The 40,902-nt window shown below is 60.8% G+C and carries 43 protein-coding genes (1 of these 43 running past the window's edge); all 43 read right to left on the minus strand.

Going from position 1 to position 40,902, the window contains the following annotated elements:
• Window positions 1-219: the beginning of a flagellar biosynthesis protein FlhB gene (gene flhB / locus PspCFBP13508_RS24965; RefSeq protein WP_130912803.1), read on the minus strand. It extends 921 nt beyond the left edge of the window; only the first 219 of its 1,140 coding nucleotides appear in the window; it begins with the start codon at window positions 217-219; its stop codon lies off the left edge, out of view.
• Window positions 220-222: 3 nt separating this feature from the next.
• Window positions 223-1,008, minus strand: coding sequence for a flagellar biosynthetic protein FliR (gene fliR, locus PspCFBP13508_RS24970; RefSeq protein ID WP_039761194.1), 786 nt, complete (start codon window positions 1,006-1,008; stop codon window positions 223-225).
• Window positions 1,009-1,011: 3 nt separating this feature from the next.
• The gene (gene fliQ, locus PspCFBP13508_RS24975) at window positions 1,012-1,281 is read right to left on the minus strand and encodes a flagellar biosynthesis protein FliQ (RefSeq protein WP_016771067.1); all 270 of its coding nucleotides are present in this window, start codon (window positions 1,279-1,281) and stop codon (window positions 1,012-1,014) included.
• Window positions 1,278-2,036 (minus strand): flagellar type III secretion system pore protein FliP, encoded by a 759-nt coding sequence (fliP, locus tag PspCFBP13508_RS24980; RefSeq protein ID WP_137216022.1) that lies wholly within the window; start codon window positions 2,034-2,036, stop codon window positions 1,278-1,280. The genes fliQ and fliP overlap by 4 nt, the downstream gene beginning before the upstream one ends.
• A complete protein-coding gene (fliO, locus tag PspCFBP13508_RS24985) occupies window positions 2,036-2,488 on the minus strand; it encodes a flagellar biosynthetic protein FliO (RefSeq protein ID WP_137216024.1) in 453 nt (150 codons plus the stop codon). Before fliO ends, fliP begins: the two co-directional genes overlap by 1 nt.
• The gene (fliN, locus tag PspCFBP13508_RS24990; RefSeq protein ID WP_162999812.1) at window positions 2,489-2,950 is read right to left on the minus strand and encodes a flagellar motor switch protein FliN; all 462 of its coding nucleotides are present in this window, start codon (window positions 2,948-2,950) and stop codon (window positions 2,489-2,491) included. It abuts the gene before it with no gap.
• Between the two features lie 52 nt (window positions 2,951-3,002).
• Entirely contained in the window at window positions 3,003-3,971 is a 969-nt protein-coding gene (fliM, locus tag PspCFBP13508_RS24995) for a flagellar motor switch protein FliM (RefSeq protein WP_003222890.1), read from the minus strand.
• Window positions 3,972-3,980: 9 nt separating this feature from the next.
• On the minus strand, window positions 3,981-4,484 hold the full coding sequence (gene fliL, locus PspCFBP13508_RS25000; protein WP_016771071.1) for a flagellar basal body-associated protein FliL: 504 nt from the start codon (window positions 4,482-4,484) through the stop codon (window positions 3,981-3,983).
• Between the two features lie 313 nt (window positions 4,485-4,797).
• Window positions 4,798-6,165 (minus strand): flagellar hook-length control protein FliK, encoded by a 1,368-nt coding sequence (locus PspCFBP13508_RS25005; protein WP_137216026.1) that lies wholly within the window; start codon window positions 6,163-6,165, stop codon window positions 4,798-4,800.
• Window positions 6,166-6,270: 105 nt separating this feature from the next.
• On the minus strand, window positions 6,271-6,618 hold the full coding sequence (locus PspCFBP13508_RS25010; RefSeq protein WP_137216028.1) for an Hpt domain-containing protein: 348 nt from the start codon (window positions 6,616-6,618) through the stop codon (window positions 6,271-6,273).
• A gap of 30 nt (window positions 6,619-6,648) precedes the next feature.
• Window positions 6,649-8,352, minus strand: a complete 1,704-nt coding sequence (locus PspCFBP13508_RS25015; protein WP_137216029.1) for a fused response regulator/phosphatase — start codon at window positions 8,350-8,352, stop codon at window positions 6,649-6,651.
• Window positions 8,353-8,357: 5 nt separating this feature from the next.
• The gene (locus PspCFBP13508_RS25020; protein ID WP_137216031.1) at window positions 8,358-8,663 is read right to left on the minus strand and encodes an STAS domain-containing protein; all 306 of its coding nucleotides are present in this window, start codon (window positions 8,661-8,663) and stop codon (window positions 8,358-8,360) included.
• Between the two features lie 161 nt (window positions 8,664-8,824).
• Window positions 8,825-9,274: a flagellar export protein FliJ gene (fliJ, locus tag PspCFBP13508_RS25025; protein ID WP_137216033.1), complete on the minus strand. Its 450-nt coding sequence runs from the start codon at window positions 9,272-9,274 to the stop codon at window positions 8,825-8,827.
• A 6-nt stretch (window positions 9,275-9,280) separates the two neighbouring features.
• On the minus strand, window positions 9,281-10,639 hold the full coding sequence (gene fliI / locus PspCFBP13508_RS25030) for a flagellar protein export ATPase FliI (protein WP_016771077.1): 1,359 nt from the start codon (window positions 10,637-10,639) through the stop codon (window positions 9,281-9,283).
• Complete coding sequence (fliH, locus tag PspCFBP13508_RS25035; protein ID WP_041479018.1) at window positions 10,629-11,435, minus strand: flagellar assembly protein FliH; 807 nt, start codon at window positions 11,433-11,435, stop codon at window positions 10,629-10,631. The genes fliI and fliH overlap by 11 nt, the downstream gene beginning before the upstream one ends.
• A gap of 4 nt (window positions 11,436-11,439) precedes the next feature.
• The gene (fliG, locus tag PspCFBP13508_RS25040) at window positions 11,440-12,459 is read right to left on the minus strand and encodes a flagellar motor switch protein FliG (RefSeq protein WP_039761172.1); all 1,020 of its coding nucleotides are present in this window, start codon (window positions 12,457-12,459) and stop codon (window positions 11,440-11,442) included.
• Window positions 12,452-14,239, minus strand: coding sequence for a flagellar basal-body MS-ring/collar protein FliF (fliF, locus tag PspCFBP13508_RS25045; RefSeq protein ID WP_137216034.1), 1,788 nt, complete (start codon window positions 14,237-14,239; stop codon window positions 12,452-12,454). Before fliF ends, fliG begins: the two co-directional genes overlap by 8 nt.
• Window positions 14,240-14,253: 14 nt before the next feature.
• Complete coding sequence (gene fliE, locus PspCFBP13508_RS25050; RefSeq protein ID WP_016771081.1) at window positions 14,254-14,583, minus strand: flagellar hook-basal body complex protein FliE; 330 nt, start codon at window positions 14,581-14,583, stop codon at window positions 14,254-14,256.
• A 128-nt stretch (window positions 14,584-14,711) separates the two neighbouring features.
• A complete protein-coding gene (locus PspCFBP13508_RS25055) occupies window positions 14,712-16,094 on the minus strand; it encodes a sigma-54 dependent transcriptional regulator (RefSeq protein ID WP_137216036.1) in 1,383 nt (460 codons plus the stop codon).
• A gap of 5 nt (window positions 16,095-16,099) precedes the next feature.
• Window positions 16,100-17,311 carry an ATP-binding protein gene (locus tag PspCFBP13508_RS25060; protein ID WP_137216037.1) on the minus strand — a complete coding sequence of 404 codons (1,212 nt, stop codon included), beginning with the start codon at window positions 17,309-17,311 and terminating at the stop codon, window positions 16,100-16,102.
• Between the two features lie 110 nt (window positions 17,312-17,421).
• Window positions 17,422-18,897, minus strand: a complete 1,476-nt coding sequence (locus PspCFBP13508_RS25065) for a sigma-54 dependent transcriptional regulator (protein WP_016771084.1) — start codon at window positions 18,895-18,897, stop codon at window positions 17,422-17,424.
• A gap of 172 nt (window positions 18,898-19,069) precedes the next feature.
• Entirely contained in the window at window positions 19,070-19,366 is a 297-nt protein-coding gene (locus PspCFBP13508_RS25070) for a hypothetical protein (RefSeq protein WP_016771085.1), read from the minus strand.
• An 11-nt stretch (window positions 19,367-19,377) separates the two neighbouring features.
• Entirely contained in the window at window positions 19,378-19,776 is a 399-nt protein-coding gene (fliS, locus tag PspCFBP13508_RS25075; RefSeq protein WP_041479013.1) for a flagellar export chaperone FliS, read from the minus strand.
• Between the two features lie 129 nt (window positions 19,777-19,905).
• Window positions 19,906-21,348 carry a flagellar filament capping protein FliD gene (gene fliD, locus PspCFBP13508_RS25080; protein WP_130910457.1) on the minus strand — a complete coding sequence of 481 codons (1,443 nt, stop codon included), beginning with the start codon at window positions 21,346-21,348 and terminating at the stop codon, window positions 19,906-19,908.
• 82 nt (window positions 21,349-21,430) lie between these two features.
• Window positions 21,431-21,787, minus strand: a complete 357-nt coding sequence (locus PspCFBP13508_RS25085; RefSeq protein WP_137216039.1) for a flagellar protein FlaG — start codon at window positions 21,785-21,787, stop codon at window positions 21,431-21,433.
• Window positions 21,788-21,859: 72 nt separating this feature from the next.
• Complete coding sequence (locus PspCFBP13508_RS25090; protein ID WP_130910459.1) at window positions 21,860-22,711, minus strand: flagellin domain-containing protein; 852 nt, start codon at window positions 22,709-22,711, stop codon at window positions 21,860-21,862.
• A gap of 242 nt (window positions 22,712-22,953) precedes the next feature.
• Window positions 22,954-23,220 carry a hypothetical protein gene (locus PspCFBP13508_RS25095; protein ID WP_137216041.1) on the minus strand — a complete coding sequence of 89 codons (267 nt, stop codon included), beginning with the start codon at window positions 23,218-23,220 and terminating at the stop codon, window positions 22,954-22,956.
• The gene (locus tag PspCFBP13508_RS25100; protein WP_137216043.1) at window positions 23,217-24,506 is read right to left on the minus strand and encodes a 6-hydroxymethylpterin diphosphokinase MptE-like protein; all 1,290 of its coding nucleotides are present in this window, start codon (window positions 24,504-24,506) and stop codon (window positions 23,217-23,219) included. The genes PspCFBP13508_RS25095 and PspCFBP13508_RS25100 overlap by 4 nt, the downstream gene beginning before the upstream one ends.
• 87 nt (window positions 24,507-24,593) lie before the next feature.
• Entirely contained in the window at window positions 24,594-25,520 is a 927-nt protein-coding gene (locus tag PspCFBP13508_RS25105) for a ketoacyl-ACP synthase III (RefSeq protein WP_016771093.1), read from the minus strand.
• Window positions 25,521-25,747: 227 nt separating this feature from the next.
• Complete coding sequence (gene pseI / locus PspCFBP13508_RS25110; protein ID WP_137216045.1) at window positions 25,748-26,800, minus strand: pseudaminic acid synthase; 1,053 nt, start codon at window positions 26,798-26,800, stop codon at window positions 25,748-25,750.
• A complete protein-coding gene (pseG, locus tag PspCFBP13508_RS25115; RefSeq protein WP_137216046.1) occupies window positions 26,793-28,298 on the minus strand; it encodes a UDP-2,4-diacetamido-2,4,6-trideoxy-beta-L-altropyranose hydrolase in 1,506 nt (501 codons plus the stop codon). The genes pseI and pseG overlap by 8 nt, the downstream gene beginning before the upstream one ends.
• On the minus strand, window positions 28,295-28,990 hold the full coding sequence (pseF, locus tag PspCFBP13508_RS25120) for a pseudaminic acid cytidylyltransferase (protein WP_137216048.1): 696 nt from the start codon (window positions 28,988-28,990) through the stop codon (window positions 28,295-28,297). Before pseF ends, pseG begins: the two co-directional genes overlap by 4 nt.
• A 6-nt stretch (window positions 28,991-28,996) precedes the next feature.
• The gene (gene pseC / locus PspCFBP13508_RS25125) at window positions 28,997-30,160 is read right to left on the minus strand and encodes a UDP-4-amino-4,6-dideoxy-N-acetyl-beta-L-altrosamine transaminase (RefSeq protein WP_137216050.1); all 1,164 of its coding nucleotides are present in this window, start codon (window positions 30,158-30,160) and stop codon (window positions 28,997-28,999) included.
• Window positions 30,157-31,158, minus strand: coding sequence for a UDP-N-acetylglucosamine 4,6-dehydratase (inverting) (pseB, locus tag PspCFBP13508_RS25130; protein ID WP_137216052.1), 1,002 nt, complete (start codon window positions 31,156-31,158; stop codon window positions 30,157-30,159). The genes pseC and pseB overlap by 4 nt, the downstream gene beginning before the upstream one ends.
• 23 nt (window positions 31,159-31,181) lie before the next feature.
• Entirely contained in the window at window positions 31,182-34,091 is a 2,910-nt protein-coding gene (locus tag PspCFBP13508_RS25135; protein ID WP_137216054.1) for a TIGR00180 family glycosyltransferase, read from the minus strand.
• 55 nt (window positions 34,092-34,146) lie between these two features.
• A complete protein-coding gene (locus PspCFBP13508_RS25140) occupies window positions 34,147-34,884 on the minus strand; it encodes a cephalosporin hydroxylase family protein (protein ID WP_130910939.1) in 738 nt (245 codons plus the stop codon).
• 17 nt (window positions 34,885-34,901) lie between these two features.
• Window positions 34,902-35,972 (minus strand): class I SAM-dependent methyltransferase, encoded by a 1,071-nt coding sequence (locus PspCFBP13508_RS25145; RefSeq protein ID WP_137216056.1) that lies wholly within the window; start codon window positions 35,970-35,972, stop codon window positions 34,902-34,904.
• On the minus strand, window positions 35,969-36,820 hold the full coding sequence (locus tag PspCFBP13508_RS25150; protein ID WP_137216057.1) for an NAD(P)-dependent oxidoreductase: 852 nt from the start codon (window positions 36,818-36,820) through the stop codon (window positions 35,969-35,971). The genes PspCFBP13508_RS25145 and PspCFBP13508_RS25150 overlap by 4 nt, the downstream gene beginning before the upstream one ends.
• A complete protein-coding gene (locus tag PspCFBP13508_RS25155; RefSeq protein WP_130910936.1) occupies window positions 36,817-38,043 on the minus strand; it encodes a class I SAM-dependent methyltransferase in 1,227 nt (408 codons plus the stop codon). The genes PspCFBP13508_RS25150 and PspCFBP13508_RS25155 overlap by 4 nt, the downstream gene beginning before the upstream one ends.
• Window positions 38,040-38,600: a dTDP-4-dehydrorhamnose 3,5-epimerase gene (rfbC, locus tag PspCFBP13508_RS25160; protein ID WP_137216059.1), complete on the minus strand. Its 561-nt coding sequence runs from the start codon at window positions 38,598-38,600 to the stop codon at window positions 38,040-38,042. The genes PspCFBP13508_RS25155 and rfbC overlap by 4 nt, the downstream gene beginning before the upstream one ends.
• Window positions 38,597-39,679 (minus strand): CDP-glucose 4,6-dehydratase, encoded by a 1,083-nt coding sequence (gene rfbG / locus PspCFBP13508_RS25165; protein ID WP_137216060.1) that lies wholly within the window; start codon window positions 39,677-39,679, stop codon window positions 38,597-38,599. The genes rfbC and rfbG overlap by 4 nt, the downstream gene beginning before the upstream one ends.
• Window positions 39,661-40,434, minus strand: a complete 774-nt coding sequence (gene rfbF, locus PspCFBP13508_RS25170; protein WP_130910933.1) for a glucose-1-phosphate cytidylyltransferase — start codon at window positions 40,432-40,434, stop codon at window positions 39,661-39,663. Before rfbF ends, rfbG begins: the two co-directional genes overlap by 19 nt.
• 245 nt (window positions 40,435-40,679) lie before the next feature.
• A partial coding sequence (locus PspCFBP13508_RS27520; protein ID WP_206665451.1) for a hypothetical protein occupies window positions 40,680-40,902 on the minus strand: 223 nt, incomplete at its 5' end.

Consider the following 40,902-nt stretch of genomic DNA (forward strand, 5'->3'; position numbering starts at 1 on the left):
GACCACTTCGCGCGACAGGGTGAAGTTCAAGCGCATCACGTCCATCAGTTCTTGCGCGAGCATGCCGCCGAAAATCAGCAGCGCAGAGGCACCGGCCATCATCACGGCGAGGGTGTTGAGTTCTTTGGAGCGGGCAATCTCACCCTTTTCACGGGAATCCTTTTTGCGTTTCTCCGTGGGGTCTTCTGTTTTGTCCTGACCGCTCTCGCTCTCTGCCATGACTCAGCGCGCCCGTGCCAGTTCGCGTAGCAACTGCAGGGCCTCGCTGGCCAGCGGTTGATACTGGTTGAGAATGTCCGCCAGCCCCACCCAGACGATGAACAGGCCGAGCACCAGGGTCAGCGGAAAACCGATCGAGAAGATATTCAGTTGCGGCGCGGCGCGGGTCATCACGCCGAAAGCGATGTTGACCACCAGCAGTGCGGTGACGGCCGGCAATACCAGCAACAGCGCGGCGCCGAGCACCCAGCCGAGTTTGCCGGCCAGTTCCCAGTAATGCTCGACCATCAAACCGCCGCCGACCGGCAAAGTGGTGAAGCTTTCAGTGAGGACTTCGAACACTACCAGGTGGCCGTTCATCGACAGGAACAGCAACGTCACCAGCATGGTGAAGAACTGCCCGATCACCGCCACCGAAACGCCGTTGGTTGGGTCGATCATCGAGGCGAAGCCCATGCCCATCTGCACCGCGACAATCTGCCCGGCGACGGCAAACGCCTGGAAGAACAGTTGCAGGGAAAAGCCCAGTACGGCGCCGACCAGAATCTGCTCGCCGATCAGCAGCAGGCCGCTGAGATCCAGCGGGCTGACGGCGGGCATCGGCGGCAGCGCCGGGGTGATGACCACGGTGATCGCCACGGCGAAATACAGGCGCACGCGACGCGGGATCAGGGTGGTGCCGAATACCGGCATGACCATCAGCATCGACGCCACGCGAAACAGCGGCAACATGAACGACGCCACCCAGGTGCTGATCTGGGTGTCGGTCAGCTGAAGCAGCGATTGCATGGGTTAGCCGATGACCATCGGAATGTTTTTGTACAGCTGGATGATGTATTCCATGAACGTCTGCACGATCCACGGACCGCCGATGATCAGGGTCACCAACATCACCAGCAGACGCGGCAGGAAGCTCAGGGTCTGTTCGTTGATCTGCGTGGCGGCCTGGAACATCGACACCAGCAGGCCGACCAGCAGGCTCGGCACCACCAGGATGGCGACCATCATGGTGGTCAGCCACAGGGCTTCACGAAAGATATCGACCGCGACTTCCGGGGTCATGGCGAAACACCTCCAAAACTGCTGGCCAGAGTGCCGATGATCAGCGCCCAGCCATCGACCAGCACGAACAGCATGATCTTGAACGGCAGCGAGATGATCAGCGGCGAGAGCATCATCATACCCATGGCCATCAGCACGCTCGCGACAACGAGGTCGATGATCAGGAACGGGATGAAGATCATGAAGCCGATCTGGAACGCGGTTTTAAGCTCGGAGGTGACGAATGCCGGTACCAGAATGGTCAGCGGCGCCTGATCCGGGCTGGCGATGTCGGTGCGCTTGGACAGGCGCATGAACAGCTCCAGATCGCTGGTGCGGGTCTGCGCGAGCATGAAGTCCTTGATCGGCACCTGAGCCTTTTCCACCGTTTGCTGTGCGGTGAGGGTTTCCGCCAGATACGGTTGCAGCGCATCGTTGTTCACCCGGTCGAACACCGGCGCCATGATGAACAGCGTCAGGAACAGCGCCATGCCGGTGAGGATCTGGTTCGACGGCGTCTGTTGCAGGCCGAGGGCCTGACGCAGGATCGAGAAGACGATGATGATCCGCGTGAAACTGGTCATCAGAATGACCGCCGCTGGAATAAAGCTCAGCGCGGTCATGATCAGCAGGATCTGCAGACTGACCGAATATTCCTGCCCGCCATCGGCATTGGTGCCCAGCGTGATCGCCGGGATCGACAACGGATCGGCGGCGAACGCCAGCGGCGCGGCCAGCAACAGCAGCAGCGACAAGACGATGCGGAGCGCACCCATTACTTCGTATCCTTTTGGTCCTTGCCGAGAATTTTCAGCAGATGCTGAGCAAATTCCGGCGTCGCTTTTTCACTGGCGCTGGGGACTTCGACCGGTTCCTTGAGCACATGCAGCGCGGTGATGGTGCCGGGGCTGAGGCCGAGCAGAATCTGCTCGTTGCCCACCTGCACCAGCATCAAGCGGTCACGCGGGCCGAGCGCGCGTGAGCCGATCAACTCGATCACCTGGCCCTTGCCCGCCGGCCCCGCCTGTTGCACGCGGCGCAGCAGCCAGGCGAGGAAGAAGATCAAGCCCAGCACCAGCAGCAAACCGAACACCAGTTGCGTCAACTGACCGGCCACGCCGCTGTTGACCATTGGCGCGGTGGCGGCAGGCGTGGCAGTGGTTGCGCTCGGCTCGGAAGCCAGCACGCTCAACGGCCATGCCAGCAGAACCCAGAGAAACCTTTTCACTCAGCGCAGCTTCTTGATGCGTTCGCTTGGGCTGATCACGTCGGTCAGGCGGATGCCGAACTTCTCGTTGACCACTACTACTTCGCCGTGGGCGATCAAGGTGCCGTTGACCAGCACGTCGAGCGGCTCACCGGCCAGACGATCAAGCTCGATCACCGAACCCTGGTTGAGTTGCAGCAGGTTGCGGATGTTGATGTCGGTGCTGCCGACTTCCATGGAAATCGATACCGGAATGTCGAGGATCACGTCCAGGTTCGGCCCGTCGAGGGTCACCGGATCATTGTTCTTCGGCACGCTGCCGAACTCTTCCATCGGCAGACGGTTGGAGCTGGAAGTGCCGGCGTCGGCGGCCAGCAGTGCATCGATGTCAGCCTGGCCGGCATCACCGGTTTCTTCCAGGGCCGCAGCCCATTCATCGGCCAGTGCCTGGTCGTCCTGCGCGTTCATATCGTCGTTCATCATGTGTCCTCGGCGGGCAACAATTCGGTTAAATACGGGGGTGAAAAGCGCCGCCTCAGCGACGCTCGATCGGCTCGATTACCTGCAACGCGAGGTTGCCTTTGTGCGAGCCCATCTTGACCTTGAAGGCCGGCACGCCGTTGGCGCGCATGATCATGTCTTCCGGCATTTCGACCGGGATCACGTCACCCGGCTGCATGTGCAGGATGTCGCGCAGTTTCAACTGGCGGCGGGCCACGGTGGCACCGATCGGCACGTCGACATCGAGCACGTCCTGGCGCAGGGCGTTGACCCAGCGCTCGTCCTGATCGTCGAGGTCGGACTGGAAACCGGCGTCGAGCATTTCGCGCACCGGCTCGATCATCGAGTACGGCATGGTCACGTGCAGATCGCCGCCACCGCCATCGAGTTCGATGTGGAAGGTGGAAACCACAATCGCTTCGCTCGGGCCGACGATGTTGGCCATGGCCGGGTTCACTTCCGAGTTGATGTACTCGAAATTGACTTCCATGATCGCCTGCCAGGCTTCCTTCAGATCGACGAAAGCCTGCTCGAGCACCATGCGCACTACGCGCAGTTCGGTCGGGGTGAATTCACGCCCTTCGATCTTGGCGTGACGGCCGTCGCCGCCGAAGAAGTTGTCCACCAGTTTGAACACCAGTTTGGCGTCGAGGATGAACAGCGCGGTGCCGCGCAGCGGTTTGATCTTGACCAGGTTGAGGCTGGTCGGCACGTACAGCGAGTGCACGTATTCGCCGAACTTCATCACCTGCACGCCACCGACAGCCACGTCCGCCGAGCGGCGCAGCATGTTGAACATGCTGATGCGGGTGTAGCGGGCGAAACGCTCGTTGATCATTTCCAGCGTCGGCATGCGTCCACGAACGATGCGATCCTGGCTGGTCAGGTCGTAGCTTTTGACACTGCCGGGTTCGGCAGCATTATCGGTCTGTACCAGACCATCATCGACGCCATGCAAGAGCGCATCGATTTCATCCTGGGACAGCAGATCCTGCACGGCCATGTCGTGTTCCTACTGCAGTACGAAATTAGTGAAAAGCAACTGTTCGATGACCACTTTGCCCAGTTCTTTCTGCGCCACTTCCTGGACGCTGGCGGTGGCCTTCTGGCGCAACATCTCTTGCCCGACCGGGGTCGCCAGTGTGGCGAAATCCTGACCGGAGAAGAGCATCACCAGGTTGTTGCGGATAACCGGCATGTGCACTTTGAGCGCGTCCAGATCAGCCTGATTACGCGCCAGCATGGTGATGCTCACCTGCATGTAGCGCTGACGACCGTTCTGGTTGTAGTTGGCAACGAAGGCCGGCGCCATCGGCTCGAAAATCGCCGCCTGCTTACCGACCGGCGCTGCTTCAGCGGCCTCGGCAGGCTTGCTCTGCGCGCCGTGCATGAAGAACCAGGTCGCCCCGACGGATGCACCAATGGCCACCAGCAACGCCAGCACGATCACGATGATCAGCTTGAGTTTGCCTTTGGTTGCGGGGTCTTTTACTGCTGCAGCTTCGCTCTTCGCCATGCCAATAATCCGTCACTAATCGGGGGTTTCACAGTCGCACGGCAAGGCAAGAGCAAGTGTTATGCCAGAAGTGTCGGAGGTCGAGAACGACGCTAAAGTCAAAGGCACCCTCACCCCAGCCCTCTCCCGGAGGGAGAGGGGGCCGACCGAGATGTAATGGGGCTGGACATCGACCTGCACAACCGAGGTGATTGCAAGTTCAGGGCGGGACGGATTCAGCGATGCTCGTTCAGGTCGGCGTAGTTCTTCAAGATTCCCCAATCGGTCCCCTCTCCCTCTGGGAGAGGGCTAGGGTGAGGGGCTCTTGATTTGCTCAGGCGTAATAGTCGACCGCGCTGGTGCCGATGACGCTGGTGGTCTGCGCCGCCACTTCAGCGACAGTAGCCGGTGCCAATTCCTCATCCGCCGAATCCAGGCGGCCACCCGCAGCGCTGGTCCGGCCACTCTGGCCCTGCTGCGCCTGCTCCTGGCCTTGCTGACCCTGCCAGCCACGGTTCTGGTCGGCCACATTGACGTCGACCTGGCCCATGCCCTGCTGGTTGAACATGTCGCGCAGGCGGTGCATCTGGCTGTCGAGCGCTTCACGCACGCTCGGGTGCGCGCTCATGAAGGTAACCTGGGTCTGCTGATCGGGAACCATGTTCACGCGGATATCCAGGCGCCCCAGCTCCGCCGGCTGCAACTGAATGTCGGCGGCCTTCAGGTTGACGCTGGACAGGTACATGACGCGGTTGACCACTTCTTCGGTCCAGCCACTCTGATGCATGGCGATCGGCTGATTCACCGGCAGCGCATTGGCGGTTTTCGGCGTAGCGGCCTGGGTCAGTGCCGCCAGACGGTTGGCGAAGTCGTCGACACGGGTGTCGCTGGTGGCGGACTTCAGATCCTTCAGGCCATCGTCGATCAGCCCGCTGAAAGCTTTTTCGCCGCCCTGACTGGTGCTGTCCTTATCGGCCTGCACGTCGAGCATGCTGGCCATACCGGCGGCGAAGTTCTGCGCGGCGGTCAATTCGCCGTCAGCCTGAGCTTGAGCAGGCGTGGCTTTCGGCTGTGCTTGGCTGGACGCGGAAATATGCCCGCCCTGCTCCATCGCCATGCGCACGGCCGGCAGGGAATCGAGCGGGTCGGCTGTCGGATCAAATTCGCTGTCGGTGGCCGCCGGATCTTTGACCATCCCCGATACGACCGCCAATGCAGGCGTTTCGGTTTCCGGCTGGGCTGGCGTGGCGACTGCCGGGGCCTGCACCACAGGCGCTGGCACCAGTGGCTGGACGACTTGCGCCAAGGCCGGGTCAAGCGCCGGGTCTACAGGCGCGGCATCCGCCACAGGGGTTTGTACGGTTTCAGCGGTGTCATCGGCAGTCGCTGTCGCGTCGTCGCTCGCAGGCGCTTTGTCAGCAGGCAACGCTTTGCCGCTATCGGCAATTGCTGGCTCGGGCGCGGCAGACTGATCTTTGCCGATATCCTTTTTGCCGCTGCTGTCCGCGACCTTGTCGCGTGCCGGTTTGACTGAGTTATCGGCAGTCACGACAGGCTTGGCCGGCGCCTGATCGGCAAACACTTTAGCGAAGCTTGAGGCCTTGTCCCCGGCGTCTGCGGCCATTGCCGACGATTTGGCCGAGGCGGCTTGCGCCTTGGCCTGAGCGGCGGTCTGAAGAAGAATGTTGGGGGTCGCAGGCATGACACGGTCTCCGCTGCACTGGGATCGTAGGTACAGTTGAGCAAGATGACTGCAAGTGCCGGGCCAGTTTGGCCAGACACTTGCAAAAAGCGCCGGACGGCAGCTTCAGTGGGTGTGGAGGTAGCGCTTTTCGTTTTCGTACACCGGGCGTACGTCGGCGAATTCAGAACGGATATCGGCCACCAGTTGAGCAAGCGCTTCCGGACTTTTGTCCTTGGCATTCGACTCAAGATCCTGGCACAACTCGGCCAGTCGAACCGCGCCCATGTTGCTGGCGCTGCCCTTGAAGCTATGGGCTACATCGGAAAGCGCTTTGGCGCTGGTGCTGTCCTGCAACTCGTGCAGGCGACTTTCCGAGTCCTCCAGAAAAGTCTTGAGCAACTCCGGATAACCGTCTTCCATCACCTCGCGCAAGGTGTCGAGAACATCGCGATCTACATGTGTGTCTGTCACTTGCTCACTCCTTGATCAAGAATGGGCGGATTATGCCTCAATCTCCCAGAAAAACTCCACGCTGGCACTACGACCCTGATCCGACCAACTGGCATTGCGCCCCAGTTGCCGGACCAGACCGATGCCGCGTCCCGACAAGCGGACGTTATCCACGGGCCGTTCCATGACCCGCGCTACATCAAACCCATTGCCGCTGTCATCGATGCGGATGACCAGGCGCCCACCCTCGCCTTGCGGCTGGACCTGCAGATGCACTCGCACGAAACCGTCTTGCAGCGCCTCCAGCCGCGCCGCGCGCATTTCATAGTATCGGGCAAAACCAGTGGCATCACGCTTGAGACTGGAATCCAGACCGAGCACGCCATGCTCCAGCGCATTGGAATACAACTCGGCCAGTACGCTGTACAGCGCCCCGCTCTGCGCGCGCAGGCCATGCACCTCAAGCAGCAACTGCAACAGGAACGGCAACGGATTGAAGCGCCTGAGCGTAGCTCCGCGAAACTCGAAACTGGCCGACCAGTTCAGCGGGCACGACTGGCCGCTGTCGGAATACACCGGCGCCGCGCCGTGAGCCTGCACCGACTCAAGCAGACTGACCTCGACCATGCTCACATCGTCACGGGCCTGCCCACGAAAATCGCGCAGGGCCTGTTCGATATCCTCGAACAACCGATCCGGCTCGCGGTTCGCCGCAAACACCTGCTGCAAGCGCTCGACGCCGAACAACTGGTCATTGGCGTCGCAGGTATCGATCACCCCGTCCGACAGCAGAAACACCCGGTCATCAACGGCCATCGGATACACATCCGTGCGGTCATCGAAGGCTTGTGCGCTGAGAATCCCCAGGGGCAAATGCCTCGCCGGCAAGGGCACGCGCTCGCCACTGGCAATGCGGTGCAAGTACCCGTCGGGCATGCCGCCGTTCCACACCTCCACCGAACGGCTCTGGAAACTCAGACTGAGCAGCGTGGCGCAGCAGAACATGTCCACCGGCAGGATGCGCTTGAGCTTGGCGTTCATCTCGCGCAGGGTTTCGGCCAGGCCGTAGCCCTTGGCGGTCATCCCGTAAAACACCTCGGCCAACGGCATCGCCCCGACCGCCGCCGGCAAACCATGCCCGGTGAAATCGCCGAGCATGATGTGCATGTCACCGGCCGGCGTGTACGCCGCCAGCAACAAGTCACCGTTGAACAGCGCGTAAGGCGATTGCAGGTATCGGATGTTCGGCGCACTCAGGCAACCGGAATGCGCGACCTTGTCGAACACCGCTTTGGCCACTCGTTGTTCGTTGAGCAGATAGTCATGATGTTTTGCGATCAGATCGCGCTGCTGCAGGACAGTCGCCTGAAGGCGGCGCAAGCGATCCATCGCCTTGATTTTGGCGGCGAGTATCACTTGGTTGTACGGCTTCGCCAGAAAGTCGTCGCCGCCAGCCTCCAGACACCGAGCCAGCGCTTCACTCTCGGTCAACGAGGTGAGGAAGATGATCGGCACCAGCGCTTCACCCGCCAGCGCCTTGATCTGCCGCGCCGCTTCGAAGCCGTCTAACACCGGCATCAGCGCGTCCATCAACACCAGATCCGGTTGCTGCCGTGCAAAGGTTGCAACCGCTTCGGCACCGTTGGCCGCTGTCAGCACCTGATGACCCTGACGGCGGACGATGGTCGACAGCAGCAGCCGGTCGGCGGCGCTGTCTTCGGCGATAAGAATGGTCAGCGGCTCTTGCGCCTGCATGGGCGTCAACTGATATCGAAGAGTTTGTCGAAGTTGGAAATCGCGAGGATTTTCTTCACATCGGAACTGCTGTTGACGACGCGGATATCCGACTCGTCGCCGCCGGCGTGATCACGCAGCAGAAGCAGCATGCCCAGCGCGGAGCTGTCGAGATAAGTGGCCTTCTTCAGATCCACCACTATGGATTCAGGCTTCTCGTTGAGTCGCTCATAGGACTCGCGAAATTCCTGATGCCGACCGAAATCGAATCGACCCTCGATCGAAATCGTCAGTTTTTTCCCATCTTGAGAGACTTCTGTAACGACTGACATTGACTGGCTTCCTTGTCATTGACGAACCTGTACAAGGTTTAGCACCTGTCTGACCTTGGGGCAAGAAACAAGCAAAATCAAAAGATCGCAGCCTTCGGCAGCTTCTACATTTGAAATGCATTCCCCTGTAGGAGCTGCCGAAGGCTGCGATCTTTTGATCTTTAAAAAGCATCACGCCGTGGCAAGCGCTGCGACAGTTCATCCAGCAGCTTCTGCTCGCGCTTGTCTTCGAGGCGTTGCGCTTCATCACGATAGCGCTGCACCAGTTTGCGCAAACCCTCGACGCGGGCAAACGCCTGTTGCCATTCCTCACGCGCCTTGTCGAGCTTGTTCTGGTGCCAGACCAGACTCTGCCGTTGTTGATCGACAGCGGTGTCGAGTTGCGCCAGAAACCCCTGAAAACCCAGCAGCCACTGCCCGCTCACGCCGGTGCTGCCGCGCACGATCCACTGCTGCGAGTAATCCAGACGAAAGGCATTGAGGTCGGCCAGTTTGCTTTCGGCAACTTTGACCTGGCCCTGAAAGTAGGCGAGGCGCTGCACGGCGGCTTTCTCGGCCTTTTCGGCCATGTCCACCACCGGTGCCAGGCGCGCGGCGCGGCTGACGGCCATGGCCGGTTACCCGCCCGCCGCAGGGGCGAACAGGGTTTCCAGATAGGCCTGGCTTTCACCCAGATTGATTTTGTCGTTGAGGCCCTGGCGCTGATACCTGACCAGTTGCGGTTGCAGGGAAATCGCCAGATCGGTCTCGCGATCGCCGCCGGCCACGTAGGCGCCGACGCTGATCAGATCGCGACTCTGCTGATAGCGCGACCACAACTGCTTGAAGTACTGCGCACGCTGCATGTGATCCGGCGAAACCACCGCCGGCATGACCCGGCTGATCGAGGCTTCGATGTCGATCGCCGGATAGTGGCCTTCCTCGGCCAAGCGTCGTGACAGGACGATATGGCCGTCGAGCACACCCCGCGCCGAGTCGGCAATCGGGTCCTGCTGGTCATCGCCTTCGGACAGCACGGTGTAGAACGCCGTGATCGAGCCACCGCCCTTCTCCGCATTACCGGCGCGCTCCACCAGTTTCGGCAGTTTGGCGAACACCGATGGCGGATAGCCCTTGGTCGCTGGCGGTTCGCCGATGGCCAGAGCGATTTCCCGCTGTGCCTGGGCGAAACGGGTCAGCGAGTCCATCAGCAGCAGAACGTTCTTGCCCTTGTCGCGGAAATATTCGGCGATGCGCGTGCAATACATTGCCGCGCGCATACGCATCAGCGGTGCATCGTCCGCCGGCGATGCAACCACTACCGAACGCTTGAGGCCTTCTTCACCGAGGATGTGCTCGATGAATTCCTTAACTTCGCGACCACGCTCACCGATCAGACCAACGACGATGATGTCGGCCTCGGTGAAGCGGGTCATCATGCCCAACAGCACCGATTTACCGACACCCGTACCGGCAAACAGACCCAGACGCTGGCCACGGCCGACCGTCAGCAAACCGTTGATGCAACGGATGCCGACGTCGAGCGGTACGCTGATCGGGTCACGGTTGAGCGGGTTGATTGTCGGGCCATCCATCGGTACCCAGTCTTCGGCCTTCATGCCGCCCTTGCCGTCCAGCGCGCGGCCGGCGCCGTCAAGAACCCGACCGAGCATGCTCATGCCCATCGGCAAACGACCGGTATCGGCCAGGGGCACCACGCGGGCGCCCGGGGCGATGCCGGCGACGCTGCCGACCGGCATCAGAAAGACTTTGCTGCCGGAAAAACCCATGACTTCCGCTTCCACCTGGGACGGGTGGTAGCTGTCGTCATTGATCACCATGCAACGGGTGCCCATGGCGGCGCGCAAGCCTTCGGCTTCGAGGGTCAGGCCGACCATGCGCAGCAGCCGACCTTCAAGGATCGGCGCGCCGGCAATCTCGGTGGCCTCGGCGTAGGTGCTCAGGCGCTTGGCGAAGCTGGTGCGTTCAAGGCGCATCGCTGGCGTCCGCGCGCGGCTCGTCAGAGTCGACAGCCGCTGGGGTGTCTTCGGGAATGTCCAGACTCAAGTCAGGCGCCGCCGGATGCAAGGCCTGCTCGTGCAACTGATCGAACAGCTTGGCCATGACCTGGGTCACCCGCGATTCGACGCTGGCGTCGATGCGGCTGTGTTCGGTTTCAACCCGGCAACCGCCCGGCAACAGCGACTCGTCTTCAACGATGCGCCAGGTTTCTTCGTGGCGTTCGCGCAGGGCTTTGACCTGGGCGAAATCCTGCGGATTGACGTACAGGCGCACGTTTTCCACGCCCAGCGGCAGCAGCTTGAGGGCATCGCGCATGACGTGTTCGATCTGCGTCGAATCGATGGCCAGTTCGCGCTTGATCACCTGTTTGGTGATGTGTTGCACGAGATCGACCAGCGACTTTTCAATCTGAGTGTCTTGCTCGGCGATCGGTTCGAACAGGTTGGCCATCAACAGCTCAAGGCTGGCGATTTTCGCCGCCAGCGCTGTTTCGGCTTCCTGACGCACTTTTAGCGTGGTGCTGTGAAAACCTTCTTTTTCGCCGATGGCGAAGCCCTCGTTGTAAGCCTCCTGACGGATGCTTTCGAGTTCTTCCAGGGTCAGTGGCTGGACTTCTTCCAGCGGCACTTCTTCCATTTCCGGCGGTTCGGGCTCCGGCTCAGGCTCGGGTTCCGGTTTCGGCGGGTCGAAGCTGGGCAGCGCCCAGGATTCGAAACCACGAACATCGCGGGCGCGGATCAGATCCGTCACAGACTCGTCAGGCTTATCCATGGGCTTAGATCATTTCCTCGCCGCCCTTGCCACCGAGCACGATCTCGCCGGCTTCGGCCATACGACGGGCAATAGTGAGGATTTCCTTCTGCGCGGTTTCGACGTCGCTGACGCGCACCGGACCTTTGGCCTCGAGGTCGTCGCGCAACAGTTCGGCGGCACGCTTGGACATGTTCTTGAAGATCTTTTCCTTGACGCCTTCGTCCGAACCCTTGAGGGCCAGCACCAGCACATCGGAAGACACTTCGCGCAACAGTGCCTGGATGCCACGGTCGTCGACGTCGGCAAGGTTGTTGAACACGAACATGAGGTCTTCGATCTGACCGGACAGGTCTTCGTCGACTTCGCGGATCGAGTCCATGAGCTGGCCTTCGATCGAGCTGTCGAGGAAGTTCATGATGTCGGCCGCACGCTTGATGCCACCCAGGGTGGTGCGCGAGGCGTTCGAGTTGCCGGAGAACTGCTTCTCGAGAATCTGGTTGAGTTCTTTCAGGGCGGCCGGTTGCACGGTGTTCAACGACGAAACGCGCAGGATGATGTCCAGACGCACTTTATGGTCGAAGTTGCCGAGCACTTCACCGGCCTGATCCGGATCGAGGTACGCGACCACGATCGCCTGGATCTGCGGGTGTTCGTAACGGATGACGTCGGCGACGGCGCGCGGCTCCATCCATTTCAGGCTGTCGAGACCGCTGGTGTTGCCACCGAGCAGGATGCGGTCGATCAGGCCGTTGGCCTTGTCTTCGCCCAGGGCCTGGGTGAGCATCTTGCGCACGTAGTCGTCGGAACCGACGCCGAGGCTGGTCTGATCGCCGACGATGTCGACGAACTCGCTCATCACCTGCTCGACCTGTTCGCGATGGACGTTGCCCATCTGCGCCATGGCCACGCCGACGCGCTGAACCTCTTTGGGCCCCATGTGGCGCAGCACTTGCGCAGCATCGGTCGAACCGAGGGACAGCAGCAGAATCGCGGCTTTGTCGACCTTGGTCAATTTGACGGCGGCGGCTCGGTTATCACTCATCTGCGTTAATCCACTCTTTTACGACCTGAGCCACGCGACCCGGGTCTTCAGCTACCAGACTCTTGATTGCATTCAGCTGCGCGTCATAACCCTCGCTTGGGCTCGGCAACAGAATGCTCTGCGGACCACCGAGGCTCACGCGGTCGTTGGCCAGTTCGCCGTCCAGGCCGCCCATGCCACCGAGTTCCACGTCGCTGCCCAGACCGGCCAGCTCCTTGCCTTTGCCACCGCCGGTGATGTTGTTGAGCACCGGACGCAGCACACCAAACACCAGTACGAGGATGAACAGCACACCCAGCACTTGTTTGACGATGTCCCAGAACCATGGCTGGGAGTAGAACGAAATATCGGCAATCACTTCGCCGCGCTCGGCGGAGAACGGCATGTTGATCACGCTGACGCTGTCGCCACGGCTGGCGTCGAAACCGACCGCGTCCTGCACCAGACGGGTGAAGCGTGCCAATTCGTCGGCGCTCCACGGCGCACGGCTGGTTTCACCGTTGGCCGGGTTGACCTTGACCTGATCGTCGACCACCACCGACACCGACAGGCGATTGAGACGGCCCTGCTGCTGCTTGGTGTGACTGATCGAACGGTCGAGCTCGAAGTTCTTGGTCGATTGTTGACGCTTGTCCGCCGGGTACGGCGCGAGCATCGGCTGGCCGGTGGCCGGATCCATGATCTGCTGACCGTTGGCGTCAACCAGTGGCTGACCCGGCTGGATCATCCCGGCCGCTGCGGCGGTGCCACCGGTGGTCTGCGGTGCCGAGGCAGGCGCCGGCGGCTGGTTGCTCAGGGCACCCGGCACACCTTGCGGGCCATTGCTGGCGGTACGTTGTTCGTTGACCGACTGCTCGCTGCGCAACGCCGGTTGGTCCGGGTTGAACTGCTCGGCAGTCGATTCGACGGCACTGAAATCGACGTCGGCCGAAACTTCAGCCTTGTAGCGATCGTTGCCCAGTACCGGTTGCAGAATGTTGTGCACGCGCTGGGTGAGCATGCTTTCCATGCGGCGGCTGTAATCGAACTGCTTGCCGGCCATGGTCATTTCGGAGTTCTCCGCCTGATCGGAGAGCAGGTTGCCCTTCTGATCGACGACGGTGATCTGCGATTTGCTCAACTCGGGCACGGAAGTCGCCACCAGGTTGATGATCGCCACCACCTGACCCGGCTCCAGCGAACGCCCGCTGTACAGCTCGACCAGTACCGAAGCGCTCGGCTTGCGCTCGTCACGAACGAACACCGAACTCTTCGGAATCGCCAGGTGCACGCGGGCACCCTTGACGTTGTTCAGGCTGGAGATGGTCCGCGCCAGTTCGCCTTCGAGGCCGCGACGATAACGGGTCGCTTCCATGAATTGGCTGGTGCCCAGACCCTGTTCCTTGTCGAGGATTTCGAAACCGATGTTGCCGTCGCTGGGAGTGACACCAGCGGCAGCGAGTTTCATCCGCGCACGGGACAGGTCGTCGGCCTTGACCAGCAAGGCGCCGGAATTGGGTTCTACGTTGTAAGGGATGTCAGCGGCGGCCAGGGTTTCCATGACCTGCTTGGCGTCCATGCCGGCAAGGCTGCCGTACAGCGGACGGTAATCCGGCTGCTGCGACCACAGCACCACGGCAAAGCCAATCGCCACGCTCGCAGCCAGACCGACCAACAGGCCGACCTGACGCAGCACGGTCATCTGGGAAAGGTTTTCCAGAAAGGACAGGCCGAACAGCGGCGGTTTGCCGTCGATCGGGGTGGCCTTGGCCGGAACGTTATCAGCGACTGCTTCTGCCATGACTTATTTCGCCCTTAAACCGGCATCTGCATGATGTCTTGGTAAGCCTGGACCAGCTTGTTGCGCACCTGGGTCAGAGCCTGGAACGACACGCTGGCTTTTTGCGACGCGATCATCACGTCAGTCAGGTCGACACCGCTCTTGCCGATCTCGAACGCGTTGGCCAGTTGAGTCGACGCCTGCTGGGTATCGCTGACTTTATTGATCGCCTGACCGAGCATGTCGGAAAAGCTGCTGCCCGCGATTTCAGGGACAGCGGCAGTCGATTTACGCGCAGACATGGCATCCACTTTCATGGCCTGCATGTCCATCATCAACCGATTAAATTCAATACCTTGGCTCATGGTCTACTCTCTTGGGCGGCCCGCAATTTTTTGACACTCACTCGGCGGGTACACAGGTATTAGCAACAAGGGTGCCAGCTAGTGGGCACCCTTCTGAGAAAAGCATCTGGAATGTTTTGCAGCATCGATCAGGTGGCGAACAGATAGCCTTCGACGTCCATCCCGGCATCGCGCATTTGCGCCAGTTTGTAACGCAAAGTGCGCGGGCTGATGCCGAGCTTTTCGGCAGCTTCCTTGCGCCTACCACGCTCGGCGCGCAGGGTGTCGATGATCATCTGAAACTCCCGGCGGCGCAGGTCATCGCCCAGGGCACCGGAGGAATCTGCCTCGATTTCCACCTCACGAATTACCGGCGCAGCGACCGCCAATGGCGCAAAAGTCACCGCACCGTTCAGGCAAAAATCCTGCGGCTGGATCAAGCCGCCCTGCTGCAGAATCAACGCACGCTGAATGGCGTTGTCCAGTTCACGCACATTGCCCGGCCACGGGTACGCGGTCAGGCAGGCTTGCGCTTCGGGTGATAGCTTCGCTGCGGCGTGCTTCATTTTATTGACGTGTTTGGCCAACAACTTTTCCGCCAGCGGCAGGATATCGGCAGTGCGTTCGCGAAGTGGACGCCAGGCCAGAGGGAAAACCGACAAGCGGTAAAACAGATCTTCGCGAAAACGCCCCGCCGCCACTTCGCCGGCGAGATCACGGTTGGTCGTGGCGACCACACGGATGTCCAGGCTGATCGGCTTGCGCGCACCTACTCGCTCCACTTCACGTTCTTGCAAAACGCGCAGGAGCTTGGCTTGCAGGCCCAAGGGCATTTCGGAAATTTCGTCGAGCAGAATGGTGCCACCGTCCGCCTGCTCGAACTTGCCGGCCTGCGAGGCGATAGCGCCGGTGAACGAACCTTTCTCATGACCGAACAGTGTCGCTTCAAGCATGTTGTCAGGGATCGCCGCGCAGTTGATTGCGATAAACGGCTGGCTCGCCCGCCGCGATTGCTGGTGGATATAGCGTGCCAGCACTTCTTTACCGGTGCCGGACTCGCCGGAGATCAACACAGTCGAGTCACTGCGTGCGACCCGTGCGGCCAATTCAAGCAACTGCGCACTGGCCGGTTCAACAGCGACCGGACCGTCCGCTTCGCCAGCGTCAATGCTGCCCAGCGCATGTCGCGCCACCAGATCGAGCAGCGCTTTGGGTTCGAACGGCTTGACCAGATAATCCGCCGCACCCTGGCGCATCGCATCGACCGCACGCTCGACGGCGCCGTGGGCGGTCATCAGCAGCACCGGCAATTGCGGTTGGCGTGCGCGCAGCAACGCGAGCAACTGGTGGCCGTCCATACCCGGCATATTGACGTCACTGACCACCAGGCTGAAGGCTTGCTGCGCGACCGCCGTCAGTGCTTCTTCGGCGCTGCCGACGGCGTGATAGTCGTGGCCGGCGAGCAGCAGCGTATCGGCCAGCGCTTCGCGCAACGAACGGTCATCCTCGACCAGCAACACCTTGATGCCCATGACGTTTATTCAACTCCCTGTGCAGCGGAAAACAGTGGCAGGCTGACCTGCGCGCAGGTGCCGCGCCCGACTCGCGAACGCAGGGTCAATTCTCCCTGATGCGCACGGGCTACCGCTTTGACCACGGTCAGGCCGAGGCCGGTACCGGTGACTTTGGTAGTAAAAAAAGGCTCGCCGAGGCGCGCCAAAACTGTCGGCTCAATGCCGCTGCCGCTGTCGCTGACACACAGACGCAGGGTGTTGCCTCTGGTGTAGCAATGCACTTTCAGCCGCGCTTCGCCGGCGCTGGCCTGAATGGCGTTTTCAATCAGATTCAGTAATGCCCCGACCAGTGTGTCGCGGTTGCACAGCAGCTCACCGGCATGGCTGTCGCACTGCCAGCGGATCGGCAGATCCTGCACGTGGGTCAGCGCCGCTGCCTGCAGCGATTGCATCAAGGCACTGGGCGTGAGGCGGTCGGTCAGCGGCAGCTCGCCACGGGCGAACACCAGCATGTCGCGGACTTGATGTTCCAGTTCGTGCAGACGCTCTTTCAGGCGTCCGGCAAAACGCTGCTGGGTTTCCACTGGCAGTTGCTGTTCAGTCAAATGACTGGCGTAAAGCAAAGCGGCGGACAACGGCGTGCGAATCTGATGCGCCAGCGACGCGACCATGCGCCCCAGCGAAGACAAACGTTCGTGCCGTGCCAGTTGATCTTGCAGATGACGGGTTTCGGTCAAGTCGTTGAGCAGCACCAACTGCCCCGGCTCGGCATCCAGCGAGCGGGTGGAAATCGACAGCCGTCGACCGTTTTTCAAGGAGATCTCGTGACCGTCGTCTTCACGGGGAGCGAAGCAGCGTGCGATCACATGGCGCCAGAGCTCGCCCTCTAGAGGCGAGCCGAGCAAGTCGATGGCGGCCGGATTGGCTTCGCGTACCAGGCCGTGACCGTCAATGACGATGACGCCGCCGGGCAACAAGTCGAGGAGGTTTTGCAGGCGATTGGCCAGGCGTTCTTTTTCCGCCAGTTCCTGCATGCGCTGGGCACTGACAACCGCCAGTTCACCCTTGAGTTCGGTGACCCGCGCTTCGAGCAGGCTGTAGGAATCGGTCAGCTGGCTCGACATCTGGTTGAACAGCTGGAAGGCCTGCTCAAGTCCCTGACGACTTGCCTGCTCTACGGACGAGGGTTGCCCCACGATATTGGAGGCAGAAGAGATCTGGGCGGCTTGGGGCATTGGGCTCTCTCGCTTGGCTGACCGTCAGTGAAACGGAACGTTGCGAGGGCTATAGCAATACCCGTGCCTAAAAAAAACCGCTTATAAATGAAGCGCTTGAAAAACAGGCGTCAATCATCCGCCTGTTCGTCTCCTCCAGCCCGGCTCATGCCGTATTTGCGCATCTTCTCGACCAAGGTCGTGCGACGGATGCGCAGACGTTCAGCGGCGCGGGCAACAATGCCATTGGCATCGTCCAGCGCTTGCTGAATGAGGCCCTGCTCCAGACCACCGAGGTAGTCCTTGAGGTCGAGGCCTTCCGGCGGCAGCAGTGCACTGGCGCTGAAGTCAGGCGTATGGCCGTTGATCGCCACGCGCTCTTCCAGATCGCTGCGCAGGCTGTCGACCATCTGCTCGTCTTCGTCGTCGACGTAGCGGAATTTCTTCGGCAACTCGACCACGCCGATCACCCCGTACGGGTGCATGATCGCCATGCGCTCGACCAGGTTGGCGAGCTCGCGGACGTTGCCCGGCCAGCCGTGACGGCACAGCGACATGATCGCCGCCGAGTTGAAACGGATCGAACCGCGCTTCTCGTGCTCCATGCGCGAGATCAGTTCGTTCATCAACAACGGGATGTCTTCGACGCGCTCCCGCAGCGGCGCCATCTCGATCGGGAACACGTTCAGGCGATAGTAGAGGTCTTCGCGGAACGAGCCGATCTCGATCATGCTTTCGAGATTCTTGTGCGTTGCGGCAATGATGCGCACGTCGACGCTCTGAGTCTTGTTGCTGCCCACGCGCTCGAAGGTGCGTTCCTGCAGCACGCGCAGCAGCTTGACCTGCATCGGCAGCGGCATGTCGCCAATTTCGTCGAGGAACAGCGTGCCGCCGTTGGCCAGCTCAAAGCGCCCGGCACGGCTGGTGATCGCGCCGGTGAAGGCGCCCTTCTCGTGGCCGAACAGTTCGCTTTCGAGCAGCTCTGCAGGGATCGCTCCGCAGTTGACCGGCACGAATGGCGCGTCGCGGCGCTTGGAGTGATAATGCAGGTTGCGCGCGACCACTTCCTTGCCGGTGCCGGACTCGCCGAGGATCAGCACGCTGGCGTCGGTGTCGGCAACCTGCTGCATCATCTGCCGCACGTGCTGAATCGCACGGCTGGTGCCGACGAGGCTGCGGAACAGATTGGGTTCGCGATGACGGCCGCGCTCACGGGCCTGGTCGTACATTTCGCGATAGACCTGGGCGCGGTGCAGCGAATCGAGCAATTTGCTGTAGCTGGGCGGCATTTCCAGGGTCGACAGGACGCGTCGACGCTGGTCTTCAGGCAGGTCAACGGAAGAATTATCGCCCATTAACAAAACCGGAAGGAACTCATCCCAGGTTGCGAGTGTCTTTAGCAAGCCCAAAAGCGCGCCAGGAGCATTAACCGTCCCGATCAGTACGCAAATGACCTCACGACTAGACGACAAAGAGCCGACAGCCTGCTGCCAGTCATGGCTGCCGCAGGGTAAATTTTCTTCGCCAAGAAAATTCAGAATCACCGCCAGGTCGCGGCGGCGGACGCTATCGTCATCGATCAGCAGAATTTTGGTTTCACGCCACATGCAATAGCAACTTCCCTAGTCAACTCAATGCCCGAAAAATGGGGCAAGCGAGACGCTTGCAGGACACCTTGTGCCTGTAGACGCCCTAAACCTGATAATAGCCACTAGTTAAGTCAAAAAACCGTGCACAGTCAAATTTATGGCGCACATCTCTGGTTCAACTGACGGTTAATCAACCAAACAGATGGTAAACCTTTGCAGCCTTTTGCGCTTGGGTGATCTGCGACATCTCGTTGGCTATCGCCTGCCGCTCGCCCATTGCCACCTCAAGAAGCTCCTTGTAGACGAATAGCAGCTCCTCAAGGTTGTCGCGCAGCGCAACTTCGTCCAGCGAAGCTTCCGCCATGACGTCTTCCATGCAGGAACGGCAAGCCAGATCCAACTCACCAATGGCTTCCCAGTTTCGTTCGGCCAATGCTCCGACCAACGCTTCGCGGGTATCGGCAATTCGCTGCAATACAAGACTCATGGTGCTCTCCTTCAGAACTGCGGAGCCGGCACAGGCGCGATGGCGTCCCAGCCTTCTTTTACCGTTGTCAGCAGGCCGGCCACTTCATCGAGGACACGCGGATCACTGCTGATGTTGGCCTCGGCGAGGCGCTTCATCATGTAGATATACAGGCCATCCAGATCGGCCAGTGCCTCTGCATTGTTTTCAAGATCGAGACCTTCACGCAGGCCACTGACAATGCCGATGGCCTTGCTGATCGCCGTGCACTTGCCGGGAATGTCCTTGCGCTCGATGGCGCCCTTGGCCTGCGCAATCCGGGCCAGACCACCTTCCATCAACATTTGCACCAGGCGGTGCGGGCTCGCTTCGGACGTCTGCGCATGGGCGCCGACTTTCTGGTACTGCCGAAGGGCTAACATCGGGTTCATGTTCTACCTCATTGCCACGTTGACTCGTATAACCAGTGTATCGCCAACCGGTCCGAAAACTTTAGATCAAAAGACAAAAACCCGGCGCACGCCGATAAAGCGTAGCCGGGTTTTTGTCGTTACTGACTGTTACTTCGCGGACTGCTGAGCGTTAAGCGAGCTGAAGAACGACGTGATGCTGCTCGCCGTGGCCTTCATCTGCCCTACCAGCAAGTCCATGGCGTTGTACTTGGCCGTCAATGTCGACGTCAGGTTGGCAACGCGCAAGTCCAGTGCCGTCTGCTGCTTTTGCAGGCTCGAAGCCAGATTGGTCAGGTTCGAGCTGCGCTGGTCGAGCAACCCGCCGGTTTTCACATAAGGGTCCACCGAAGCGCTCATGCGCGCCAACAGACCGTTCTTGGAATCGGTGCCGGTGAACATCTGCTGAACCTGACCGGCCATGCCGGGGGTTTCCATACGCTTGTTGAAGACCGAAGCATCAAGCGCCAGCAAACCGGTCTTGCTGTCGGTCATGACACCCAACTGCGACAGCACCGCCAACTGGCCGCCTGCACCGGTCTCGGTCAGCTGTTCACGGATATCGGCCATCAACGAGCGTGGCAGCGAGTCACCGGTGAACGCAGCGGAAACGGTGAGGTTGCCATCCGCGTCCGGGGTCGCCTTGGACAGCGCGTCGATGGTTTTCTTCAACGTGTTGTAGGAGTCGACGAACGTCTGCAGCGACGTCTGGATGCCTGCGGTGTTGGTCGCCACAGTCACAACCGCCGCGGTTTGCGCCCCGGGAGCGCCCGGGCTGACGGCGGTCAGGTTCAGCGTCATACCGCTGATAGCGCCGGTTACCGTGTTGGTCTTGCTGGTAACAGGCAGCCCATCGATGGTAATCGTCGCGTCGCTGGCCAGTTCGCCAACGGTACCGGATGCGCCGGCCGCCGGGTTGTCACCCATTTTCTGCGAGCCGTCGATTTCGAGGCCGGCGATGCCGCTGACGCTCAGGTCCATGCCCGCGCCAGTCTTGCTGGAGCTCAGCACCAGGCGCGACGCACCGGAACTGTCGGTCACGATGTTGGCGGAAATACCGTTGCTGGCCTGCGCGGTGTTGATCGCGTCACGGGTACTTTGCAAAGTGGCATTGGCCGGAATCGCGACATTGTAATCAATGCCATTCTGACTGATTTTCAGAGTACCACTCGGAATGGCACTGGCGGCACCGCCGGCAAAGGCGGCACTGGCTACTTTCGAGCCGGTGGCCAGGTTCTTCACGACCACGTTGTAAGTGCCCGGAACAGCAGTGCTGTCGGAGGTTGCACCGAGAATCGTCGGAGAGTTGGAAGTAGCGGTGTAACCGGCGAAAGCCGGGCTCGATGCCTTGTTCAGGTCAGCCATCGATTTTTGAAAGGCAGCCAGGGCGCTCTTCAGCGAACCAACGCCGGAGATCTTCAGCGAGTTGGTTTTGGTCTGCGTATCGATCTGTGTCTGCTTGGCAGACTTGTCGGCGTTGACCAGCGCGGTGACGATCGCACCGATGTCCAGGCCGGAACCCAGTCCGGAACCCGGTAGAATTGGACTTGCCATGTGCATCTCCCTTCAGATTGTTGCCATTCTTTTGACCGTTACCCGCGTCCTGAGAACGAACAAACACTATTCATGCCATTTATCAGACTTTGGCGTCGAACAACACATGACTTGCGTTGGCGAGGCTGTCAGCCAGCTTGAGGGCTTCGGCGGAGGGAATCTGTCGAACCACTTCACCTGTCTCGCTTGCGATCACCTTGACGATGACTTTGCCGGAATGCTCGTCAATCGAGAACTCCAGATTACGCTTGATCGACTGGACGAACTTTTCGATCTCTTGCACCGCCAGTTTCAACTTGGCGCTGTCCGAATCCTGATCCTTGACAGCGACCGGTGCTTCAGTCTTTTGGACTTTAGGCAGCTCTGACGGTTTGTCAGCAACCGGTGGCACTGGTTTGGGAGCCGGATAAGACACGTGAAGCTTTACGCTCATGTCCATGCCCATCACCTCTTAACGTAAAAAAGCGAGAGAGCACGACCAGCGCACTCCCCCGCTCAAACTTGTTCCGAATTACTGAAGCAGTTTCAGTACAGCGGAAGGCAGTTGGTTGGCCTGGGCCAGAACCGAAGTGGAAGCTTGCTGCAGAGTTTGCTGCTTGGTCAGGTTAGCAGTTTCTGCGGCGAAGTCGGTGTCCTGTACACGACCCTGGGCAGCGGTGGTGTTTTCAGTGATGTTCTGCAGGTTGGAGATGGTGCTGGTCAGACGGTTCTGCGAAGCACCGAGGCTGGCACGAGTTGCACCGATTGCAGCGATTGCCGCGTCGATTGCAGTGATCGCGCTGTCGATGTTCTGAGCAGCACCAGTAACGGTAGCGCCAGTCAGGGACAGAGTGCCGCTACCAACCGACAGGCTGACGGCGTCGAACTTGGAGCTCAGTACCAGGTCGATGTGGTTGGCCGAACCGGTGTTTGCGCCAACTTGCAGGGTCACAGTACCAGCCGAACCGTCCAGCAGGTTCTTGCCGTTCAGGTTGGTCGAAGCGGAGATACGGGTGATCTCGTCCGACATCTGAGCGAATTCAGAGTTGGTAGCGGTCTGGTCAGCAGTACCGTTGGTGCCGTTACGGGCTTTAACAGCCAGTTCACGCATACGCTGCAGGATGTCGGTAGTAGCTTGCAGAGCGCCTTCAGCGGTCTGGGCAACGGAGATACCGTCGTTGGCGTTCTGGATGGCCTGGGTGTTACCGCGGATCTGCGAAGACATACGGTTGGAGATCTGCAGGCCAGCGGCGTCGTCTTTGGCGCTGTTGATTTTCAGGCCGGAAGACAGGCGCTGCATCGAAGTGGACAGAGCGTCGGAAGCGCGGTTCAGGTTTTTCTGAACGTTCAACGATGTGGTGTTGGTGTTTACTGTTAAAGCCATGACGAATTCCTCGTTGGTTGGGTACTGCGGCTTCCGGCCCTGGCAACCGCCGGGTATGGCCTAGAGAACCTTCGTAATAGTTATCGTCGGGTTTGCAGGTTGCTTGAGGGCTTTTTGAAAAAATTTTGCCATCACCACGCCACCCCCGAGAAAACAAAGACTTAGCAGCACATCCAGCGCGAAAAAATGACGCCATAAAACCGCCTGTAACGCGAAGCCGCGGGCCAGTGCTGCGCAGCGGTTCAGCGCCGGACACTTTCCAGCAATTCCACCAGTTCGTATTCCATATAGTCAGCCAGGCCCAACCAGTCCTGGCGCTCCTGACAATCGAGCATTTGCATGAGCACCTGTGCCCACGCCTGCTGGATATCCACTGAGGCAGACGCCAGACATTGCTGGGCCTGTTCGAACACATCGACCATGGTCAGCGCCGCCTCGACGTCACGCCCCAGGCGAAACAACGCCGCGCATCGGCGACACTGATCCTGACTCTGACTCAGCGCACTCATTGCACGAACTCCGGATTGAATGCGGTACCGGCGATCAGCGCACCGGCGCGACTGCTGTTGAGAAATTCGACCTGCGGATGCGCGGCGATATAACGCTCGAGCACACACAGATAGCCGCGAAAATTCAGCTGCGTGCTGACGCGCTGACCGTGACCATCGCGCACCCAGTGCCGCGCCTGGGCCAGCGGCGGGCCCAGATCGCCGTCGCCCCAACCCGCGTGGGTCTTGTTCATCGGGAAGGCGAAATCAGCACCAAACAGGGTGATTTGCCCGGCGCCCATTTTCACTGCGAGATCCACCGCCGGATGAATCACGCTGCCGCCGACGTGCAGCTCACCGCGTGGATACTGTTCCCGCAGGTCGCTGTAGATCGGGCTGGCCGAGTAGCCGCCATAGCGCTTGCCCTTCCATGCCTTCAATACCTGCGGGTCGCTCATCGGCAGGTACACCAGCGTAATGCCGTCAGACGTCTCGAAGGGCAGATGCCGAAAGCCGATGCGCTGATCAATACTTACCACCACGTCAGGCACGATGCCGTGTTCACGCAACGGCCGATAGGCTGTATCAACGCAGATGAACAACGGCCGCTCGGTACGCTGACGGATCGCCGCCAGACGCTCGAAATGCTGTTCAAGCGTCGGCCCGGTGGCGATCACATAGACTTCCCGCCCAGCGCAACTGCCGAATAATTGCGCCACATCGGCATCGCCAAGCAACACCGGCAGGCATTGCTGCAAGCGCTGCCGGATTTCCGGTGACTGCGGATCGAAATCGCGATTGTTGAACGTCAGGTGTACTTCATTGATCAGCCGGTCGCGAATCTTCGCATTGAAGTCGTCGGCCAATAGCATCTCGGCCGGCAGGGCAAAAAACGGCGTGAAAAAGTCCGGGTGATCACCGGCGTAAAACAGTTCGACCCGAGGATCTTCCAGCCACTGGCGCTGATCGAGCAGTTGCAGCACCAGCGCGAACAGCGCGCCGTTGAGAATGTGCACGTACAGGCGCTCCAGCCCCGCGCGCTCAAGCAGCACACCGGGCAAGTCGCCCAGGCCAGTGCCATAGACGTGCAGATGCGGTTTTTCCGGCAGGCTCGCCGCCTGGATCTGCGCCTCGTGCAGACGGTCATGGCGGCTGGTCAACTGAATGCCCTCAACGCTCAGCGTCGAGCCCAGCCCTTGCACGAGTTCGGCCTGTACGGACGCGCTGTCTTCGGCCATCAATCGCTCGAACAGCGCCGGCCAGCGCCGTTGCAACACCTCGGCATTGGCTTGGAAAAACTCGCTCATGGCGCCTCGCGCTCCTTCTCGGGCAAAAAAATAGCGTTCAAGGTTAACCTTGAACGCTATTTTTGTATCAGTGCTTTTTGCTCGGGCTTACGGACGATAGATGATCGCCGAGCCCCATGACAGGCCGACGCCGAAACCGCTCAGCGCAACGCGCTGCCAGTCGGAATCGAGCACGTGTTTTTCCAGCAGCAGCGGAATGCTCGACGACACGGTATTGCCGGTCTCGACCATGTCCTTGATGAATTTCTCCGGCTCGCCTTCGAAGCGTCGCGCCACGGCGTCGACGATCGCCGCGCTGCCCTGGTGAATGCAGAATGCGTCGATGTCATCGGCCTTGAGATTGGAATCGTCGAGCAACTCGTGCAAATGCGCCGGCACTTTCAGCAGAGCGAAGTTGAAGACCTGACGACCATTCATGAAGAACACGCCGTTGCTGACTTTCAAGTGGGGTGCGCCGGAACCGTCGGTGCCGAACTTGGCCTTGCCCAGCGCCCAGGTCGGGTTTTCGCCCATCCAGGTTGCAGTGGCGGCATCGCCGAACAGCATGGTGGTGTTACGGTCTTCCGGGTCAACGATTTTCGAGTACGGGTCAGCGGTGATCAGCAGGCCATTCTTCAGGCCGGCGGCTTCCATGAAGCCCTTGATCGCGTAGATGCCGTAGACGTAACCGGAGCAGCCCAACGAGATATCGAACGCTGCGACATTGGTCGGCAGGCCGAGCTTGTCCTGAACGATGGCAGCGGTATGCGGCAGGCCTTCTTCGTCACCGTTTTGAGTGACGACAATCAAGGCATCGATCGATTCACGCTTCAGTTCAGGATTGCTGGCAAACAGCGCATTGGCCGCTTCCACGCACAGATCGGAAGTTTCCTGCTCAGCGTCTTTGCGCGGCAGGAACGCCGAACCGATCTTGCCAAGGATGAACTCTTCATCCTTTTCGAATTTTGCACCTTGTGCGTAATTGTCCACGCCGGCTACAGGAACGTAGCTCGCAATGCTTTTTATGCCAATCATTACGGCTTCCCAATAAAAAACAGCCCAAAACCACCGCTCGCAAGGATTCGAGGGGCGCCGACAAACAGAAAACGGCCGCCACAACGGGCAGCCACGGGAAGCGCAAAGGGCTATCACTGGAACCGCAAAACGGGCCAGGCGCCATCTCCCCGGTCAATACAATACAGTGAAGATGCGCGTTATGACTCGCAGGTCACGCTATTTTGCCGAATCGATGGCAGATTGGCCTATTCGACCAGCGACCAGTCCAGCGGCGTACCGCGCTTGATCGCGGTGCGCGCACGGCGTCCGAGGACGGCTTCGGTGTGCCTGGGCGGCAGACCGAGACCGGGGCGAATGGCGCGCAGATTGTCGCCGGTAAAGGCTTCACCGGCGGCCATGTCAGCGGTGACATACAGCGAGCGGCGATAGACCAGCGACTTGCGCTCGGCCTCGGTGACGCCGTAATGCACCTGCCCCATGGCCTGCCAGGCACGCTCTGTTTCGACGACCAGACTGGCCAGCTCCGCAGGCTCAAGGGAAAAACTCGCGTCGACGCCTCCGGCCGAACGGTCGAGGGTGAAATGCTTCTCCACGACAGTCGCCCCGAGCGCCACCGCCGCTACCGATACGCCGACGCCCATCGAGTGGTCCGACAGCCCGACCTCGCATCCAAACAACTCACGCAGATGCGGGATCGTACGCACATTGCTGTTGAGTGGCGTCGCTGGATAAGTGCTGGTGCACTTGAGCAAGACCAGATCCTTGCACCCGGCCTCGCGTGCGGCACGCACGGTTTCATCCAGTTCAGCGATGCTGGCCATGCCGGTGGAGATGATCAGCGGTTTGCCCGTAGCCGCGACACGACGGATCAGCGGCAGATCGGTGTTTTCGAAACTGGCGATCTTGTACGCCGGCACCTCGAGGCTTTCGAGAAAATCCACCGCGCTGTCATCGAACGGCGTCGAGAAGGCGAGCATCCCCAGTTCCTTGGCCCGAGCAAAAATCGGCGCGTGCCATTCCCACGGTGTGTGGGCTTTTTCGTAGAGATCGTAGAGCGACGTGCCGGCCCACAGACTGCCCGGATCCTTGATGAAGAATTCACCCTCGGCCAAATCCAGGGTCATGGTCTCGGCGGTGTAGGTTTGCAGCTTCAAGGCATGCACCCCGGCCCTGGCAGCAGCCTCGACAATTTGCAGAGCGACGTCGAGGGACTGGTTATGGTTGCCGCTCATCTCGGCAATGATGAACGGCGGCGCATCGGCACCGATGCTGTGGTGACCAATCTTGAAACTAGACATGCGGGTGATCCTTCAGAACACGGCTGAACGCGCAGGTCTCTTGAGTGAACCCGGCGTCGCGAAAGACTTTCAATGAGGACTGGTTGGCGGGCATGACCCGCGCAGTGATGCGTGTTAATTGCGGCCAGTGCGCAGCAACAAACGCCTCGCCACGGCTGAGCACTGCCCTGCCCCAACCGAGGCCGAAACGCCCCTCCAGCAGATAGATCGACACTTCGGCTTCGAACCCGCGCAAGTCGTAGCGCAGCACCCCGACCGGGCCGTCATCCGCCGCGGCGATCAACAGCAGCCGTTGCGGATTGCGCAGGGTCGCTGTCAGCCAGTTCAGATGCTGCGCCCAATCGATCACGCCGGTTTCCAGCGACCAGCGCCGCACTGCTTCGGCATTGCGCCCATCGAACAGCAACTGCGCATCGTCCAGCGTCGCCGGGCGCAGCTTGAGCACCGCACCGGCCAGCGCCGCCGCCACGCGCTCGGCACCACGGCCGTCGACCAGTTGCCGCGAACGCTCGGCGAGGCTCTGGCGCAGAAAATAATTGTCCACGACAAAGCCAACCGCATCGCGCAGCTGCTCGACGCTGACCTGCTCGCGGGCGCCCATGAATACATGCGCGCCGGCGGCGGCCATGACTTCGCCGTTGGCCTGCTGATTGTTCGCCACGGCGATGCAGATCGTCGGCAAACCCAGCGCCGCGCGTTCCCAACTGGTGCCACCGCCGGCGCCGATAAACAGATCCGCTTCAGTCATGCGCTGATGAAAATCGCTGACGAAACTGTGCAGGCGCCAGTTCGGCCGCATCTCGGCCAACGCCTGCATCTGCGTCCATGCCGGGTTGTCGGCGCCAGCGACGAAATCCACCTGCAATTGAGTGAAATCAGCGAGGGCGAGCATCGCGCGATGCGTCTGCATCGCCGCGTCGAACCCGCCGAAATTCACCAGCACCCGGCGCGCCTTCGGTCTGATCTCGATGGCCTCGCAGTTGAATTCTTCACGCAGCATGGCGTAGCGCGGGCCGAGCAAGGTGCGACAGCCTGGCGGCAGCAGCGGCGCGTAGTTTTCACTCAAGCCAGAGAGGTTCTGATTGAGCAACAGATCGACGCTGTAGCGCCGCGTGGCCAGATCATCCACGGCGGCGATTCGGTGCGCCCAGCGCCGGGCAGCGGTTTGCCAGTGATGATCAAGGCCATAATGGTCGACGATGATCCAGTCGAACGGTGCCTGCCCGTCCAGCAGCAGGCCCAGTGCATCAATATCGAACTGCCACGGCAACATCGATTCGATGGCCTGCAGCGGGTCTTCATCGCGATAGCGCTCGGGCAGCGCGAAGGTCTCGAAGCCTTCGGCATTCAAGGCTTCGAGTCGATGCCCCGGCAAACGCCGACAGGCAAACGCAACATGACTGCCCTGCCTGCGCAACACTCGCGCCAGTGTCAGGCAGCGGGCGATATGGCCGCTGCCGATGGTCGGCGAGGCGTCGGCGCGAATCAGCACTCTCATTGCAGTTCTCCGCCGGCCTTGAGCGCGGCGTACAGGTATTCGGCGCGTTGCCAGTCCTCGGGCGTGTCGATGTCCTGGACCAGATGACGCGGCAGGATCACCGGCAGGCTGGCTGGCGAGAACAGCGTCTCGCCACGCAACCAGGCTTCGCTGCGGCCCCAGTAAAACTGCCCGGCGTCCTGAAACGCTTCGGGCAGATCCTGCGAACGGGTCGTACGAAATTCGGGGTACAAAGACGTCAACGCGCCCTCCTCGTCGAGGGTCAGTGCGCGCTGCACCGGGAAGCCGAAGCCGCACACCGAAAAGGCAAAAGACTTGTGCGGATGCTGCTTGAGCAAATCCAGACCCTGACGCAGATAACGCGCCTGTAACAACGGTGCAGTCGCGTATACACAACAGGCGTAATCGAACGTCGGCAATTGCTGCAAGGCATGCACGATCACCGCAGCGGTGCCGGTGAAATCATCGGCAAGATCGACCGGTCGCATGAACGGCACCTCGGCGCCATTTGCCCGCGCGACGTCGGCAATTTCATCATCGTCGGTGCTGACCACCACGGCGTCGAACAGCCCTGACTCCAGCGCCGTGCGAATCGAACGCACGATCATCGGCACGCCATCGAACGGCTTGAGGTTCTTGCGCGGGATGCGCTTGCTGCCACCACGGGCGGGGATGATCGCGACGCAGCTCACGGTGCCTTACTCCTCAAGCAGCAGCAGCCGCAGTTGCTCGACCACCTGATCCTGTTGTGCCTCGCTGAGCAAAGGGAACAGCGGCAAGCTGATCGCCTCGGCGTAATAGCGCTCGGCCTCGGGGAAATCGCCCTCGGCGAAACCCAGCTCGCGATAGTACGGCTGCAGATGCACCGGAATATAGTGCAGATTCACGCCGATACCAGCGGCGCGCAGACCTTCGAACACCTGGCGATGGCTGAGATTGCAGCGCTCGGCCTGCACGCGCACGACGTACAAATGCCACGCTGATTCGGCTTCTGGCTGCGCACTTGGCAAGGTCAGTGGCAGGTAAGCGAGGAGTTGATCGTAACGCGCGGCCAGTTCCCGGCGACGTGCGACAAACTCATCCAGTTTGCCCAGTTGCGACAGGCCCAGCGCCGCTTGCAGATCGGTGATCCGGTAATTGAACCCCAGCTCGATCTGCTGGTAATACCACGGCCCGTGGCTGGGTTCGGTCATGTGCTCTGGATCGCGGGTCATGCCATGGCTGCGCAGGCGTCGCAGGCGTTCGGCCAGCGCCGGGCGATTGGTCAGGACCATGCCGCCCTCGGCGCTGGTGATGATTTTCACCGGGTGAAAACTGAACACCGTCATCGCCGCAAATTCGCCACAACCGACCGGGCGGCCGGCGTAGCTCGCGCCCACTGCGTGGGAGGCGTCTTCAATCACGGTGAAGTTGTAGCGCACCGCCAGGTCGGCAATCTTGCGCATATCGCAGCTCTGCCCGGAGAACGCGACGGCGACGAGGACTTTGGGCAGCGTGCCGTCGCGCTCGGCCTGTTCGAGCTTCGCTTCAAGGGCAAAGGCGTCGAGGTTCCAGGTCAGTGGATCGATGTCGACGAAATCGACCTCGGCGCCGCAATAGCGCCCGCAGTTGGCCGAAGCCAGAAAGGTATTCGGCGAGGTCCACAAGCGATCGCCCGGCCCCAAGTCAGCAGCCAGACAGGCAATGTGCAGCGCCGCCGTGGCATTGCACACCGCCACGCCGAAATCGGCCTGACAGCGCTCGGCCATCGCCTGCTCGAAGCGTTCGATGGTCGGCCCCTGGGTCAGCCAGTCCGATTGCAGGACTTCGACCACCGCATCGATGTCCGCCTGATCAAGGCTTTGCCGACCGTAAGGGATCATACCGACAGCTTCGCGTGCAGATCGGCGATCTGCCCGACCGAAAGGAAATGCGGATTGGTGTCCGAGCGATACTCGAAATCCTCGCCCACCGCATGGCCGCGCTCGCCAAGTTTATCGACGGCAAAATCGACGTCGACGCTGGTAAAACGAATCGACGGCTGAATCGTGTAGTGATCCTCGAACTCCAGCGTCATTCGCGCATCGTCCAGCGGCACCATCAGCTCGTGCAGCTTCTCGCCAGGACGGATGCCGACGTTCTTGTGCGGCAGATGCTCGGCCATGCCACGCGCCAGATCGACGATGCGGATCGACGGAATTTTCGGCACGAACACTTCGCCGCCGTGCATCCGCGCGAAGCTGTCGAGGACGAACTGCACGCCGTGATCGAGGGTGATCCAGAAGCGGGTCATGCGCTCGTCGGTGATCGGCAATTCTTGCGCGCCGTCAGCGATCAGCTTGCTGAAAAACGGCACCACGGAACCGCGCGATCCCGCCACGTTGCCATAGCGCACCACGGCGAATCGGGTCTGCTGTTCACCGGCAATGTTGTTGGCGGCGACGAACAATTTGTCCGAAAGCAACTTGGTCGCGCCGTACAGATTGATCGGGCTGGCCGCCTTGTCGGTGGACAGCGCGACGACTTTCTTTACGCCGTTATCGATCGCCGCAGCGATGATGTTTTCCGCGCCGTTGACGTTGGTGCGGATGCATTCGGTCGGGTTGTATTCCGCCGCCGGCACCTGCTTCAACGCAGCAGCGTGCACCACGTAATCGATGCCGCGCATGGCCTGACGCAGACGATCGGCGTCGCGCACGTCACCGATGAAATAACGCATGCACGGCGCGTTGAACGTCTGCTGCATTTCGTACTGCTTCAGCTCGTCGCGGGAGAACACCACCACGCGCTTGGGCTGGTACTGCTCGAGCAGCCGGCGGATGAAGTTACGGCCGAACGAGCCGGTGCCGCCGGAGATGAAAATCGATTGTCCGTTGAACATGTTGTGATTCCTGTCCGGCCTGCTCAGGCGAGCAACTGCGCCCAATTGATCGAGGCGTTTTCGCCCAGAGTGAAACCTTTGCCGCTCAGGGCCAGGTTGGCGTTGTACGCCGGATCCTGGGCGAACGCGTCGGGCCATTTTTCGCGCAGTGCCGCCAGTGCCGCTGGCGCCTTCGGCAGCTCGCCGGTATGCAGCACCTGCACCAGTGGCGTCCACACGGTGAGGTAACCGGCCTGACCGGCCTTCAGGCACAGGTCGACATCGCCATAGCCGTCGGCGAAGGTCGCTTCGTCGAGGCCGCCAAGGGCATTGAACAGCTCTTTGCCAACCATCAGGCACACCTTGGAAACGGCCGAGTAATTCTGCTCGACAGCCAGACGCTGCATGTAGCCCTCAGCCTTGTGTTTCTCGCCGATGAAGGGTGAACCCACACCGTCGTTGAGGCCGAGAATCAGACCGGCCTGGGCAACCTTGCCGTCACGATCGACCAGTTTGGCGCCGACGATACCGACTTCCGGACGCTGGGCATGGTTGAGCAGCGAATCGATCCAGTTCGGATTGACCACTTCGCTGTCCGCCGCCAGCAGCACCAGGTATTCACCCTGCGCCTGCTCGCTGGCGGCGTTGAACAAGGCAACTTCGCTCAGCGGCTGGTCGGCACGCAACACGTTGACCTTGGCATGGCGCAGCGTGCCCAGCCAGTCGTTGACCTCTGCCGACTGGTTGGCGTTGGCTGCCAGCAGCACTTCGTAGCGGCTGTAGCGAGTACGCAGCAACACGCCTTCGAGGCAGCGACGCAGCACCGGCAGATCATCGATGACCGGCACAATGATCGACACCAGTGGCTGTTCGGTGTGGCGATAATCGATCTGCCAGGTGCCCGGCGTTGTCGATGTGACTTTGGCCTTGTAACCGCGATTGCCCAAGTGACGCAGCAGCGCCAGACGCTCATGGGCGTTTTCTTCCAGAGGCGCCTGCTCGGTAATCAGCAGCGGCTCGTCGAGATGCGCGAGGCCGTCGAGGCCGCCCTGTTCGATGATGCGCAGCAACAGATCGAATTCCAGCGCCTTGCTGAAGTCGGCCTGATAGCCACCGGCCTCGAGCAGGACTTCACGACGGATCAGCCAGTGCCGCGCCATCAGCGACGGCACGCTTTGCAGCAGATCCAGGTTGAAACCGGGGCGGAATACGTCGACCAGTGCGCCGTTTTCCTTGCGCTGGATTTCATCGGTGGCCACCGCACGCACACCTTGGGCGCCGATCAGCTCAAGGCTGGCGCGCAACAGGCCGCTGGCGGTGAACAGATCCCCCGCCTCAGCCAGCATCAGCCAGTCGCTTGGCGACTGCTGGGCGCTCTGGTTAAGTTTGTCGACGACGTTGCCGGGCGTGACGCGGACAAAGTGCAGGGTGTTCTGCGCAGTGGTCGCCGCTGGTGCTTCACCGGTGGTGAACACAACAATCCTGAAGGCTTTGCAGTGTCCCTCGAGCAAGCTGTCGAGCGACACTTGCAGCTTGTCGATGTCGTTGTCCAGATCAAGCAGGAAGATGCCGAATTGCGGGCCACCGCCATCAGCCGCCAAGTGCTGGCTGATCGACTCGAGCTGCTCGATGGCGGGCGCGCGCGCAGCCAGCCATTGCAGAAGACGGCCGGATTTCATTTTGTCGAAGCTGGCCTGATGATCATCGACCGTCAGCGCCTCGAGGCGGGCGATCCATTCATGCATGGCTTGCGCCGCCGCCTCGTCACCAAGCACTTGCAACTGCGCAGCCAGACGCTTGGCAACCACCTGGTTGAACGCGTTCAGGTCATGTGCTTGCCACAGCCGGTCAACCACACTCTCCGGCGTATCGTTGTTGCGCGCCTGCAACAGGTGCGCCTGACGCGTCCAGATTCCTTCCAGCCCTTCCAGTTGCACACGGCCGGCGGGCATGGCGTGCAGCATGAATTCGAACTGTTCCAGACGATCGAAGAACGCCTGGTTGTAGAACGGCATTTCGACGTATTGCAGAGGCCCGAAACGACGATCCGGCAGCTTCAGTTCCTGGTTCCAGGTGGACTCGAAAATCAGTTCGGCGGTCAGCGAACGATTGGACTTCAGACAGTCGGCCATCGCCTGGAAGCTTTCGAGGACGAAGGCCTTGGTTTGCCTGGCATCGAGCCCCTCGATAGCGGAAGGCAACGACACGAGCAAATCGGCGAACGCCTCGCGCTCGGCCACCGATTTCGCATCGACGTAGGTCAGCGAGTGATAGACGTCGGTGCTGTGCTCGGACGTGCCATAGTTGATCTCGCGCACGACATACGGTGTCGGCAGGATCCGCGCCTTGGCATTGGCCAGCAGGAAGTAGACGTGACCGATTTCCTGCCATTGGAAATTCGTCCCCGGCGGCAGAGAGGAGTGCCAGGTTTTCATCAGGTCGGTACGGGTCACCGCGTAGAACGGTGGGATGTACTGGCTCATGTAATCGATGACGCGTTCCTGCGCACTGTCGGACGCGTAGTCCTCCTGGACCTTCTTGTCACGACGGTAGTAATTCACCCCACCGGCCAGCGTCAGGTACATCAGGCAATAGCCGTGGCACATGCCGTAATCGGGGTTGGCCTGCAGGAAGTCCACGGACTCGGCGAGCGAGTCATGCAGAATGAAATCGTCATCGGCTGCCAGCACCATGTACGGCGTGGTCAACTGCTCCACGCCATAGGCCAGCTTCGCCTGCATGCCCCAGTAAGCGAACTGCGGCACGTGGTGATAATCGACGGCGGAAAAATCGTCTTCCGGCCGTTCCGGCGTGGAATCCAGCACCATGATCCTGCAGGGCAAGCTGCTGTAGTACTTGACTGCCCGGCGCAGGAACGCCGGCCGATTATGCGTAATCAGCACCACGGTCAACAGCTCGCTGAGCGATCGTTCAGAACTGTACTTGCCTTGCATAACTTCTCTCCACAACCGGCGACTCGCCGAAACAACGCTGGGTAAATGTTGCGAATTAACGGACGCGACGCAGGTAGCCGTCCGGCGCCACGGTGATCAGCAATTTGTTCTGCAATTGCTGGTCGATTTCGAAGTCCCGGTTCTCTTCCAGGTACTTCCACACGGCGGTTTTCGGGTTGTCGCCCGGGCCCCATGGACGATCCGGGAAGAAGTCGGCCGGCATGTCTTCAACCACGGTGTCCATGACCACGCAGTAGCTGTCGACCGACACCAGCGGCGCGTAGAGGCGCAGCTCTTCGAGCACGTGGTCGTGGGTGTGGTTGGAGTCGAGAACCAGAATGACTTTCTTGCCTTTGGCGGCGGCCTGCACCTGAGCGGCAATGGCCGGGTCGATGCTCGAACCTTCGATCATCTTGATGCGCTTGGCCATCGGGTGGCTTTCGATGGCTTCGCGGTTGTGCGGACGAATGTCGAGGTCGATGCCCAGCACTTCACCGTGGCCTTGCAACTCCAGCAGCGAGGCGTAGTAGATGATCGAACCGCCGTGGGCAATACCGCACTCGATGACCAGGTCCGGCTTGACCTGCCAGATGATCTCCTGCATCGCCATCATGTCTTGCGGCAGCTGGATGATCGGGCGGCCCATCCACGAGAAGTGGTAGCTGTATTTGTGCTTGGCCGATTCGTTGAAGAAATCCCGGGCCAGGCCGGTCAGTTTCTGGTCGTCACCCTGTTGGGCGATCTGCTCGCGGCACTCGGCTTCAAAAGCCTGGTTGATGCTGTTGTCGGTCATGTCGGTCATCTCAAGGGTCACTGGAACGAAGCGCTGTCGACGGCGTGATAGACGTAGCGTCCACCGGTCATCCGCTTGATCTCTTCGAGGTAATTGGAATTCATCACAAACAGGTGCGCGCCTTCGGGCAGCGCATCCATCGCCTCTTGCGGCGATGACACTCGCGCACCGCTCAGGGGCAGATAACGCCCCTGCTTGGCCGGGTTGATATCGATCACGCGATCGACCGCGACGCCGGCGCGTTGCAGGAACAGCGAATAGATCACGCCTTTTGACGAGGCGCCCCAGATCGCCGAACCCTGTGCAGGCGCCGAGCGGATGATCTGCACAGCGCGGTCGAGGCTGGCGCTGAAATCTTCCGGCAGGGCCAGGCGCGCCACCGGTTGCTCCGGGGTCAGGCGCAACGTCGACAGATCGGCGACGATGTACAGATACTGGCCACCGAACAGATGCCCGGCCTCATGCACCGTGCCGAACATCCGGCGCAAGTCATCGAGGCGGAAATAGTTGACGTGTTCGTAGAACAGGTCGAACCACGCCTTGTGCTCAAGGATCCAGTCCAGGCACGGCACTTCGATGTAGATCTGCCCGCCCTGATTGGCTTCGGCGATCACGGCCAGAAAGCTCACCGGGTCCTCAATGTGCTCCAGCACATGACGCAACACGATGGCATCGGCCGACAAGCCGAGACCGCGCGTAAACGGCGCCTTGATCACGTCAGGGTTTTCGCCTTCGTAAGCCGGGTCGATGCCGGTGATCGAATAGCCAAGGCCTTTGAGCAACTCAAGAAAATAGCCCTTGCCGCAGCCGACTTCGATCAGTTCCTGGCCCTTGAAGTGCTTGGCGATGATGCCTTCGACATCGCTCAGGTGTTGCTGGAACTGGCCGGAGTGCGCCTGCTCGTTCTGATAGTCGGCGTCATAGCTGAGCTTGTCGGCGTCGAACGCGGCGTTGAAAACCAGACCGCTGCGTTCGTCCTGCACCAGCAGCATGTCGGCGCTGGCCGAGGCCCGCGCCGATTCGGCATCGGCGAAAGTACGGTTCTGCAACACTGGCAGGCCGGTAGCCCGGTACAACTCGTGCCTCATGGCGACTCTCCCATTAACTGTTGCAAGCGCTCGGTGACGGCCCAGAACGCCAGCGGTTCGTGCGTCGGATACGGGTAGTGGCCGAGGTTCAGATCCACTGTTGCGCCACGCTCACGCAAGCGCTGTTCGACCAGCGCACGCACCGACACCGGCTGGCCGCTGGCACAGTTGACCACGCCATCGAAGTCGCGCTGATGGAGGATCGCGGCGAGATGACTCGCGGCGGTTTCAATCGCGAGGAAATCGCGCAACTGCTCACCGGCCGACATGTTGAACGATGCCTCGCCGCTATCGATTGCCCGATCCAGCGCGGCCAACAGGCTGTTGGGGTTCTGCCCTTCGCCGTGCAGGTAGAACAAGCGCGCCCACTGCAGGGTGAACGGCTGCTCCTGCTGCAGGCTCTGCAGAAACAGGTGCAGCGTGTGCTTGGCCAGACCGTAGGGATTACTCGGCCGTGGCCCGGTTGCTTCGCTGAGCGGGCCGCTTTGCATGCCGTATTCAAAGCAGGTGCCGGTCACCAGAACCTGCTGCACGCCCGCCTCGACCGCGCTTTTGATAAAGCGGTAATCGGCCATCAGGTTGTGCTCGAAATGAAACAGCGCCCGATAGTTCGGCAGCCCCGGCCAGGCCAGGTGCGCGAGTGCGTCGATGCCTTCGGTCAGCGCGACGACGTTCAGGTCGGCCGCGTGAATATCTGCTGCGATGAACTCGACGTCATTGATCCACGGCATGCCCTGCGCGGTTTCTGCGTTGCGCGCCACGGCGCGAATCTCGCAGCCACGCGCCAGCAATGCGGCAACCAGATGCCGACCGACAAAGCCTGTGGCGCCAGTGACCAGAACCTTCACAGCACTTTCAACTCAGGCACGGCGATGACGAAGCGCCCGTCCCACTGACGCACCTGCGCCAATTGCTGACTGACTTCGGGCAACAGGTTCCACGGCAACACCAGCACGTAGTCCGGCCTGTCGATTTCGATCTGCGCCGGCGCCACGATCGGAATGCGGCTGCCCGGCAAGAACTTGCCCTGCTTGTGCGGATTGGCATCGGCCACCCAGGCCAGCAGATCCGCTTTGACTCCGGCGTAATTGAGCAAGGTATTGCCCTTCGCCGCGGCGCCATAACCGACCACACGTTTGCCGTCGGCCCTGGCCTGCAACAGGAAGCGCAGCAGGTCATGTTTGATGCGTTCGGCAGCAGGCGCGAGGGTCGCGTAGTACTCGGCGGTTTTCACCCCGGCATCGAGTTCGGCCTGCAATTGTTGCTGAACTGCCGGGAGGACAGCGCGGCGCTGGCCGTCCTTGCGCTGCACGAATACGCGCAACGAGCCGCCGTGGGTGCTCAACTGGCCGACATCAAACACTTCCAGGCCATTGCGCTCGCACAGGGTCTGCACGGCGGTCAGCGACAGGTAGGAATAATGTTCGTGATACAGCGTGTCGAACTGCGCGCCGGCCATCAGCGTCAGCAGTTGCGGAAACTCGAAGGTGGCGACGCCGGTCGGCTTGAGCAACGTCGCGAAGCCGGCGAGGAAATCGTTGATGTCGGGCACATGGGCCAGCACGTTGTTGGCTGCCATCAGGTCGGCGCTCCAGCCTTCGCTGCGCAATTGCGTGGCGGTGTCGCGGCCGAAGAACAGCTCACGAATCTCCAGGCCTTTTTCCCGTGCAGCCTGTGCGGTGCTGCGGGTCGGCTCGACGCCCAGACACGGGATGCCGCGCGCGGCGACGTATTGCAGCAGGTACCCGTCATTGGCGGCGACCTCGACCACACGGCTGTCGGCGTTCAGACCGAAACGCTCGCTCATCTCGGCGACATAGCGCTCGGCGTGATTCAGCCAAGTACTGGAGAACGAACTGAAGTAGGCGTATTCGGCATCGAACAGGCTGTCGGCACTGGTGTAGTCCTCGGTCTGAACCAGCCAGCATTGCTGGCACACCGCGACTTTGAGCGGCACCCATTGCTCGGCCTGCTCCAGGCGATCGGCATGCACGTAGGCGTTGGACGGAGGCGAAGTGCCGAGGTCGATCAGCGGCAGGCTCAGCGGTGCGGCGCACCCACGGCAATTCATAGACGCACTCCAGCAAAGTGTTGATCAAGCGCGGGATGGCTGGAGTCACGCGCTGACAAATTATTGACAGGCAACGGCCAGGCAATCGCCAGCCGTGGATCGTTCACCGACAAGCCGCCCTCGTGCTCCGGCGCGTAATCGGCGCTGTGCAGATAGAGCAACTCGGCGTCGTCAGTGAGCGTCTGAAAGCCATGAGCGAAACCGGCCGGAATCAGCAGGCTGCGGCCATCACCCGCCTTCAAGTGCTCGGCGTGCCAGTGCAGATACGTCTCCGACTCGGGACGCAAATCCACCGCAACATCCCAGACTTCGCCACGCAGGCACGTGATCAGCTTGGCTTCCGGGGCGTTGGCATTCTGATAATGCAGGCCACGCACACTGCCCTTCTCGCGGGTACAGGAATGGTTGATCTGGCGAATGTGAAACGCGCTGCCGAACGCACTCAGGCTGCCCTCGCAGAACAACCGGGCGAAGTGCCCGCGCTGGTCTTCGAAACGTTTGTGCTGAACGCTGAACAGGCCGGCCAATGGCAACGCTTGCAGGGAAAACTCGCTCACAGCGCGCCTCGGTACAGATTCAATTGGCCCAGAGTCACGGCGCGCATGTCATCGCCGTTCTGCCACGCCAAGTGCCAATCCAGGGTCTGCGCAAGGCACGCTTGCAACGACCAGCGCGGCTGCCAGCCGAGCACCTGTCGCGCACGACTGCTGTCCAGACGCAGCAGACCGGCTTCGTGCAATTCACTCGGTTCGATACGCAGCCCACGGGCCTGCGGCCAACGGCTGGCGAGCAGTTCGACCACTTCGCCGACGCTGCACATGTCCGCCTCACCGGGGCCGAAGTTCCACGCACCGGCGTATTCCGGGCCGTATTCGTAAAGCGCGGCAGCCAGTTGCAGATAACCGGCCAGCGGCTCCAGCGCGTGCTGCCAAGGGCGCACGGCTTGCGGATAGCGCAGGGTTACCGGCTCGTCGGCAGTCCAGGCTTTCAGTACGTCGGGAATCAGTCGCTCCGGGGCAAAATCACCGCCGCCCAGCACATTGCCGGCGCGTGCGGTCGCCAGGGCCAAACCATGTTCGGCATGTTTGTCCGCCGGGAAAAACGACGCGGCATAGGACTGCGCGAGCAATTCGCAGCAGGCTTTGCTGCTGCTGTAAGGATCGTGGCCGCCGAGCGCTTCGTCTTCGCGGTACGGCCACAGCCATTCCTTGTTGGCGTAGACCTTGTCGGTGGTGACCAGCACGCAGGCACGCACGCCGCCGATCTGACGAATCGCTTCGAGCAGGTTCAGCGTGCCCATGACGTTGCTGGAATAGGTGCCGAGCGGATCGCGATAGCCCTCGCGTACCAAGGGCTGGGCGGCGAGATGCAGAACAATTTCCGGCTCGGTCTCGGCAATGATTTCGAGCAAGGCGCCGAGATCGCGCAAATCGCCGCGTTGATCATTGATGCCTTCGTGCACGCGCGCCAGTTCGAACAGACTCGGCTCGGTCGATGGGTCCAGGGAAAAACCGCTGACTTGCGCGCCGAGGCTTTGCAGCCACAGGGTCAGCCAACTGCCCTTGAAACCGGTGTGCCCAGTGACCAGGACGCGTTTGCCACGCCAGAAATCCGCATTCAAGCCCATTGCTTCCATGGGGCCTCCCCGCTCTGCCACAGCGCTTCGAGATGGTTCTTGTCGCGCAGGGTGTCCATCGGATGCCAGAAACCTTCGTGTTCGAAGGCCTTGAGTTGTTCGTCCTGCGCCAGACGGGCCAAAGGCTCGGCTTCCCAGGTGGTGCTGTCATCGCTGATGTAGGGCAGTACTTTTGGCGAAAGCACGAAGAAACCGCCATTGATCCAGCCACCGTCACCACGGGGTTTTTCGGTGAAGCCCAGCACTTGATCGCCCTGGCGTTCGAGCGCGCCGTAACGGCCTGGCGGCTGCACGGCAGTGACGGTCGCCAGGCGGCCGTGGGCTTTGTGGTAATCGACAAGCTGGGCAATGTTGATGTCGGAAACACCGTCGCCGTAGGTGAAGCAGAACGCTTCTTCATCCTTGAGATAACGCGCGGCCCGCAACAGGCGGCCACCGGTCATGGTTTCCTCGCCGGTGTCGATGAGGGTCACACTCCACGGCTCGCTGTAGTTTTGATGGACGTCCATGCGGTTGTTGCGCATGTCGAAAGTGACATCGGAGGTGTGCAGAAAGTAGTTGGCGAAGAAGTCCTTGATCGCGTAGCCCTTGTAGCCCAGGCAGATGACGAAGTCGTGGATCCCGTGAGCGGAATACTGCTTCATGATGTGCCAGAGAATTGGCTTGCCGCCGATCTCGATCATCGGCTTGGGCTTGAGGTGCGACTCTTCACTGATGCGCGTGCCGAGGCCACCCGCCAAAATAACTGCCTTCATCGTCTCCCCTCTCGTACGTCACCGGGCTGCGCACAGCTTTCTTGAGCGTTGCAGGCCTTCTGGCTAAACCTTCTGCCGGACCGGGCGCCGCTGGAAAGACCACGAGCGCTCGTTTTATGGCGATTTGCGGGGCACTTGCATGAAACGCGCCAGCTCAGAGTCGACGTGGTGGGGACGGGCAAAGGATTTTGATTGGGGACATATCCCTTATCGCGGGTGCTGCCGCTGGCGGTTTGGTCTCCGAATCAGTCCCGTAACGAAGCCTGTCGCCGGGGCAAAAGATCAAAAAGCCAAATCAAAGGCCAGATCAAAAGCCACAGCCAGATCAAGAGCCAGAGCCGAAGCAAGAGCAAAAGCCAGAGCCGAAGCAAGAGCAAAAGCCAGATCAAAAGATCGCAGCCTTCGGCAGCTCCTTGTATCTCGACTAACGCTCCGTCAGGAGCGATAGTTCTCGACTGATCATCGAGG

Origin of the sequence: Pseudomonas sp. CFBP13508, assembly GCF_005233515.1 — a bacterium.
Taxonomy (GTDB): Bacteria; Pseudomonadota; Gammaproteobacteria; order Pseudomonadales; family Pseudomonadaceae; genus Aquipseudomonas; species Aquipseudomonas mercuritolerans.

Bases quoted from the DNA above. Each gene is read 5' to 3' on its own strand.
- fliR (WP_039761194.1), bottom strand. From the start codon at position 1,008: ATGCAATCGCTGCTTCAGCTGACCGACACCCAGATCAGCACCTGGGTG.
- fliQ (WP_016771067.1), bottom strand. From the start codon at position 1,281: ATGACCCCGGAAGTCGCGGTCGATATCTTTCGTGAAGCCCTGTGGCTG.
- fliP (WP_137216022.1), bottom strand. From the start codon at position 2,036: ATGGGTGCGCTCCGCATCGTCTTGTCGCTGCTGCTGTTGCTGGCCGCG.
- fliN (WP_162999812.1), bottom strand. From the start codon at position 2,950: ATGATGAACGACGATATGAACGCGCAGGACGACCAGGCACTGGCCGAT.
- fliM (WP_003222890.1), bottom strand. From the start codon at position 3,971: ATGGCCGTGCAGGATCTGCTGTCCCAGGATGAAATCGATGCGCTCTTG.
- fliL (WP_016771071.1), bottom strand. From the start codon at position 4,484: ATGGCGAAGAGCGAAGCTGCAGCAGTAAAAGACCCCGCAACCAAAGGC.
- PspCFBP13508_RS25005 (WP_137216026.1), bottom strand. From the start codon at position 6,165: ATGCCTGCGACCCCCAACATTCTTCTTCAGACCGCCGCTCAGGCCAAG.
- PspCFBP13508_RS25015 (WP_137216029.1), bottom strand. From the start codon at position 8,352: ATGCAGGCGCAAGAGCCGCTGACCATTCTTATCGCCGAAGACAGCGCC.
- PspCFBP13508_RS25020 (WP_137216031.1), bottom strand. From the start codon at position 8,663: ATGTCAGTCGTTACAGAAGTCTCTCAAGATGGGAAAAAACTGACGATT.
- fliJ (WP_137216033.1), bottom strand. From the start codon at position 9,274: ATGGCCGTCAGCCGCGCCGCGCGCCTGGCACCGGTGGTGGACATGGCC.
- fliI (WP_016771077.1), bottom strand. From the start codon at position 10,639: ATGCGCCTTGAACGCACCAGCTTCGCCAAGCGCCTGAGCACCTACGCC.
- fliH (WP_041479018.1), bottom strand. From the start codon at position 11,435: ATGGATAAGCCTGACGAGTCTGTGACGGATCTGATCCGCGCCCGCGAT.
- fliG (WP_039761172.1), bottom strand. From the start codon at position 12,459: ATGAGTGATAACCGAGCCGCCGCCGTCAAATTGACCAAGGTCGACAAA.
- fliF (WP_137216034.1), bottom strand. From the start codon at position 14,239: ATGGCAGAAGCAGTCGCTGATAACGTTCCGGCCAAGGCCACCCCGATC.
- fliE (WP_016771081.1), bottom strand. From the start codon at position 14,583: ATGAGCCAAGGTATTGAATTTAATCGGTTGATGATGGACATGCAGGCC.
- PspCFBP13508_RS25055 (WP_137216036.1), bottom strand. From the start codon at position 16,094: ATGGGCATCAAGGTGTTGCTGGTCGAGGATGACCGTTCGTTGCGCGAA.
- PspCFBP13508_RS25060 (WP_137216037.1), bottom strand. From the start codon at position 17,311: ATGCCCCAAGCCGCCCAGATCTCTTCTGCCTCCAATATCGTGGGGCAA.
- PspCFBP13508_RS25065 (WP_016771084.1), bottom strand. From the start codon at position 18,897: ATGTGGCGTGAAACCAAAATTCTGCTGATCGATGACGATAGCGTCCGC.
- PspCFBP13508_RS25070 (WP_016771085.1), bottom strand. From the start codon at position 19,366: ATGAGTCTTGTATTGCAGCGAATTGCCGATACCCGCGAAGCGTTGGTC.
- fliS (WP_041479013.1), bottom strand. From the start codon at position 19,776: ATGAACCCGATGTTAGCCCTTCGGCAGTACCAGAAAGTCGGCGCCCAT.
- fliD (WP_130910457.1), bottom strand. From the start codon at position 21,348: ATGGCAAGTCCAATTCTACCGGGTTCCGGACTGGGTTCCGGCCTGGAC.
- PspCFBP13508_RS25085 (WP_137216039.1), bottom strand. From the start codon at position 21,787: ATGGACATGAGCGTAAAGCTTCACGTGTCTTATCCGGCTCCCAAACCA.
- PspCFBP13508_RS25090 (WP_130910459.1), bottom strand. From the start codon at position 22,711: ATGGCTTTAACAGTAAACACCAACACCACATCGTTGAACGTTCAGAAA.
- PspCFBP13508_RS25095 (WP_137216041.1), bottom strand. From the start codon at position 23,220: ATGAGTGCGCTGAGTCAGAGTCAGGATCAGTGTCGCCGATGCGCGGCG.
- PspCFBP13508_RS25100 (WP_137216043.1), bottom strand. From the start codon at position 24,506: ATGAGCGAGTTTTTCCAAGCCAATGCCGAGGTGTTGCAACGGCGCTGG.
- PspCFBP13508_RS25105 (WP_016771093.1), bottom strand. From the start codon at position 25,520: ATGATTGGCATAAAAAGCATTGCGAGCTACGTTCCTGTAGCCGGCGTG.
- pseI (WP_137216045.1), bottom strand. From the start codon at position 26,800: ATGTCTAGTTTCAAGATTGGTCACCACAGCATCGGTGCCGATGCGCCG.
- pseG (WP_137216046.1), bottom strand. From the start codon at position 28,298: ATGAGAGTGCTGATTCGCGCCGACGCCTCGCCGACCATCGGCAGCGGC.
- pseC (WP_137216050.1), bottom strand. From the start codon at position 30,160: ATGATCCCTTACGGTCGGCAAAGCCTTGATCAGGCGGACATCGATGCG.
- pseB (WP_137216052.1), bottom strand. From the start codon at position 31,158: ATGTTCAACGGACAATCGATTTTCATCTCCGGCGGCACCGGCTCGTTC.
- PspCFBP13508_RS25135 (WP_137216054.1), bottom strand. From the start codon at position 34,091: ATGCAAGGCAAGTACAGTTCTGAACGATCGCTCAGCGAGCTGTTGACC.
- PspCFBP13508_RS25140 (WP_130910939.1), bottom strand. From the start codon at position 34,884: ATGACCGACAACAGCATCAACCAGGCTTTTGAAGCCGAGTGCCGCGAG.
- PspCFBP13508_RS25145 (WP_137216056.1), bottom strand. From the start codon at position 35,972: ATGAGGCACGAGTTGTACCGGGCTACCGGCCTGCCAGTGTTGCAGAAC.
- PspCFBP13508_RS25155 (WP_130910936.1), bottom strand. From the start codon at position 38,043: ATGAATTGCCGTGGGTGCGCCGCACCGCTGAGCCTGCCGCTGATCGAC.
- rfbG (WP_137216060.1), bottom strand. From the start codon at position 39,679: ATGGAAGCAATGGGCTTGAATGCGGATTTCTGGCGTGGCAAACGCGTC.
- rfbF (WP_130910933.1), bottom strand. From the start codon at position 40,434: ATGAAGGCAGTTATTTTGGCGGGTGGCCTCGGCACGCGCATCAGTGAA.